General features: G+C 40.0%; 23 protein-coding genes and 1 pseudogene. 15 read left to right on the forward strand and 9 right to left on the reverse strand.

Annotation, left to right across the window (positions count from 1 at the left end):
• Both FJR37_RS26975 and FJR37_RS12205 read right to left on the reverse strand, forming a co-directional pair.
• On the reverse strand, positions 1-13,864 hold a 13,864-nt coding region (locus FJR37_RS26975; protein ID WP_254434570.1), incomplete at its 3' end, for a CARDB domain-containing protein.
• 693 nt (positions 13,865-14,557) lie between these two features.
• Entirely contained in the window at positions 14,558-16,750 is a 2,193-nt protein-coding gene (locus FJR37_RS12205) for a cation:proton antiporter (RefSeq protein WP_168466145.1), read from the reverse strand.
• A gap of 614 nt (positions 16,751-17,364) precedes the next feature.
• Between FJR37_RS12205 and FJR37_RS12210 the strand changes: the two genes are divergently transcribed.
• Complete coding sequence (locus tag FJR37_RS12210; protein WP_027401786.1) at positions 17,365-19,059, forward strand: ABC-F family ATP-binding cassette domain-containing protein; 1,695 nt, start codon at positions 17,365-17,367, stop codon at positions 19,057-19,059.
• A 154-nt stretch (positions 19,060-19,213) separates the two neighbouring features.
• Here FJR37_RS12210 and FJR37_RS12215 read toward each other — a convergent pair.
• A pseudogene (locus FJR37_RS12215) lies at positions 19,214-19,814 on the reverse strand (Uma2 family endonuclease).
• Between the two features lie 190 nt (positions 19,815-20,004).
• On the opposite strand from FJR37_RS12215, the gene FJR37_RS12220 reads away from it, so the two are divergent.
• A complete protein-coding gene (locus tag FJR37_RS12220) occupies positions 20,005-21,114 on the forward strand; it encodes an AAA family ATPase (RefSeq protein WP_168466140.1) in 1,110 nt (369 codons plus the stop codon).
• Entirely contained in the window at positions 21,111-21,842 is a 732-nt protein-coding gene (locus tag FJR37_RS12225) for a hypothetical protein (protein ID WP_039202605.1), read from the forward strand. The genes FJR37_RS12220 and FJR37_RS12225 overlap by 4 nt, the downstream gene beginning before the upstream one ends.
• Positions 21,843-22,115: 273 nt before the next feature.
• Here FJR37_RS12225 and FJR37_RS12230 read toward each other — a convergent pair whose 3' ends face one another.
• Positions 22,116-24,689 carry a M1 family metallopeptidase gene (locus FJR37_RS12230; RefSeq protein ID WP_168466141.1) on the reverse strand — a complete coding sequence of 858 codons (2,574 nt, stop codon included), beginning with the start codon at positions 24,687-24,689 and terminating at the stop codon, positions 22,116-22,118.
• A 694-nt stretch (positions 24,690-25,383) separates the two neighbouring features.
• Between FJR37_RS12230 and FJR37_RS12235 the strand changes: the two genes are divergently transcribed.
• Positions 25,384-27,042: a DUF3352 domain-containing protein gene (locus FJR37_RS12235; RefSeq protein WP_039202603.1), complete on the forward strand. Its 1,659-nt coding sequence runs from the start codon at positions 25,384-25,386 to the stop codon at positions 27,040-27,042.
• 356 nt (positions 27,043-27,398) lie between these two features.
• Here FJR37_RS12235 and FJR37_RS12240 read toward each other — a convergent pair whose 3' ends face one another.
• Both FJR37_RS12240 and FJR37_RS12245 read right to left on the reverse strand, forming a co-directional pair.
• Entirely contained in the window at positions 27,399-28,613 is a 1,215-nt protein-coding gene (locus FJR37_RS12240) for a DUF790 family protein (protein WP_039202602.1), read from the reverse strand.
• Entirely contained in the window at positions 28,543-30,099 is a 1,557-nt protein-coding gene (locus FJR37_RS12245; RefSeq protein ID WP_039202601.1) for a DEAD/DEAH box helicase, read from the reverse strand. The genes FJR37_RS12240 and FJR37_RS12245 overlap by 71 nt, the downstream gene beginning before the upstream one ends.
• Positions 30,100-30,707: 608 nt before the next feature.
• Here FJR37_RS12245 and FJR37_RS12250 point away from each other — a divergent pair.
• Positions 30,708-30,893: a hypothetical protein gene (locus tag FJR37_RS12250; RefSeq protein WP_168466139.1), complete on the forward strand. Its 186-nt coding sequence runs from the start codon at positions 30,708-30,710 to the stop codon at positions 30,891-30,893.
• A gap of 5 nt (positions 30,894-30,898) precedes the next feature.
• The gene (locus FJR37_RS12255) at positions 30,899-32,764 is read left to right on the forward strand and encodes a tetratricopeptide repeat protein (RefSeq protein ID WP_039202598.1); all 1,866 of its coding nucleotides are present in this window, start codon (positions 30,899-30,901) and stop codon (positions 32,762-32,764) included.
• 143 nt (positions 32,765-32,907) lie between these two features.
• Here the strand turns inward: FJR37_RS12255 and FJR37_RS12260 are convergent, their stop codons facing one another.
• A complete protein-coding gene (locus tag FJR37_RS12260; RefSeq protein ID WP_039202597.1) occupies positions 32,908-33,489 on the reverse strand; it encodes an Npun_F5749 family FMN-dependent PPOX-type flavoprotein in 582 nt (193 codons plus the stop codon).
• Between the two features lie 237 nt (positions 33,490-33,726).
• Here FJR37_RS12260 and FJR37_RS12265 point away from each other — a divergent pair, with 237 nt between their 5' ends.
• From FJR37_RS12265 to nrdJ, 5 genes are all read left to right on the forward strand, one after another.
• Entirely contained in the window at positions 33,727-33,972 is a 246-nt protein-coding gene (locus tag FJR37_RS12265) for a hypothetical protein (RefSeq protein ID WP_052149948.1), read from the forward strand.
• A gap of 84 nt (positions 33,973-34,056) precedes the next feature.
• Entirely contained in the window at positions 34,057-34,356 is a 300-nt protein-coding gene (locus FJR37_RS12270; RefSeq protein ID WP_039202596.1) for a hypothetical protein, read from the forward strand.
• Positions 34,357-34,472: 116 nt separating this feature from the next.
• The gene (locus tag FJR37_RS12275) at positions 34,473-34,859 is read left to right on the forward strand and encodes a hypothetical protein (RefSeq protein ID WP_039202595.1); all 387 of its coding nucleotides are present in this window, start codon (positions 34,473-34,475) and stop codon (positions 34,857-34,859) included.
• 16 nt (positions 34,860-34,875) lie between these two features.
• Positions 34,876-35,232, forward strand: coding sequence for a hypothetical protein (locus FJR37_RS12280; protein ID WP_027401776.1), 357 nt, complete (start codon positions 34,876-34,878; stop codon positions 35,230-35,232).
• Between the two features lie 257 nt (positions 35,233-35,489).
• Positions 35,490-38,972: a ribonucleoside-triphosphate reductase, adenosylcobalamin-dependent gene (gene nrdJ, locus FJR37_RS12285; RefSeq protein ID WP_168466142.1), complete on the forward strand. Its 3,483-nt coding sequence runs from the start codon at positions 35,490-35,492 to the stop codon at positions 38,970-38,972.
• 100 nt (positions 38,973-39,072) lie between these two features.
• Here nrdJ and FJR37_RS12290 read toward each other — a convergent pair whose 3' ends face one another.
• Together FJR37_RS12290 and FJR37_RS12295 are read right to left on the reverse strand one after the other, a co-directional pair.
• Positions 39,073-39,903 carry a DUF3598 family protein gene (locus FJR37_RS12290; RefSeq protein ID WP_039202594.1) on the reverse strand — a complete coding sequence of 277 codons (831 nt, stop codon included), beginning with the start codon at positions 39,901-39,903 and terminating at the stop codon, positions 39,073-39,075.
• Positions 39,904-40,161: 258 nt separating this feature from the next.
• Positions 40,162-41,844 (reverse strand): transglutaminase domain-containing protein, encoded by a 1,683-nt coding sequence (locus FJR37_RS12295; RefSeq protein WP_217355257.1) that lies wholly within the window; start codon positions 41,842-41,844, stop codon positions 40,162-40,164.
• A 192-nt stretch (positions 41,845-42,036) separates the two neighbouring features.
• Between FJR37_RS12295 and FJR37_RS12300 the strand changes: the two genes are divergently transcribed.
• The 4 genes from FJR37_RS12300 to FJR37_RS12315 all read left to right on the forward strand — a co-directional run.
• Entirely contained in the window at positions 42,037-44,907 is a 2,871-nt protein-coding gene (locus tag FJR37_RS12300; protein WP_039202593.1) for a cation-transporting P-type ATPase, read from the forward strand.
• 189 nt (positions 44,908-45,096) lie between these two features.
• On the forward strand, positions 45,097-45,531 hold the full coding sequence (locus tag FJR37_RS12305) for a hypothetical protein (protein WP_039202592.1): 435 nt from the start codon (positions 45,097-45,099) through the stop codon (positions 45,529-45,531).
• 116 nt (positions 45,532-45,647) lie between these two features.
• On the forward strand, positions 45,648-46,775 hold the full coding sequence (gene recF, locus FJR37_RS12310; RefSeq protein WP_039202591.1) for a DNA replication/repair protein RecF: 1,128 nt from the start codon (positions 45,648-45,650) through the stop codon (positions 46,773-46,775).
• A 445-nt stretch (positions 46,776-47,220) separates the two neighbouring features.
• A partial coding sequence (locus FJR37_RS12315) for a Coq4 family protein (RefSeq protein ID WP_168466143.1) occupies positions 47,221-47,786 on the forward strand: 566 nt, incomplete at its 3' end.

Below are 47,786 nucleotides of genomic sequence, written 5' to 3' on the forward strand. Positions count from 1 at the left end.
AGCTTGGTAAAGCATCACCATTTTCTAATGTTGCGGAATAGGTAAGAACATCACCAGCGTCAATGTCTATGAAGGTGTTGGTAGGAATTTGGAAGTTGAAAGCAGTTCCTTGTTTGGCGTTTTGATCTGCAATCTCATTTGCTAATGTTGGTGCATCGTTGATATTTTCAACGGTAATTACAAAGGTATCATTAACAGTTACCCCAGCTTTATCTGTGGCTGTAATTTTGAGGTTGAGGCTACCAACTTCGCTGTTTGTTGGTGTTCCGCTAAATGTGCGAGTGACTGCATCAAAGGTTAACCAGCTTGGTAAAACCAGACCGGTTTCTAATGTTGCGGTGTAGGAGAGGATATCTCCTGCATCGACATCTGTGAAAGTGTTTTCTGGGATGATAAAGGTGAAAATTGTATCTTCGGTTACAGTTTGGTCAGCGATCGCATTTCCCAATATGGGTGCATTATTCAAGCGTTGGTTGCCAAAGTTAATATCGGTGGCGATTTGCCCAGTTGTGAGGGTAACTGTATGAGTTAATTTAACTGAACCACTCGGCAAGTAAAGCGGATCATCGCTGGAGTTGATGTTGGTGTTGGAATTACCAGGATTTGGGGCTTGGCTGTTAAGGTTGAGGATTCCTTCTGCTAATGCTAACAGGTTGATGCGGGAATAATTTAAGCCAGTGTTGGTAACATTATCATTTTCGTCATCGCCATCATTAATGAAGTCGCTGGTATTGTTTAGGAGGGTACGAAATTCAGTTGGGGTGAGTTCTCGTCCCAGTTTTTCTTGGGTAATTTGTTGTCCTAGTACGGCAATCCCGGAAATGAAGGGGGTAGCTTGGCTAGTTCCGCCCATTGTTTGTGTACCACCTGTAGCATTTGCACCTGCAATAAAGATACCAGGGGCAAAAACATCAAGGAGTGAGGGGTGACGTTGGGAGAAACTAGCGATCGCATCTCCACCAGTCGTATAATCAGTTGCCCCACTACTAAAGGTTTTGTTACTGCCAAAGCTATCTGCCCAAACTGCACCTACAGAGATGGTATTGGGGTCGGCTGCGGGATAGGCTAGTCCGGGGGTGCTGTTGAAGGTGTAGAAACTGTTGCCTGCTGCTGCTGCAATGAGGATATTTTGGGAGGCGATCGCGGCTAATTCATCCCCAATGCCATAGCGAGGTACTTCTGTTGTCCAGTTTTGACTATCTCCCAGAGAAAGGTTGACAGATGCGACATTGTATGAAGTGGCGTTAGTGTTGACCCATTGTAGGGCTTTTTCTAAGGTGGCGAAGCTGCCAGAACCGTTATCTTTAAAGACTTTGAGGACGATTAGGTTAGATTCTGGGGCAATTTGCGAGGCGATGCTGGTAATATGGGAACCGTGATTATTTTTATCGCCCGCATCATTGTCATTATCAGCGAAGTCGTATTGATAAATAATGCGATCTGCTATGCCATTATTATCATTATCTGGCCCAAATAAGGGATGATTTAAGTCTGCCCCAGTATCAATAATAACGGTGGTATAACCTTGTCCTTTGATGTTGGCAAAGCGCGAATCTGCCCAGAAATCATCGAGGTTAATGAGGTTTATGGCGTTAGTATTGCCAGAGTTAGCATTTGAGTTGCTGAGGGTTTCTGAGGGAGAAGAAACGTTATTGTTATTGGGAGCGATCGCAGAGGACGCGCTTTCAGTGATCCTAATGTTTGAGGGTGCTTCATCGTCAATAATGGTAACTTTAGCGATGCCTTGAGTGCCTATGGTTGCGCCGCCTGTGGGGTTTGTCAGGTTAATAGTAAAGTATTCGTCTCCCTCTACTTTGTCATCGTTACGAATGCGGATAGCGTTGGGATTGGCTAAAAGGGCATTTTCTACCGGGATAACTTTGCTGACTTCGTTTTCAGCGAAAGTAATCAAAATCGACCGATAGTTGAAGTCGGTGCGAGTGGAACTAGGAACACAGCCACATCCTTCGGCAGTACCATCACTCAAGGTTAGGGTGACACTAACTGAGGAACTTGTATCACCTGTGCGAGTGACAATTACTTCTGTGATGGCGTTACCAGTTTCTTCGACAATATATTCAGTAGCACTAAAGTTAAGTTGAACTTGATTGTTTGAAGGTGAGATCAGTTCAAGGGTGGGAATTGATAAGGGGATATTAGCACCAGTGGTGGTGATGACGGGATAGGTTTGTCGCCAATTTTCTTGTAAAACTTGGGCGACGGTGTAAGTGCCAGGGATTAAATCAGAGAATCTGTAGTTACCCTGTGTATCAGTAACGGTGGTAATTTCGCCGCTATTGTATTCTCCGTTATTGTTGGCATCGAGATAAACAGTCCAGTCTTTGAGTCCGCCTTCTTGTGCATCTTTGATTCCATCGCCATCAATATCATTCCAAACTTGACCGTTAATGGTAGCGGTTTGATATAACCCTGCATCTAGGGTGAGATTGCTGTCACTGGAGAGGCTAAAGGTGGCAGTGAGTCCATTGTTGGGGTTAAAATCGCTGTCTAAGGTGTCGTTAGTCCCTTGATTTTGAGGACTGAATAAGTAAGTAGCCGGGGCAGTAACTTTGATGGTGTAGTCACCGATGGCAATATTAGTAAAGCGATAGAAACCGCCTGCATCGCTGGTGGTGGTAGCAATGGCGTTATTGGTGTTGTCATAGAGGATAACGGGAACGTTGGCGAGTCCGCTTTCCCCTGTGTCTTGGATGCCGTTGGCGTTGTTATCTAACCAGATGAAGTTACCGATAGAACCTGTGATTTCTCCGTCAATAAAGATGGTAGCTTGGGCTTCTAGGGGTAAGTTTTGGCGGTTGCCAGCATTATCAATGGCAACAGAGTAAAATTCGTAGGTTTTGCCCACTTCACCTGTGAAAATGGCTTCGGTGTCGGTGGTTTCGCTTAACCAAGGGGTAAATGCACCGCCATTGGTAGAGACGTAAATGGTATAGCTGGCAAGTCCTGAACCATCTGCTGTATCTTCTCCAGTCCATTGCACGACAAATTCGGTGGCTTCGGTGTTGCTGGGTAAGGCGGTGATGGTACTGGTGGGTTTAACAGCATCAAGGGTGTTGAAGATGGGAGGGGTGATGATGGGTTCATTCGTGTCGAAGATGATGTCGGCTTGGGCATCTATGACGGTTCCGGTGGGAACATTCCCTTTAGCGCGGATGGTATAGATAACGAAACCTTGTCCTTCTAAACCGTCTTCGTTGGGAGGTAAGAATCCTTCTAAGACGCTGATGGGGACTTCTCCGGTTTCGGGATCGATGGCTGTAAGTTCCCAGAAGGCTTCTCCAGTGGTGATGTCTATTCCAGCGAATACATCTACATATACGCCAAGGGTAGCAGTGAGATCGAGACGGTCTTGATAAACGGCTTGATTATTGGGAACTTCAAAGACAAATTCTCCAAAGCCAAAGTTACCTAAGCGGAAGGTGCGGAGATCGAGGTCACTGTCGAGTTTTTGAGTGATACGGACAGTTTGGGCGGGTGCGGTGGCGAGTTGTGCGTCGTTTTCAAAGCGGATGGTGTAGTTGAGGGGTTGATTGGCTGTTACCCATTTTTCTTCGCCGAAGCCATCGGGTCCAATGATGTCGTTGGGATCGTATGATTCTTCTTTATCTGTACACTTTCCGTTTTTATCTTTTGGTTTACCGTCAGGACATTCATCGCACTTTTCATTTATATTAGGTAAATTGAAAGTATCCTTTACTGGATCAAACTTGACATCGACTGAGAAAGGTACATCATATGCCCAATCATATGCTTCTAAAAATTGTAAGGATATTGTAAATATTTGTTCTAGTCCTGCACCAAGATCCCCAGGAATAAAATCGACAGTATCCACAACATTTAGTTTAGGAGAAAAAGTCATTTCAACTGTTTTCCCTTTTTGACGAAAATCTACTTCTATCTCAAAAGTTCGGCTATCTTTGTATTGATCTCCTTCACCTACTCCCCCAGCTAAATTACCAGGAATATCAAATGCCCAGTTATAATTAATATTTGCTTCATAAGTATATTTAATTGAATGCTCATCAAGGCTTACCTCTTGATCGCACTCAATATCTGTTTTGATCTTATTTCTAATATGCTCAATAGCTTTGTTTTTTACATCTTTTAGTATCTGTTCCAATTCATTGGTTGTTTTGCTACTGTGCCGGAAACCATTTGCCAATAACGAATATCCTTCAACGATTTGATCTTTATCGAAGTATGGTAAAAGCGGTGATGGGTTATCAGAAGATGTGCCTAAAAAGGTTTGCCAAATATCACCTACTTGATAACCAAATTTATAATATGCGGCAGGAATGAAAGCAGTACGTAAATACGTTTCTTCGTATAACAAGGCTGCTAATAAGGCAGGACCAACCTCCTCATACAATATATTTAAACCACCTTCAGTGTTTAGAATATCAGAATTTACTGTAGCATTTGTATCTATAGAATTGAAAGAAACTGTTCCTAAGTTGATATTTTCATTTTCAGCAATCTTAAAATTATTGATTTCTTGTATGTTATCCCCACTGATGATAACCAAATTGTATGTACCTGTTGGAAGATTACCTATTGTAAAATTACCATTTGCATCAGCTATAGCCGAAAATTGCGACAAAGGTAAATTTTCTTCTAATCTGGCAAATATAAAAGCATCGTTAGCAAATTGATTACCAATTACAATATTTCCGGTAATTGTAGATTGAGGAGAAAGTAGAATATCTACCTCAACATCATCTACTGTAACATTTATGTCTTTTATCCAAGTTCTTGTTTGATTTTCTGCATCTAATACAATAGTGTAAACTCCAGATTCAAGACCCTTAAAAGTGAATTTTCCTCCTGAATTTACTTGCTTTGATTGAATAAGATTATCATTTTTAAAAAGGTAGATACTTGTATCATTTAGTAGCCCTGGTTTACTATCTGTTGGTTGTGTTACTTGACCAGAAATTAATCTTCCTGGTTCTAAATCCAAGGTCAATCCAGTTATAGCTTCATCTTTTTCTAACTCAATAAGTTGAGATGTTTCTGAACTAAATAAATAATCTTGGATTTGAAACTTATAGGCTCCATGAGTTAGTTTTTCAAAAATAAACGAACCATCATTTAACGTAAAAGTGGAGAACGAGTCTCCAGTTACAGTATTCTTTGCCTCAATTCCAAGCCCTGCTAATTCAATATCGAAGTTTGATGCGAACAGATTACCACTAATTGAAGTACCTACAGATGCAATAACTTTAGATAATTCTAGTTCAATTAAATCGTAAGTATTTTGAGAATTTAGCAAATCTTCTGGCAGTAAATTGGCATTGCGTGACAACATTTCCAGATAGTCACCCCAAGTTGTCCCCACCTGAGTAATTAACTGTTCCCAAATAGGCTCAAATTCTTCATCAGACATCAAAGCAGGTTGAATCTTATCACGGACATCTTCCCAAGGATAAGGATCGCTTAATTGGAAAATATTAACCTCTGTATAAATACTTTCAGGATTAGGATCTACCGCACCATAGAAAGGAAGTAGATCACCTTGTCCTGGCATAATAATTCCGGGAGGTCCATCCCCTTCAACTGCACCATAGTGATTAAAGGATGAACCAAATAAATAGGTAACATCCCAACCCGGAAAAGGTTCACCTGCTGTTCCCACTATAGGGATGTTGTCAGGATCGAGGGAAATAGGTGCAGTGCTACTGACTTCTAATACAGGAGAATAGGCATCATTAAGTCCTTGGTTATACCAACCAATTTTTCCTTGAAAATGTCCAGCAGGATCGTGTTGAGGACGGCGTACAGATTCAGGGACATCTAGATAAGTTCGGAGATCGGCACCACCACCATTAACAACCTCAAAACCATCATCAACGATAAAGATATCTCCCTCTGCATTTTTAACCACCACATCATAAATTCCGGAGGTGGTTTGAGTGAGGTTAAATGTAGGATAGAACAGAGTTGAATCAACGAAGTAATAGGCTTCTGCACCAAACTCTACCCCATTTCCATCTCTTAGATAAGCCTTAACACTGCGATCAAACTTATTCCCATTAATCTCAATCGTGCGATTTCCAGCCGTTCCTCCAAGACCAAAATCTGTATCTAAAACCGCAAAATCAATGGTTTTCGCTTCTATCGTGTAATTAAACCCGTCGGTTTTGCCTGTATATTCAGGAACCGTATTCCCGTAAGCCATCACATAATAAGTGCCAGCTTCTGTGGTGGGAACGAGAATCTGCTGATCTGCTTCTAAGGGGACTTGATAAATAAAGTCAAAGTTGTTACGGGTGGGCATTTTCCCGTAACTGACATAAAACTCCGTAAATCCATAATCAGAGGACGTATATTGACCATCAAAATTAAATAACAGACTTTCTCCTGCTGCTACATCAACCCGATAGTAAACCGCCTCACCTTGATTGATAATGTCCGATGTGGGGGTATTGAGGGTTAACGCTTCCACATCAATCATCACCTTACCCAGAGATACCCCTAAATTATTATTATCATTGGTTTCTGCTACTTGGTTGCGAATATCACTCCGCACCAACACATAATAATCACCTGGAGTGACAGGAGTAGAACGAGATAAACTCGCAAAGCCTTGATAACTTTCACCTACAGCAATATTTCCTTGATGATTAAATTTATTAACCAAAACATCGTTAATATCCCAAGTTTGATCTTTGGATAAATAAACCGAATCAAACCAATTCCCTAACGCTGCATCAGTGCCTTGATTTTGGATAGTATAGGAGAATCCGACATCATCTCCTAATGTAATTACCGGATTAGGAATATTAATTGCTGTTACCACCAAATCCGCAGGTGGTGGCAGTATAATTTCTACAGATAACGGATCATAATTAGTATTATTTAGCTCCCCATTTCGCTCATAAATCTCATTTTTACTATCCACTACCGCGAAAGCATAGTAGCGTCCAGATAACCCACGAGGGATGTCAAAAGTCGAGGTTAAGGTGTTTTGATTGCCAATTGCTTGAATGTTTGTTCCTAAATAAACATCACTATTGCGATCTAAATTTTGGTCAAGAGATAGATAGAAAGAGGTATAGAATAATTCCTCTGTGGTTGCGCCATTATTAGCTATCTGCCAATTAATATTAAAAGATTGACCGCTAATAGCAGTTGCTGGAGCATTTACCGATTCTATTACTAGATCGGGAACATTGCTCAGAGTAATACTAATCTTCCCAGTGCTGGCTAAAACATTATTTTCCTTGCTACTTTCTTGGACACTATTATTATTATCAGTACGAACTAAAACATAATAATCACCCACGGTATTGATAGGGATAAAATTACTCGTTAGTTTCGTATATTCATCGCCTGCACCTAATCCATTATTATGATTTTGGTTTGTCAAAAGAATATCATCATTACTGATCACCTTATCTTTAGAAAGATAAATCTGATCCTGCCAAGTTTGAGAACTGGTTTGATTTGTACCAAAATTACTAACAGTCCAGGTAAAAGTTAGCGATTCTCCTGATTTAATATTCGTGTCACTGAGAATATTAATATTAGTGACTTGTAAATCAGCTATATCAGAGGTAAAGGTTAAGGGAATAACCGCATAGTTATTGGCTTCATTTCCTTCGTAAATAGTTTGCTTTGTGTCAGTAGTAACAAAAAGATTATATTGTCCAGCCGCAAGATTAAAGGGAATTAAGACAGGCTCAAAATTTCGTTGATAAAAATCTTGCGGCTGTAACAGTGCTTGATAAAAATTGCCATTTTTCTGATATACATAAGAACCATTACTCTCCTTAATAAACTCAAGTGTATTTTCTGGAAGTACGTCTGGCTTAGAATTAGTAGTCAGTAATTCAATATCATCACTGTTGCCAAGTATGTTGTCTTTAGAAATAACAATTTTATCAAAAATGGATTGATAGGATAATATAAAATTATCAAAACGGATGGTACTGTTCGTCCCCGTATTAGTTACAGTCCAATCTAAATAAAGATAACCTCCTCGGTTGACTGTAGTTTTATTAGCAGTCAGACTCGAAACAACTAAATCTTCACCAGGGGTGACAATAGTAACAGGTTCAGGGGAGAAACGGATATTATTCTCATTGTCCAGTTCATAGATAGTATTATTTTTGTCAGCAACAGCAACAACGTAGTAATCTCCTCTGAGATTTTCTGGTAAAGCCAGATAAGAAGCCCCTACTGAATACCCGGTATTGGCTAAAATAGTAGCAGTTCCTGTATTATCTGCGATAACCCCACTTGTGGTATTTGTAATTACTAAATTGAAGGTTTCTTCCCCTTCAGATTCCAAGTCGTTTTTAATCAGAATGGGAATGTTCTTAACTACTTCACCTGGTTCAAAAGTAACACTTCCACTGATTTGGAGATCGACTTCGCCACCTAGTTTATATCTAAAGTAATCAGAACCTTTTTGTGCTGTTCCATCTTCCGCAGTGTAAGTAACTGTAATGGCTTCTGTACTAGCTTTATCTAAAATAATTGGGAAATACAATTGTCCTTCAAATTCATGGGCAGTGACATCCCCTACAGAAATATTAGGAATTCCAGTCGTATCATTATCTATAATGTTTACAATGAAGCGAGTAGTTAATTGTTTTGAACCGTAAGTCATGGCTATAATTTCGACGGTTTCAGAATTTTCTGCTAAATTATCGTCAATAATAGTTAGCCCATTCATATAAGAAGAGTTGGACCATGTATCCTTGAAATATGTAACGAAATAGTCCTGCGTCGGTATTGCAGTTAAGGGATTGACTGCTTGTATATTAAAGAATAATTGTCCTCCATCTTCTCCTACTGTAAATACTTTAGTGGGAATGTTGTCTGGTAGTGTTTTTTCCTCATAAATTTCTGGATAGCGAATTTGATAATCACCTAAATAAATATCAGTTTCAGGATCGAATTCTAAATCTTTTGATAAATAGAAAGCATCCACCCAGTCATCAAGAAAAATATCTCCAATAACACTGATTTCAGTACCAATTGTTAAATTATGACCAGCAGCTACAGTGTTGGGTATGTTAACTGATTTAACCTCAATGTCTGAAGGAGGCGTTAAAACAATTTTGGTTGGAGTAGGATCAAATCCTGTATTATTCGACTCAAACGCCTGTTCGTAAACCGTTTCTCGTCCATCAGCTTTAACAATAAAATAATATTCTCCCGTTATATCCACGGGTAAGCCGACTGATTGGGTTTGAGTATAGCTACCATCGGCATTTAATACGCCACGATGTTCAAATTCATTTAGGAAAATATCTCCTCCATCAAGGGTTTGATCGCTTGATAAAAAGACTTTATCATACCATTGAGACTGTAAAGTTGCCCCTATACCTTTATTTTTAACAGTCCAAGTTAAAGAAACAAACCTTCCCGAAAAAGCATTATTCGGCGCAGTGACAGAAGTGATTTGTAAATCTGGTGGTGGGGTTAATTGAACATCAGTGGCACTCCCTACCCCCACATTATCATTTTCTTTTTGGAATTCATAAACGTTATTGTTAACATCGGTTTTAACAATAAAATAATAGTTATCATCAATCCCTTGAGGTAAAGTAACAGTCAACTGATTGCTATAACTTTCTCCGATTCGTAAATAATTTGGGTTGACTGCTTCCCCTAGATTAATGTCTGTTCCATCTAAGATATTATCTTTTGATAACCAAACTCTGTCATACCAGAATGGTGCATTGGTTGGCGCATTACCATTATTCGTAACAGTCCACTCGACTACTGTTTGCTGACTCGAAAATGCTGTTGTCGGTGGATTAACCGCAGTCACCTGTAAATTAGGGAAAGGCGAAAGAATAATATTAATCCGCGTATCATCAATGCGGATATTATCATTCTCGGCAAAATATTCAATTTTCTGATCGTCCGCATCCGTTTGAACTACAAACCAATGTTCCCCACTAATATCAATGGGAATCTCAATCAACTGCTTTCGTTCGATGGTTTCCCCTGCGCCAATTGTTCCAGTAAAATTAAAAGTCTTTAAGAAGCGATCGCCGCCTACCGTCTGATTTCCTGATAAAAAGACCTTATCGTTCCAAGTTCCCGTAATCGGATCGCTGCCTTCATTGGTAATAAACCAAGAAATTTCAATAGATTGCCCTGAAATCACCTCAGATGGGGCAACAATCCCACTAACTGTTAAATCCACTAATTCTGGTGCAATCAGACTAATGGGGACAGCATAGAGATTATCCGCTTCATTAGTTTCTGCTTGATAATCTCCTGGATAATCAACACGGAAGAACGGAGTAGGTTGAGGATATTTCCCATCTGCTAAGAAAAGCAAATAGCGATCGCCTGGATTTGTCCTCAGAGGTAAAGTAGTATTGACTGCATTGTTATATTCATTTCCTGCTGCAAGAGGGCTAACGGCAGCTTGATCAAAACGGGTGACATAGGTATCAACCCCATAATCAATTTTATTATCATCAGAGATATAAATCGTATCAAACCAGTTCGCTAAAGCGGTTCCTGTGCCTTTATTTTCAATAATCCAAGATAGATCGATGCTTTCTCCTAAAACAGCAGATTGAGGTGCATTTACTTCCTTAAAAGCTAAATTAGGAGATTTAACTTCAAAAGGTACAGCAACTATATTATCAGTGCGGCTATTTTCTCCCTGTGCGTCATTAGCATTAGCAACAAATAGTAAATAGCGATTTGCTGCCTTAGTTGCTTCTGTATTAGGAATAGTGGCTGATTGCTCAATTGTGTAACTACTGCCTTGAAGTAAAGGACTGTTATTTCCTGTATTAATTTCAAGCAGGAGGGTATCACTATTATCTAATGTCTGATTCTCAGAAATATAAACCCGATCCAGCCAATCCGCAGGGGCAGAAACATTACCATTATTAGTAACAGTCCACGATAAATCAATCGTTTCGCCAATGCCAGCCGACGCAGGAGCAGTAGGATTAGAAATAACTAAATTAGTTGCCCCTAACGCGATCGCAACGGCTCGAACGTTATTATTTTCGTTGGTTTCTGCTTGAATGTTATTCCGATCTGCGACAAAGAGTAAATACTGATTACCAGGAGAAAAACTGGGTAAAACAACATTCTTACTGATGGTATAGTTTGTACCTGCTGCTAAAGGCGTTTGCGTAGAGATATATTCCGAAGTAACTTGAACATCGCTACCGTCTAGGGTTTGATTGTTCGATAGATAAACCCGATCATACCAATCCTGCGTGGCGGTTCCTGTCCCTTGATTAGTAACCGTCCAAGTTAATGCAACGGTTTCACTTAAAATGGCTGCGGTGGGAGCGTTAGCTGAGGCAACAATTAAGTCGGGGAATTGATTGATGGCACTGAGGGTATAATTACCCGTCGCTCCGCTACTAAAACTTGTCGCCCTCACTGTATAGTTAATACCTGCTACAGGAATGAAACTGAGTAGGGAATTACCCCCCGTACCAGAGTCATCATCAAAAGTGATAACTTGCTGTGTGTCTGCATTAATCAGTTGCAGGTAAGCATCGAAGGGAGCGGACAAGCTAATCTCTACCCGCTCTCCAACGGTGAAATCTACTAAGTTATAGTCATCGCTGAAGCGTCCCAACCTAGTTGGGTTGTTTGTATCGCCTGTACTCAGGGTTCCTGTAATCGTCCCGTTGTTCGCAGACAGTGTTCCCAGAATCGGAGGTGCAGTTATCGCAAAAGCAACAGCGCGGACGTTGTTATTCTCATTGCTTTCTCCTTGCTGTTGGAAACCATCAGCAACAAATAGTAAGTAGCGGTTGCCCGGTGCAGTAACTGGCAGGCTAATACTACGACTGATGGTATAACTACTTCCTACTGCCAAAGGAGTCTGACTCGTGATTGATTCCGAAGTAACGAGGGTGTCATTTCCATCTAAAACTTCATCACTGGAGACATAAACCCGATCCGACCAATCCGCAGGTGCAGTAACTGTTCCCTGATTTTTCACTGTCCAAGTCAATTCTACAGTTTCTCCCAAAACGGCGGTTGTGGGGGCAGTAGCCGCAGTTATTTGTAAATCAGGAGCAGTAATATTGATGGAAACAACGCCATCAATATCAAGAAATTGCAATCCGTCATAGTAAACAGTAAAGCCGTAATCCCAAGTATCTTGATGAATCTCAAGGCTCTTAATGTCTGCTAAGGTGGGATTATCGGTTGTCGTTAAGCTCCATTCACTATCCCCAGTCAGAGGGAGACTATATTTTATCCACCGATTTAGGGGCATTGTGCCTAAACTCCCCTGAGGCTCATAGCGGAAACTCCCATTAGGACTCTTGAGAATGATAACCGGCTGATTGCCTTGGAAACCTATAGGAGTATTGTTAATGGCATAAGCCCAGAATTCTAGATGTGTTATACCAGTTAGATCCCAGCGAGCATCCTCTGGAATTTGATATTTAATTCCTGTATCAAAACCACTTTCAGTCACAAATTTTAGGGATTGACTGCCGATTTTGACGAAGTTTGTATCGTTGCTGACAGTAGCGTTAGCACCATCAGAGGCAAAAGTATTCCAATGGTTGGCATTGCCTTCGGTTAACTCTGTGTTGAGGATTGCTGTATTCTGTTCTACTCGAATAATCTGTCCCTTCAGGTTAATTAAGCCATAGTCCTCCTCAACTTTTAACTGCGCTAACTCTGCATCAGAAAGGCTTTTCCCTTGCACCAATACCGCAAAAATCGCCCCTTCGTCCCCCGCACTATCCCCCGTATTTAACACCGTATTTAACACCGTATCAACCCGATGTCCAACCTCCTCCAACACCAGATTGACTATTGCTGCTAAATCATTTTGATGCTGCGTGACAAACTCCGCCGACAGATAAATCCTTCCCGTCGCCGCCGCATACGCCCCATTCGCCCCATTCAACTGTGCCGACGAGAGGAATTCAATAGTTGGAATAACGTTAAAATCCTGATTCTGCCAAGCCTGTGCCAAACTTAAAGCTGTTTCAACCTCAAAACTTTCCCCAAATGCCAAACGCATCTTATCTATGAATCCCGGATTGGTGGCAAATTTCCTGAGATATTGCTGTACCTCTTTTACTACAATGCCATTGACATTGGTTAAATAGTTGGGATTAGAACCACCATTACCAAGATTAATTAATTCAAGTGCTAAAATGCCACTGTATGCTGCTAATACTTCTGGATGGAAAGCTACGGATTTTTTGCCATCTGTAACGGGAAAACTCACCTCTAACTCCCAATTTCCCCCTAAAGCTGCATTGCCTGTTTTTGTTGCCGATGCCCTAATATTTGCTTTTGTAATCTGATGTAACTTACGAATAAATTCTTCCCCAACATCTCCAGCAGCCACATTACACCCATAAAGTAAAATGCTTTTGCTTTGCCAATGCTGTAATAAATCAGCATATTTACTGATATTATCTAAATTAAGTTGACTATTTCCTAAATCCAAACATCCGGGCGCACCGTGAGAAACGATGTGAATGGTGGTAATTTCGGGATGCTGTCGTAAAAATGCGGTGATTTGTTTGATACCGTCTTGATTTGGGTTAAGAGCGATCGCTTCTACCCCCTCTGCAACTCCCGCCTGTAGAGTTTGATAATCGGAAACAGATGGATCAATAAAGACAACTATTCCTGAATCTTCTTTTGCCTTAAATCCCACATTCCTCACCCCATTCGCCCAAGCACCCTGTAAACCTTCTGGTGATGTACCAAACGCCAGTATCATCTTTTCACGAAAATCCGGTCTTTGAGCAAACTGCTGAAGCCGTTCCTCAGTATCTCGAATTGCTATTTGCACAACACCTAATAGATCATTATGGGTTAGCCCATTCAAGTTCAGTGTTTCAGAGGATTTGATTAGGATCATCGGTTTAACTGGGTGCTTGGTGTAGATATTGTCAGATTACCTGTAATTGACAATACACTAAAGCGTAAATACAAGCAAGTGTTACTTTGAACAAATTAATAATTGTTCACTGTAGTACCTAATCCCCATTACCCATTAAACATCTAAGTAGGTGAACACAATAAAACCAATCTGTGTAAAGAAACATAAAATCGCCCAAACCCTCTTCACTCTTGCCTTTTGCCTTGCCATAACGACAATTGGCTGATTCTATCTTCATTTCTCACTCCTGACTGGGCGCAGGCCCTGCGCCCCTACCTCCTATCCCTAAGTAGGGTTTGCTGATAGCGTAGCGTTAGCCATACTTCTAGTACACTGTGGCGTAAGTGAATGAACCATTCTAAATCCTCCAAAAGCCTATACTGTCTTCATTTTGACTTTTGACTTCCGCCTTGCGGTACTAGCCCTCACAGACAACTTTTTCAGCAAACCCTAATTAGGGCTTGCTAAATAAAGCTAAAATCATTTATTAATAAGGGTTTCGCGGATTTTTATCACAAAAGAGTGCAAGGTTCTGGCTGATGGTGTCTCAAAATAGGTGCATTTTTCTTTGTCGGATTTGGAAAATTGAGGATATCCAGATCGTTGAAACTGTTCCCAGTTAAGAGTTAAGAGTTCCCTGCCTTCACAGACAACTTTTTCAGCAAACCCTAGTTAGGAATTATGAGTGATTTCTTGGGTGTTAACTGCTGGTAACAGGGCGGTAAGGTGTGAGGTAACTTGACTGTAACGACGGGTAATGAGTAATGAAGAACGACATTGAATGGCGAGTTGATCTGTGTATCTTCCCAGGGTTTGGCGTTCAATTCCCCACAGACGGCTAGTACCAACAATGGTCAAATCAACATTTTCTGAGGCTGCAATTACGGATTGGATTGGTTCTGGGGATGTAACGCTTTTGATTTCAATGCGATCGCGCACACTTTGTGGTAATCGCTCAATCATGGCGTTGAGTTCATAACTTAATTCTTCTTGGACGTGATTGCCTTTAAAGACTTGTAAAACTTGTAAAATACAAGTATCCCGATTAATCAGCATTCTCAGGGCGATAATTAATGCTAAATCGTCGTGGATGTTGGCGCAGTAGGGAACTAATAAACTTTCAATGGCGTTGCCTCCCTTATCTACAAATACGGCGACATCTACCGGTGTGGTACTGAGAATTTGTCCGACTCTTCCCCCTAACCGATTGTTGCTAAAAGCTGGACGATGCCAACCGACGAGAACTAAATCTGGTTGTTCAATTTTGGCGATCTGTGCTGTTTCTCTGGCAACATTGCTAGATATGCGAACTATGGGATGGATATAGGAGCGTGTTTCTGGTGGCTCTAGGGTAGCAATTAATTCTTCTAATTTTTGGCGACGTTCGGCAATAAGTCTATCAGCTGCCGTTGGGGTACTTTCAAAGCCATAGTCTTCTTCGAGTTCAATGAAACTGAGGGGATAAACCACAGCAGGTTGTCGGTTATTAACAGCGATCGCAGTTGCCAACTGTAACAAACCTTTTTGGGTAGCGGGATTAGCCACTGGGACTAACATCCGATATTGGGTAATATAAGGTTCGCTGGGGACTGGTACGGCTTCTGCTGGGATTTCAGCTTCTGGTTCAACAACATCTAATCGGATCAGGCGTTTCGGATAAGTAAATTCCAGTAATGGTGAAGTCATGAATGTTGTCACCAAAGCCATAATTACTAACATGGTGAAAAGTAAGGGGGTAATCACGCCTAACTCTAAACCAATATTCAAGACAATTAATTCGGTTAAACCGCGAGTATTCATCAACCAACCCAGGGCTGATGCTTCCCGTTTGTCAATACCACTAATTCGAGCGGCTATATAAGCACCAGTAAATTTACCACCAATTGCTACTAATAAAATCAAGGCTGACAATAGCCATAAATGAGGACTGTTAAGCAAACCAATTTGTGTTTTTAAACCACTGTAGGCGAAGAATATTGGTAACAAAAATATAAGGACGAAATCTTCAGTTTTGATCGCTAATTCTCTGACTAACTCTTCATCTTTAGGCATGACTGCGCCTAATAAAAATGCCCCAAAAATTAGGTGAATACCGATAAATTCAGTAATTAAAGCGGAGGAGACAACCCCCATATAAATTACAGCCAGAACGAATTGACTCAACCGCCCAGCCCGACGATGATGTTTACTCAGACGTTTGAGAAACCATCGCCCAATTGTGAACATGAAGCCAATATAAGCAATACTTTCAATAATGGTGAGAATAGCTTGCCCGTCAATACTACCGTGACGAGCGACAGCGATCGCTACTGCTAAAATACACCAAGCTGTCACATCATCTACTGCCGCACAAGTTAAGGCTAATGTCCCCAAACGAGTTCCCTGTAAGTTATTTTCGGTGATAATTCTCGCCAACACCGGAAAGGCAGTAATTGACATTGCTGCCCCTAAAAACAAGGCAAAGGGGACAAAATTGACCTGGGTACTAGAAACTAAGGGATAAAGGACAAAAGATAATACAAAAGCCGAAGCAAAGGGAACAATAATACTGAGATTAGAAATAAGAATGGCAGTTTTTAAGTTACCACTCAGATATTTGGGATTTAATTCCAACCCAATCAGAAACATGAAAAATATTAGCCCAATTTGCGATAAAACATTCAAATAAGGCATGGTTTCTGGTGGAAACAGGCTATGAGCTAAACCAGGAGCAATTAAACCAAATAATGATGGACCAAGCATGATACCAGCGAAAATCTCGCCGATTACCAATGGTTGTTTAATTGCTTTGAATCCCAGTCCCACAATTCGAGAGAGTCCAATTACAATTAATACTTCAACCAAAACGAGAATAACCGTGTGCATATTTTCCTCATTGACGATAATTGAGTTCACTATGATAATTTTTGACAATATAGCAGGAGTCAGGAGTTAAAAGTCTCTTAGTGTATGGCTTTTATTGTATATTCTGGCTCTCATCCCAGTGCATACCGCTATAGTTCAAATTGTCAACATAATTAGATATATTCTCAACTATTTTTATTAATTCAAGATGTTAATTATTGTTACCTTGCTATCTTGATTATCTCAGAAAATCAGTATTAATTTGTTGTTAAACTGTCAATAAACTTGAGAATTAGCAAGTATAAAACCTAAATCAAGAGAATCAAGTGGTCAGAACCTTTGATTAATAAATTATTTCCGCATAAAAGCTGACAATAAACCATAAATTCTTAAACAGTCCTCTGATTAAAAATTAGAAAAAATGTCTCAGGTGTAACCTAAAATACTTGCCGGCAAATCCTGTCTTTCTTATTCTGTCTTCTTCTGACAAAGGGCGCAGGCCCTGCGCCCCTACCTCCTGAATCGAGGAAAGAATTTGGGTTTATAGCCAAAAAATTGTAAATATGGCGTTAAATTTTGTTAAGATTAGATACGGCGTTAGCTTTGCCCCCTGTCCCCTACCTACGAGACGCTTCATGCTGCGATTAGAACATATCAGTAAAATTTATCCTACAGGCGAAGTTCTTAAAGATGTCAACTGGGAAGTCAAACCAGGAGATCGTATTGGTTTAGTTGGTGTTAACGGTGCGGGAAAATCCACCCAATTGAAAATCATCTCTGGGGAGATTGAACCCACCGCTGGAGAAATTATTCGTCCCGCCAGTCTACATATAGCTTATCTTAACCAAGAATTTGAGGTTGACCCCACTCGTACAGTTAGAGAAGAATTTTGGACTGTATTTAAAGAAGCTAATGAAGTGCAGAAGGCTTTAGCTCATATCCCTCATGAGATGGAAACAGCTAATCCAGAAGAGTTAGATGAGCTAATTCATGAGTTAGATCGTTTACAGCGTCAGTTTGAAGCTTTGGATGGATATAATTTAGACTCACGGATTGGTAAGATATTACCAGAGATGGGATTTCAACTAGAAGATAGCGATCGCCTAGTTAGTGCCTTCTCCGGTGGTTGGCAAATGCGGATGAGTTTAGGAAAAATCCTCCTGCAAAAACCTGACCTATTACTACTGGACGAACCGACAAACCATTTAGATTTAGAAACCATTGAATGGTTAGAAAATTACCTCAGAGGTTTAATTACCCCAATGGTCATAGTTTCCCATGACCGGGAATTTTTAGATCGTCTGTGTAACCAAATCGTTGAAACTGAAAGAGGAGTTTCTAGTTCTTACCTGGGTAATTACTCATCCTACCTGCAACAAAAAGCCGAAAATCAATACGCACAACTCAACGCTTACGAACGTCAACAAAAAGAATTAGAAAAACAACAAGCATTCGTAGAAAAATTCCGTGCCAGTGCCACTCGCAGTACCCAAGCGAAAAGTAGAGAAAAACTACTTGATAAAATTGAACGCATTGAAGCACCGACAGGAGGAATGAGAACCCTACATTTCCGTTTTCCTGATGCCACTCGTAGCGGTAGAGAAGTAGTAGAAATTAAGGACTTAACCCATATTTATGGGGATAAAATTCTGTTTTTATCCGCAAATCTGCTGGTGGAAAGAGGAGACAGAATTGCCTTCCTTGGTCCCAACGGTGCAGGTAAGTCCACACTGTTAAAAATTATGATGGGTGTTGAACCACCCACAGAAGGGATTGTGAAATTAGGTGATCACAACGTGATTCCTGGTTACTTTGAACAAAACCAAGCGGAAGCCTTGGATTTAAATAAAACCGTCATGCAAACCATCCATGACGAAGTTCCCAACTGGACAAACGAAGAAGTCCGCACATTGTTAGGCAGATTCTTATTTACTGGTGATACTGTATTTAAGAAAGTTGCGGCATTGAGTGGAGGTGAAAAGGCTCGATTAGCATTGGCAAAAATGCTATTACGTCCAGCCAATTTAATCATCCTGGATGAGCCTACCAACCACTTAGATATTCCGGCAAAGGAAATGATGGAAGAGGCTTTGCAAAACTATGATGGTACAGTCCTTGTAGTTTCCCACGACCGTTATTTTATCTCCCAAGTAGCTAACAAAATTGTCGAAATTCGTGATGGTGATTTTCATGTTTACTTAGGAGATTATCACTACTATCTCGATAAGAAAGCTGAGGAAAAAGAACTGGCGGAATTGGCAGCAGCAGAAGCCGCAAAAGCCGCTAAAAAAGCCGCTAAATCTGCAAAAGCTGGAGCAAAGCAGAAATAGGTAATGTCGGCGAATGGGTGACTGATTGTGTTTCTGGCTTTCTGTCACCTATTTTTTAATTATGATAATTGAACGCAGATGAACGCAGATAAACACAGATAAATATGGATGATTATTCTGTGCAGTTTCAAAAAAAATTAGTATAAAAGAGAAATTACATAGTAACAATACCCACGGACGCAAAAACTTGTTTTGCTGTTAATTGCAAGTTGGGAAAGATTGAGGAAAGCAATTGATAGCGAAGCGCTCCGTAGGAATCATTGTTTTGAAATAATCGCTTTTGATATTCGTCTTCTACTAATGTACAAATTGTAATTGTTGGCAGTTTGATTTTGCCAATATATTCTCTACCACCAATGCCTAAATAATCTACAATCCAATATTCAGGAACAGCTAATAGGGCGTAATCTTCAACTTTGCGAGCATAATCATTTTGCCAGTTTGTGCTGACGACTTCAGCAATTAGTTTAATTGACTTTCCTGATGTAATTACAGGCTCTTGTTGCCATAATGGTTCATTGATTAGTTGTGTTTGGTCTAATACGATCACATCGGGACGAAAGGCTGTGTTTGTTCCCAATAGTTTGATCAATTTCTACATTCAGTTTTCGCCCAATTAAAGATGATACCTGTTCATGGGGTTCTGTTGGTTCGATCTCGATTAATTCCCCATCAATAAGTTCATAGCGATCGCTGTCGCCATACTGAGTAATAAATTCATTAGCTGTAATTAGTTTTAGGGGTGATTGTACCATGATTATGTTTCTTGCTGATTAAATAAAGATTATTCTGTCGTTTGGAAACCGCATCTACATAAAGAAAACTTAATTTAACACCCATAAGCATTGCTAAACTTCTACAATACCTATAATATATCTAATGTTATCATCAATGAATCCTCAGTCACCATAAAAACAACCCAAAAGCCAATTTATTTGCAAACAGATGTTATCTAAACTAAGAGTTCAACATTACAAAAGCCTTTTTAATACGCAAGTGGATTTAGAACCATTGACTGTATTTATCGGTCCCAATGGTTCTGGTAAATCTAATATTTGTGAATCTTTGGCTGTATTGTCTGATTTTTTGAATAGACTTGTAGATTATACAGGAAATACAGAAGCGATAGGTTTTTTATCTCAGTCATTGACAACTTTAAGTACAAATCCGCAAAGTCTTGAATCTAAATTTTGGCATGGAAATACAGATTTTATCTTATTAGAGGTTAGCGCACTGACTGAAAATACTCATCCTTTTTTAGATATATCAATTCATCTTGATTATCATAAAAGAACAATTCTAATAGAAAAAGATGACATAAAATTTAATCCACAACCTTCAACAATTGGGGTCAGAAATTTTCTAGTAAATCATCAATATTCAGATTCTCCAGTTGCTAAATCATTAAAAAAAGTCAGTATCTATGATTTTTCTCCAGGTGATATTTCTAGACAAACTTCCACAACTCCAATAATGAAGAAAACCGGAGAAGGAATAGCTTATGCTTTGCTGGATATTTTATTAGCTAATCGTGAAGGTTTCGATGAATTGCAGGAACGTTTAACAAAGCTTGTTCCTAATATAAAAAAGATCGTCTTACCTCGCGGAGAAAATCAGACATTTTCACTGGAATTGGTAGATAGATATTCAGAACACCATATCCCTGCATCTGACATATCAGATGGAACATTGAGAATTTTGGGTTTTTTAACTGCGCTGTATCAAGAAAATACTCCAAGTATTATTTGTTTTGAAGAAATAGAAAATGGAGTTCATCCTTGGCTACTGCATAAAATGATGGAGTTGCTAAAAATTGTTTCCACCGAAGGAATAACTGGTAAACCTGTGCAGGTTTTAATTACAACTCATTCTCCTGTTCTTTTAAATTACGTTGAACCCCATCAAGTGCGTGCTGTTGAATTAGATAAAGAAGGTAAAACTCAAGTTCATAAATTACCTATAGATTCTGTCCGATTTCAAAAAGCTTTAGAAGCTTATGATGGAGCATTAGGTGAACTTTGGTTTACAAATGTGTTTGGAGGAAATCCAGAATGAGTCGTCGGATTCGGATTGGACTAATTGCTGAAGGGGAAGCAGAATTGGGTGCAAGTATTCCTTACATTAAACCAGAAGATGGGGGGAAAGTTATTGAAAGAAATAATGAAGGCGCACTCCATACTTTAATTAGACGAGAACTTGAAAATGCTGGATTTCCTGATTGTGATTTCATCCAAAGACATCCATCAATTAAAGAAAGTCAAAAACTTACTTTACGAACTGGACACTCTATTTTAGATCCAAAATATCTAGCTCAAATTGTTATTTTGTGGAAACCAGAGGATGTAGACATGATCCTCATTGTGGTTGATGCTGATGATAAACTAGAGCAAAGACAAATTGATTTAGAACGAGCTTTAAATAAAATTCGTGATAATCATTTAGATATTAACGAGGAAGTTATTAGCGATCGCTCTGCGGGAGGTTTAGCAATTAGAAATTTTGAGACTTGGTTACTTGCTGATACCCAAACTGTTTCAACTATTTTAGGTGTAGAGTTAGAAAAACTGGAAAATTTAGAGCATTTAGACAATACAAAGGATATTTTGGAGAATGCAATTTCTCAATCAACGTATTTATCTGAAGATACTAGCAATCAGCGATCGCTACAAATTCGCTGGAACTTAGGTAAACAGATTGATTTGGCAATAATCAAAACTGGCTGTCCACAGGGATATGCTGCTTTTACACAATCTTTACTGGTAGCGACGAAAGCAGTTAAGTAGGTTGGGTTATTGTGTAGGGGTAAAGCAAGAGCTTCATAGGTTTCAACTTAAGCTCAAATCCCTACCACATCTCGTTCCTAGTCTCTGACTAGGAATGCAGTTGATGAGGCTCTGCCTCTAATATCATTGAAGGCAGAGCCTTCTAGAATTCATTCCCAGTCAGAGACTGGGAATGAGGTAAGTTGAGTTCTTTGCGGGATAGATGTTTTACGTTAAGTTGACACCAATAAGCTTTTGCTTTACCCTCACCTCACTACAATGCCTAAGTCATACTTACTTTGATTTTGCTTCCAGATTTTCCAAACGGCTTTTCAATTCCTGATTTTGCTGTTTGATTTGATCAAGTTCCTCACGTAACTGCTTCAGAGTTTTGTCTGTGCCGATATTCTTTTGCACTTTACCAACTTCCTCTTCAGCATAGCGACGGACTCGCCCATCTGCCGTTTGATTGGCTAAAGATTGCAAAATACCGATCGCTTTTGGTGTTTCCATTTGTCCCAAGGCTGTTAAAACTGCTACCTGGGTTAAAAAGAAAGTCTCTCTGGCAATTTCCGCCAACCGATCTAAAATCCTTTCTATATTAGCCGGAGTTTGACCAGTGGATATTTTGCCCACTGCGCGAATTGCGGACAGGCGTAATGGTTGCGGTATCCCAGCTTTCGTGTATTCCAGGAGTAAATTTAAAGCCGTTTCTGAAGATTTGAACTCAGCCAAACCAGCTACAGCCCCACTACGGACAACTTCATTCCAACCAGCCCTTTCTTCTAACACAGATTTGAGTAACTTGATTACTTTGTCTTCATGGGGTTTATCTTCTAAATGCGCTGCTGCGATCGCCGCAATAGTTCGACAAGCCGCAGCTTCTACATAGTAGCTGGCATCACCATCTTGGACAAAACTTTTCACAGCCTTGTAGCTGTTATGAGTTTTAATTTGTGACAAAGAACTAATTACCGCCCGCCGCACAAAGGGACTAGGATCATTTAATCCAACGACTAAACCATCAAAAGCTTGATCTAGTTGAATTTCTGCGAGTTCTTTGGCAACTTCGACCCGTACACCCCAAAAGGGATCATTTTTCAAAGCTGAGGATAGGGCAAGAGTCGCTTCTAATCCGCCTTTTTTCGCTAAAGCTTCTGCTGCATAAATGCGGGAAATAGGATGAGGATCAAATTCTAATTGGGCTTTTAATTCAGAAATTGGGTATTCTAAAGTGACAGTTTTGAGATAATTATTACCAACATCAAAGCTAATAAAATCAGGCTTTTGTGTTAAGGGAAAGTAAAAACTTTGTTCTTTTTCATGGACTCGAACTGTAAAAGTTGTGAGTTGGGGATTTTCTTTATATCCAAAACCAATGGGAATTCTCAGATTAAATAAATCCTTACTATCGGCTTCAGCTTGGGTTTGGGTGACAGTCACCTTCGCTAAATTTGCGTCACCATCCCAGGCATAAGCTACTTTAAAGTCAGGATGACCACCACGATAGACATATTGATCAAACAGGAAAGCTAAATTGCGTCCTGTGGCTTTTTCAATCGCTCTTAATAAGTCTATCGTTTCTACAGTTTGGTGGGCGTTATCTTGAACAAAAGTTTGCACAGCTTGCCAAAATAACTCATCGCCCAATTCTGCGCGAATCATGTGATAAACACAAGATCCTTTTTCATAAATGTGGCGATCATAAAGTTCGATCGCTTCCCGATAAACATGAGTTACCATTGGTCTACGGTAGCGACTACTATCTTCACTGAAATAACTCCGCGCTTCCGATAACCGATAATATGCCGCTTCCTGGTCGCCATATTCCCGTTCGGTCCACATTACCTCCGAATAGGAAGCCATCCCTTCCTTAATCCAAGCATGGGACCAATGTTTAATCACCACCAAATCCCCAAACCATTGGTGTGCAAGTTCATGAACCACCAAACTTTCGGTATTGCGATTATCTAATATTGCCCGTTCATCTAGTAAACAGCGGTCAGTCAGGAGAGTCGTGGAAGTGTTTTCCATACCTCCAAAAATAAAATCATCTACACAAACCTGGGCATATTTTGGGAAAGCGTAGGGATAACCATACTTTTCGCTCAAAAATTCGATCATTTGGGGAGTTTTGCCCATGCTGCGTTTAGCATCTGCTTCTCGTCCCTTTTCGACGTAGTAGGTAACGGGTTTATCATGCCACTCGTCCCGAATTTCGGCAAAATCGCCCACTGCCAATGTCATCAAATAGGTAGGATGAATTTGTTGTTGGGACCAATGGTAGGTTGTGTATTTTGCCTCTTCTACGGTGTCAATGAGTTCACCGTTGGAGATAGCAACTAAGGGTTGAGGAATGCGGACGCGAATTTCTGATGTTGATAACTGTCCAGGGTAATCGAAACAAGGAAACCAATAGCGAGAATCTTCGTCTTCTCCTTGTGTCCAGACTTGGGTGGGTTTGTGGGGGTAGTGTTTGTCTGGTTGGATGAAGTAAATACCCCGTTGGGGTTTTTCGGCTGCGTAGGCGATCGCAATTAACAAACGATGACCAATTTCTGTAGGCTGTGATAGGTAAATACAAAGCTGTTCGCCATCATATTCAAACTTTTGTGTAACTTCGTTTACCTGTACTGACTCAATCTTCAAATTGACAGCATCCAAAGTCAACCTATCAATCCCATTCCGCACTGGCAATAGGCGAATACTACAACTTCCGTAGCAACTTTGGTTTGGGATATCCAAATTCAGATCCAGAAAAATATGTTCTACCTGTCCAGGTCGGTCAGGGTTATAGTGTGGTTTTGCCCCCGGTAATTCAAAACGCTTGTGTCCTGTTTTTTCAGTATCAAAATAAAACTGCAACATTTATTATTTCTAGCCTTCTAATCCTAAAACATTTAATGGGGTGTAAGTCATACAAATACAGAAGTGTAGCGTAGTATGACATTTTTTGCCTGTTTGATTCTGGTAACGTCGGCACTACCTGAATCTACAGATTGACAAAGCTGATTTAGCTACTGTTGTCACACTTAAGAACTTAAGTATGTAACTCTTCTCTGCCTCTGTTCCAGAGGGTATTCATCCGTGATCCATAATTATTGATTACAAATACTACTAATTTTCCATATAGTTTTAGAATAACTGGGAGGTGACAAATTGACTATTGTTTTCAAAGGAATAAAATATCGTTTGCGGATTCAGTCTTGACCATAGTGGAGTATTATTTAAACCCAATTACAAATTTTTGCTGATCATAGATTTCCGATTATATCAGTAAATACCGTGAAAATAGCGGAAATTAGCGATAAAAAAGAATTCAAACATCAGAATTCATGAGCATTAAGTTTTTTCAGCACTTAATTGTAAACTGTATCTAGGAGTCGAGTATGTCCAACATTTTTATACTCAATGTGCAATATCCACTGATATCAACGAAACTGACAAAATCCTCAAAATATAGTTCTTTTAATGAATTTTTGCCTAGATAAATTTCCCCAACCACCAATGAGCATTTCATTGAATCTGTTATATCATTTACAACAATAAGGAGTATTTACCAGTGTCTGCAAAAAAACCATCGTTCTTAATCCCTGTGATTGGTACTGCTGTAATTATAGCAGGGGGCATAGCAGCTTATATGTACCTCAAGGGTGGTACGAATAGTTCTAGCCCTTTAGGTAGTGCTAAATTAGTACCTGCAACTGCATTAATGGCAACTTATATTGACACTAATCCTGAATCTTGGAATAAGTTGCAGCAGTTTGGTACACCGGAAGCGCGGAAATTACTAGGTAAAGAGTTCCAGAACTTCAATCAACAAATGTTGAATGATAGTAAGATATCCTACGAAGCAGATATTAAACCTTGGGTTGGTGGAATGATGATTGCGGTACTACCACCAGATGCAAAGAAAGTATCTCAGGACAACTTTCGCGCATCCGAAGCACCAAATTATTTGTTGGTGGTCGGGATTAAAGATAAAATAGCTGCTTTGAAATTTGCAAATAAGTTGAAAGACCAAAAAAACGTCAAAATTCAAGAATCTGACTACAAAGGTCAAAAAATTATCGAATCTACGGGTCAAGGTCAACCGACTTATGTAACGGTTGTGAATAATGACTATTTGCTTTTAACATCCAATAAACAAGCTGTAGAAAAAGCGATTGATACCTATAAAGGCGAACCTTCTTTTGTCACTAAAGAAGGTGCAAATGATATTCTGAGCAAAGGTGTGGATGTTAAGAATGGTTTGGCGCAAATTTATGTCCCTGATTATGCCAATATGATCCAACAATTAACGGCATTTAATCCTCAATCTAAACAATTACCCCCACAAACTCTGGCACAAATTAAGCAAGTGAAATCATTAACAGCAGGGGTGGGAATAGATGATGACGGCTTGCGATTAAAAGCAATTGTGAATTTAGATCCCCAACTAAATAAATTCCAATATCAAGCTACTCCCGCCAAGATTGTGGGACAATTTCCTAGTGAAACTTTGGCTTTAACTAGTGGACAAGGTATTAGTAAAAGTTGGGAAAATTTTGTGGAACAGTCCAAAGATTATCCTGAATTAAATCAAGGAATTCAACAAGCGCGGACTCAACTAAAAGCTCTGCAAATTGATTTAGATAAAGATATTTTTGGCTGGATGAATGGCGAGTTTGGTTTAGGTGCAATTCAATCTAATCAAGGTTTATTAGCTAATGTAGGTTTTGGCGGTGCGTTAGTATTGGATACGAGCGATCGCAAAACTGCCGAAGCTACCTTCATCAAACTCGATAATTTTGCCAAACAGCAATCTCTCAACGTCGCTCAAAGAAACATTGGTGGTAAAAATGTCACAGAATGGCAAATCCCCCAACAAGGCGCTCTCGTGACACATGGTTGGCTCAATGATAATACAGCATTTGTGGCTATTGGTGGACCCGTTGCGGAAACACTAGCAAATCGCAAAGGTGCAGCACTTGATCAAAGTGATACCTTTAAAACTGTTACAGGTTCTTTACAAAAACCCAACGGTGGTTATTTCTATTTAGATATGGACAAAACCAAAACCATAATTCAGCGTGTATCCGCTCAAAGTCAACCTTTACCTGCGGACGCTACCGCTATTCTTGATTCTATTCGTGGTGTTGGTGTGACTGTTAATAGTCCTAGTAAATCCATGACTCAAATGGAGATGTTGTTATCTCTTAAATCTGGTAAGGGGAAGTAATATCCTTTATGATTTTTTTTCACGCAGAGGCGCAGAGGCGCAGAGAGTAGTTTGTAGGGTGCGTCAGACCCGATAATTTGGTAAAAAAACAGATATCTTCTATCTGACGCACCTTATTCATTAGACATCTGGTGAAAATGGCGTTGCTGAATTGAGGTATGAAATTCCCAAATTGAATCTTTAAAACTCTTACCTTTGCGTCTTTGCGCCTTTGCGTGAGACTAAAATTCATACCCTTAATCAGCAACGCCAAGATTTCTAGAATAATTGAACGCAGATAAACGCAGATAAACGCAGATAGGAACGGATGAATTAATGGATTTGATGATTCTGTACAGTTTGATATAAAATTGTGATTATTCCATGACGGCTAATACGGATTTTGGTAAGAGTTTTTCTTTAAACCAAATAATTCTGGCGGGTACGTTATCTAGTTTGATTCCGGCTTTTTCTAGGTTCAATCTTTCGGAAATTGCTAAAATTAAGTTATCACAATTAGCCTTTCTAACTTGAGCAAATTTCTTTTGTAAATATTCTGGTCGCCAATAACCAACAATTTCTAATATAAACACTCTTCCGTCTGGATGAACTAGCCGAAAATCGGGAATCATCACACTACCAGGAATGGGAATTAAATCTACTTCTCGTTCTAATATCCAACCACTTTTTAAGGCATCCCATTTACTGGCAAATGATTCCTCTAACATACTATCATAGGGTTTGCCGGGAGGATAGTGGGAAACTAAGCCACATTCTGAATTGAGGGTGAAACGTCCGGTTTTCCATTCGTTTGTGTAAAAATCACGGGTTTTTAAGGTCGCTGATAAACTCCATTTGGTAACATGAAGTAAGGCGGGAATTAGTTTGGCTATGGCTAAACCGTAGCGGGTGCTGGGAGTAAATAAACTTGTCGGTCCATCTACACTAATTGTGAAACCATGATCAGCATCACCTTCAATATAAGCCATTAATTGAAATAGCTTTAAATAACGAAATAAGAGTTTATATTCTCCGGGAACATTGCGATGAGCATTTAATACTAATTGACTAGCTTTATAGAAAATTCCCTGGACTTGAGATAAATTATAACGATGTAAAACTTCTTCTGGTTTAGGAGTATCAAAAGCAGTTAATATTTTATTTTCCGATAAATCAGCATAGAGTCCATTTTTGATTTGAGCAGGTAAAACTTCTTGATTAAGTTCTTGAGTTAAATTATCAGCAATTTTATTTAAAATCATATCAGTTGATTCTTGACTAGCAACGGATTTTGCTGCTAATGCAAATACTTTTGCTCTTAACATGGGTGGTTCGAGGGGACTAACTATTTCAAAGGTGCAAAAACCACTTTTGAGAATATAAGCTAAACCCCGTTTCATCCGGTAATCTGTGGTATCTCCTTCAAAGTCTGCTAATTGACGTTCTAGTAATCCTTGAGTTTTCCCGACTGCTTCCTGAAAGAACTTAATTAATTCAGTCGCTAAAGTTAAATGTTTTTGATCAAGTTTCAGTCTTTTTGGGATAATTTCTTCGCCGTTTTGGCGGTGTATCAGTAGGTCTGTTGGTAACATCTTTCTTTTCTGGGGAATAATTAATTTCTAATTGTTCTGCTGCTTTTAAATCCCTTTTATTTCCAGTTCCATAAATAACTTGTAAATTTGCTTTTTGCGGCTTTTCTTCCTGATTGTTATTTTCCCCCCTCCGTCTGGCGGAAGTTCCTTCTTCGCTGGTGTCTTCGGCGATGACTTCATAGAGAATTGCTTGTTTATTTGCTAAATTTCCTTTTCGTAATATTCTCCCTAAACGTTGAATGTATTCCCTGGTTGAACCTGTTCCTGATAAGATAATGGCAATGCTGGCTGCGGGGACATCAACACCTTCATTTAAGACATTGGAAGCAACTAAGGTATTATATTCACCTTCCTTAAACTTAGTTAAAATTTCATGTCTTTCTTTGACTGGAGTTTGATGAGTAATTGCGGGAATTAATAAGTCTTGAGAAATTTGGTAAACTGTAGCATTATCAGCGGTAAAAATTAAAATTCTTTCGGGATAATGGGTAGCTAATAGGTCTACAAGTACCCGGATTTTCCCATCTGTTCCCAATGCGATTTCTTTGGCTTGACGATGTGATAACATTGCTCTGCGTCCAGCTTGAGAACGCGCACTCATTTGCACAAACATCTGCCAACCTTGTAAACTTCCTAAAGATATTTTTGATTGCTTTAAAAAATCATTGCGAGTTTGAATTAACTGATTATATTTTTCTCGTTCTAATTGGGATAATTTAACCTTAATTTGCACAATTTCATGAGCAGCTAAAGCCTTTCCGGCTAAATCTTCAGCGCATTTGCGATAAACTTCTTTACCAATGAGGATATCTAAATCAGCGTGTTTTCCATCTGTGCGTTCTGGGGTTGCGGACAGTCCTAACCGATAGGGTGCGATCGCATATTCGGCAATGACTCTGTTAAAATCTGTAGGTAAATGGTGACATTCATCAAAAATTATTAACGCATATTTATTACCCAAATTTTCTGCATGAATAGCCGCACTATCATAGGTAGCAACTAAAATCGCGGTTCTATCCCGTGAACCACCCCCCAGTAAACCCACTTCTGCATCAGGAAAAGCCGCTACTAAGTGAGCATACCACTGGTGCATTAAATCCAATGTTGGTACGACAATTAACGTCGTGCGCGGTGTAGCTTGCATCGCCATTTGCGCCAAATAAGTCTTTCCCGCCGCCGTAGGTAATACAACTACCCCCTGTCGTCCTAACCGTTTCCAAGCCGCTAATGCCTCATTTTGGTGGGGATAGGGTGTCATTTCTAAACTAGCAACCAAATCCAAGGGGTAAAAAGCCTTGGCTTCATCAATAAAATCTGTGGCTTCAGCTTGGAGTGCTTCCACTAAGGAACGGTATCTAATTGCGGGAATACGGAATTTTTCTACCCTATCATCCCAGGTTGCATAGTCTATCCATGTTTTACTTCGTGGTGGTGGGTGTAAAATTAATGTACCACGATCAAAAGTTAATGTCGGGTGACGAGCCATTTATTTTTTCTTAGTCCGGTGACACTGATTTAACTACTCATAACGCAAAATGAGCATGATGACTAATATCAATGTCGGTTCTTCGGTACTTGTTATACTAATTAGCCGAAATTCATAAGAACACCCGGTAAGTGGGAAACGAGCGCGTCTTTAGACCTGAGAGGGAAACGACACGAGCGGTTTTAACCGCTGTGGATATTAAAATTGAAACCAGATTTTTGATTGGAATCTGGAAACCAACTCCCATTTCTGGGGTAATGTTAGCTTCGACCTGTTATAAGAGCTTGTTAGGCTTGCAACACTGTTCCAGTGACCTTAGAACTGTTTAATCACAAGCGACAGAGCAGGGAACTAGCTTCGCATTCCGGGGTGTCGTGACTCAAATAACGGCTACCATGAGAGTAAACTCAGGGTGGTCTGGTCAGTACGGCTTGCTTGATTACTCTTGCAAGCCCAGTCCCTTTAGGGCTGGGTTACTGACAGTATAGAAAAAATTAAGACCATCGGTGATGTTTATATAGCGGTTATCGCCCTTGATGCAATACAATCTAGGGCGCAGACCCTGCGCCCCTACAGGCTTTACAATTAGCTGACTGTATCTCGCTCAAGTGCATACTGCTCGCTATATGGCTGTCGCTGGTTTATCTAATTATCGCAGTGATCATGCCCTAGCGATCGCCAATATGGCATTGGATATGCAAAAATCTGTACTTAAGTTTAATCAAAAAAACCCAATTCCCAATCTCCCAACCTGCAACAGCTACAATGAGAATTGTTGTGATGTTCTCTATTAGCTAAAGTGTCAGACCCTTTACCATTGCGCGAGCATTATCTCGCTTTAATTAACGATATTATCGAAACCACTCTCAAGGGTAAAATTAGCTCTGTAGAGCAGGTTTATCAAATGTTGCTCAAAGGTATCACTTCCGGGACTGGGGAGGTGTTTGAATTAGTTTTGAGCGATCGCCTGAATACGATCCAATCTCAGGTAGACTCGGAAACCGATGAACTGAAAAAAGCCAAAGCCACCCGCAGCTTACGCGCTGCCAAAACCATCCAAACACAATGGCAACGGTGGCAAGAACAAAATAAAGCCACTGAAGCGATATCTCTATCTATGCGGGAAATTACCACAGCCACCGCAGATGAGCGATTAACGGCTTTGCTACGAGCTACTGATCCTAATCAGAAGTATCCCTTAAATTTGTCTCAACTTCAACAGTTAGCCAAATCTTTACAACAATTTGCCGGTGCTAATCAAGATTTTCAGCAAATTGCTGACGGGATTAATCGTGGTATCGCTTCTTGGCAAAGAATCCAAGCAAATTTACTGAATTGGATGTATGAACGCAAAAATTCATTAGGATTTGGAGGTGTACCTGGAGAAAATAGTCCTTGGGCAAGTTGGGCTAAAGTAGTTAATAGTGAAGTTCCCCAAGCATTTTTTCAGATTCTAGCCAAAGAACAATCGGCTTTGGAATTTGCTCAACAACAACAGCAAATTAGTTTGAGTAATTGGGTAGAATTAACAATAGTTTTACAGTTTTTACAAAGGGGTTTAATTAATTGGTTTGATTCCTACGGAGCGCTTCGCTATCAACAAGCTTATGATATTCAAGCAGGTCCTAAATTATCTATTTCCACATTTTTAACCTTTGCCGTAATTTGGAGTCAATTAGCCAGCGGTTTTCAAAATCAAGCAGCAATATATAGCAATGGTGCATCCCAAATCATGCTGCAAATTTTGCGAACCTTTGCCCAACGTCCTTATTTCCCTCTCTACGGTGGGATTTTTGCTTCATTTTCTGGTAGTTATTTACGGGATGCTTTAGATTATTTAGATGCCCCCTTGCGTTCTGCCGAAGGTACTCAAGAAAAAGCCCGGATTTTGACATTATTGGGGTATTCCCAGCGCGGTTTAGGCAGATATGATCGCTCTCTTGATTTTCATCAACAAGCCGTAGAAATAGCTAGAACTGCCGGAGATAAAACCTGTGAAATTGCCAATCTCAATCACCTAAGTCGGACTTATGTGCAACAACAAAATTATGGTGAAGCCATTAATTATAGTCAACGGGCATTAATTTTTAGTAGACAAACCGGGGACAAAACTGGAGAAGCTAACGCTTTAGTAAATCTAGGTTATAGCGAAGTTATGCAAGCCAAGCAAACAGAAATTAGTGAACCGGAAGTTTATGAATCTGCTATTAACTATCTAGAACAAGGTTTAAAATTAGCAGAAAAATTAAACGATTTACAAAGTCAAGCTTTATGTTTTAGTAGTCTAGGAATTGCTTATTTAGTTACCGCACAATATCCAACAGCAATTAACTATTTAGAAAATGCCTTTAAAGCCGCCCAAGTTTCTGGTGATTTGTATTTACAAGGCAGAAATTTAGCATATTTAGCTGAAGCTAATTATCTTATGGCTAATTATGAAAAAGCAGTTTACTCTGGTAGTTTGGGAATGTATCTTCTAGAGCAAATTGCCTCTGATGAATGGCGAAAACCTGCTGCTTTATTGACAATTATTAGAGGGCAAATTACCACAGACAAATTTCAATTATTACTGCAACAAAATCGCCCGAATATGATTGCTATTATTGGCGTTGATGGATATGATTACATTCCTAGTTTATTAGTGAAATATCAAGAGGATATTTAATTTGATGTTAATAAAATTGTAGATTGGGTTAAGCGACAGTGCAACCCAACAAAAAAATTAATCAATGAACTTTCGTTTCTCGATAGGCTTGGCAAAAACAATCAGTCCTAAAAATTCCTTAAAGGTTTCCCAGCAGGATTTTTTTAAGGGTTTATTGCTTCTGTCAACCATTCTTGTTGTTCATGGCGATGATAAATCCATCTATTTTGTGGTTCACCCCGCAATTGTAAATGATCTACTTGTACTGGTTCAAGTAATAATAAACAAAAATTTTCTAATGGTTGAATATTGTCTGGTGCTGGTGGTGTAAAAGCTTCCGGTGTTTGTACTCTCATGTCACCCGGAATAGGCCAAGCAAATTGTAACCTAGCCGCATCACTTAATTCTTGCCACATTTTGATTCTCGCAGGTTGTAAATGGGGGTGAGAATCAGCACTTATTAATATTAATTCTCCAGTAATCCGAAATTGTTCTCTGGTGTTGGGAAAATACCAGCAAACTTCCGCTGCGGGTTGTTTTGATATTTGTTCAGCTTTTTCACTACGAATATCGGTAATAAATTTTAGCTGATTGGTATCGTCTAGAAAGCCACGAAACACGACGGTACGATTAGCAGGAAAACCATTTTCTCGCAGCGTTGCCAGTTGTACGTAACGGGCATAAACGAGGCTGCGGTTTTGATGCAGGGCGCGGGTAATAAGACTTCGCCAGGGTGCTAGGGACATTTTTAATTAATACCAATCAGTGAAAAAATTAAACAAATGACAGTATTACACAGATAGCCTATTTTCCTAAACCTATAGGTAAAACTTTGAGACTTTACTATCCTGGCAATGTACTTTCAGGGTTTTATACTTAACCAAAAAATTAGTTGTAATTTATACAAATACAGGTATGGTACTTTAATCCTAAATTTACTTGGCGTATAGTCATAGTTTGTCCGCAACTAATCATACTTTATCATGGTTCAATTACTTGAACGTCAACGTCAGGGTGCAACTTTTCCAGAACCTGCTCCAGCAGCCAATCCAGTGCTTTTTAGAACCTACAGCCGTCGGACAGAGACAGGTTTAAGAGAAACATGGGAACAGGTATGCGATAGCGAAGCGCTCCGTAGGAATCGCACTTTACGCAGTTTAGTAGAACTGGGAAAACTCTCCCGTGAAGAAACTGCCATTTTAGACAAGATGCAGCGCACTCCAACCTAGTCTTACTTTTCCAACGATACGCAAAAAAATTCCCTAGCTTCTGATCAAAGCTAGGGTCATTAAATACAAAATTCACCCATCATTATGAACCAAAAACCTGCCAATCAGACTGGAATTTTCCAGCCACAACTTCCGAATGTTAAAGATCAGTCATCTAGTATCATTGTTCAAAATACGCTGAACACCCCGCAAAAAGTGGACAATCGGCTGATAGCTGCTAATTCTACAAATACTCCTATACAACCCAATGCAGGAGAGATAATACCTGTACTCACCTATGGAGGTGTGTCTGTAGCAGTTATTATTGCAATGACTTGGTTCGTGAAGATATTGCTTGCCTCTATATCTGAATTACTGGAAGCAATGTCCAAACCTAAGAAATAATTTAATTTTGAGTAAGGGTTTAGCACTGCTAAACCCCTACCTCTACGCATCAAAAACTCTTCAACAGCAGTAGTAATCGCATTTGACAAACTCAAGTAAATAATTTAAGGAAAAAAATGAATAGTGCCGAAAAATCAGCCTTGATTGCCGAACTTGCCCCAGACACTAAGCATACTCCTGAAAAAATAGTTAAGATTGCTAAACAAGCTGATGGCAAAATCGTATTTTTAGAAGAGGGAAAACCTGGTAAAAGAGGAAGTGGACTATTACACATTTTGGAGAAACATCAAGAAGACTTTGCCAAACGGGGAATTTCTGAAGATGAAATTGCCGATGTTGTTATGGCTGCTGTAATCAGTGGAATATTTCTTGGTTATCAAGGAACAGTAGAACCTCGAAGAGAAATCTATGAAGTAAATTTTAATGGAAAAAAGCAGTATATAGCAGTGACAGTAGGCGATAATGGTTATATAGTTGGAGCTAATCCAGCCTCATTACCATAATTCCACCGTAGTAGCTATGGCAATAAAAATTAAACTAATGGCTGATTATGGGTGCGACCCTTTATGGTGGGCAGATGCTGATAAAGTTGGTAACATTGACCCAGCAAAACTGCCCCTCAGCCAAGAAACCATTAACCATTTGAGAAAATGGGCAATTGCTTATAATGCCACATTAAATTGGCAAGATCCTGGTAATTCACCAGATTTGAGTCCAGAAGCAGCAGCAGCTTTTGAACAAGAAGGGATTAGTTTGTGGAAACAACTGCAAAAAGAACTTGCACCTAATTATGAAGTTATCTATTTCAGTGAGCAATTACGTCAAGTTGTAAATAATATAAGTGAATTGGCATCTTTACTGGCTGTCTCTGCTTGATGAATAGTCAACGCAAAAATTACACAAACAGCACTATTACACAGATAGCCCATTCTACGAAAACTGACAGGTAAAACTTTGAGATTCTAATACCCTGATAATGCACTGTCAGGGTATTATACTTAACCTAAAAACAAAAATATAGTTATAATTGACACAGACTAAGCTATAGCGCAAAGTGGTAAATTTTTCAATCTTTAATCCTCAATCTACTTGGCGTATAGTCATAGTTTGTCCATAAGCAATCATACTTCATCATGGTTCGAGAACTTGAACGTCAACGTCAGGGTGCAACTTTTCCAGAATCTGCTCCAGCAGCCAATCCAGTGTTTTTTAGAACCTACAGCCGTCGGACAGATGCAGGTTTGAGAGAAACATGGGATCAGGTGTGCGATCGCACTTTACGCGGTTTAGTAGAACTGGGAAAACTCACCCGTGAAGAAGCTGCCATTTTAGACAAGATGCAGCGGAACATGAAATCCCTCCCCAGTGGGCGCTGGATGTGGGTTGGTGGCACAGATTGGTTAACCAAAGCCAAAAACTTTTCCGGTGCTTATAACTGCACATCTACCAACCTTGTAGACTGGAGTGCTTTTGGGTTGATGATGGATCTAGCCATGATGGGCTGTGGTACGGGTGCTATCATCGAACCAAAATATATTAATCAACTTCCCCCTATCCGTAATCGCCTCAATATCACCATTAAAGGTGAAATTGGCAGCACACCCCCAGCACAGCGGCGTGAATTTACACAAACCCATATAGAAGCTAACACCGCTACTATCCACGTCGGAGACAGTCGGGAAGGTTGGGTAAAATCCTATCAAACCCTGTTGGAACTTTCTACGGATGAACGCTTTACAGATGACGTTCAGGTAATTGTTGATATTAGCGATGTGCGCCAATCTGGGGAAACCCTCAAAGGTTTTGGCGGCATGGCTAACCCTGTGAAGTTGCCTGGATTGTATCAGCGTTGCGCCTCTATTCTCAATAAGGCAATAGGCAGGCAATTAAATTCAGTTGAATGCTGCTTATTAATTGATGAAGCTGCTGTCACGATTGTCGCTGGAAATATCCGGCGCTGTCTTCCTGAAGAAGCCTTAGTTCATACAGAATCAGGCTTAGTTCCCATTGCTAAGGTGCGTGTAGGCGATCGCGTTCTCACCAGCAAGGGTTTTTATCCTGTTACTAACTTCTTTATTCAAGGTGAACAATCTCTCTGCCGAATTCAAACTCAAGATGGTAGCTTTGAATGTACAGCCGATCACAAAGTTGCCGTTTTCACGGATGTGTACGGCAATTATAAAATGGTTAAAGCTCAGGATTTGCAATCAGGCGATCGCTTGATATTCGTGCCACAGGCTATACCCGGTACACCCACTGAACTGCCTGAGTTTCGGGGTAAAGTCGAAGGTAAAACCAAGAAAATTACTGTTCCTGCATTAACTCCTGATGTTGCTTACTTCATCGGCTATTTGCATGGTGATGGTTCAGTTAGTTCTGATGGATCAAGAGTTAGATTTCGAGTTCATGAAGATAGCCCCAATATTTTGGAACGTTTAATTGCTGTTGGGAGCGACTTTGGTTTAGAAACTCACACACTGCGGACTCCCGAACAGTGCCGAACCAAAGCCTACGAGCTACAATTTAACTCATCAGCCTTAAATCAATATCTCAAGTCATTCAAACAAGCATTCCAGCCATTAAATATTCCTGATTGCATTCTGTTGGCTAAAGCCGACATTCGTAAAGCTTACTTAGCTGGTCTTGCTGACGCTGATGGGTGTCATTCTCAAGGAGTTTTAGTAGCTTCAGTTCACCAGCGATTTTTACAGCAAATTCAAGCACTTTACGCATCCCTGGGAATTACAACCCGGATGTGTAGTTCAATTCGCAAGCGAACGGGCAAATGGGAAGGCGAACTAGTAACAGTTGGTGCAGCAGCATATCAATCTGTTGAAAACTGCTTTGAAAAATATTCCCTTCAGTTTTCTAGCCAGAAACGTCAGACTCCCAAATCATTTAAAGACCACGGCTTCCCGAAAGCTATGGTTCGCCCTATTATTAACACCACTCAATATCACTGGGGTGCTATTCATCAACAAATGATACTCCCCACCCTGAAAAAATATATTCCTGAAGCTACTGATTTAGTACCAGTCAAGGTTTTAGGTGTAGAGCTAAATGTACGCTCTGCACCTACTTATGATATTGAAGTTGCGACTGTTCACGAATTTGTCTGCGAAGGCATTTTAGTTTCTAACAGTGCCGGGATGAGACAATTCGTTTCTGAAGATGAACAAGGCGCAACTGCCAAAGATAACTTATGGCAACAAGATGCAGAAGGTAACTGGCGGATAGATCCAGAACGCGATTCTCTGAGAATGGCCAACCATAGCCGAGTCTTTCACCACAAACCAACCTTAGAAGAATCTATTGCAGCAGTTCAAAAGCAGTATTATAGTGGTGAAGGAGCAATTCAATGGGCTGGTGAAGCAGTTGCTAGAGCTAATGCTGATTTATTAAATACACCAGAAATCAAAAAAGACTTTTTGCAAGCTTACGAGCAAGGAAAAGCCGAACAATGGATACAAAAATACTATCCTGAAATTGATGCTGATGAGCTAGAACATAGAACAGGTAGGTTTGGGTTAAATCCATGCGGAGAAATTATTGGTAGCAATTTTCACTGTAATTTATCTGAGGTACACTTAAACCAACTCGACCCCGACAACTATAAAGAACAAGAAGAGGCATTTACCGCTGGTGCGCTTTCCGTCGTCGCCCTGTTAAATCACCAATTCCTTGAACCCCGCTATCAATATAGCCGGGAACTTGATCCCATTGTCGGTGTATCCTTCACCGGATTATTTGATTTCTTTGTTCATGCTTTTGGGACAGATTGGTTACGGTGGTGGGAAGCAGGAAGACCCGAAACTCCTGAAGGACTGATTTTTAAACGTGGTGAACAAAAATATCTCAACTTCTGGAAAGATGTCGTTCATAAAGTAGTGTGGGAATATTGCGATCGCCATCAAATCAAACGCCCCAACCGTTGTACCACTGTTCAGCCAGCCGGCACCAAATCCCTCTTAACAGGTGCTTCTCCCGGTTGGCATCCCCCCAAAGCTCAAAGATTCATCCGGCGCATTACCTTCCGTAAAAATGACCCCGTAGCCCTAGCTTGTATAGACTATGGTTACAACGTCATCCCGTCCCAATCTGACAAAGACGAAAACGGCAACTTACTCAACGATCCTTTTGATCCTCGGTGTACAGAATGGTTAGTCGAAATCCCCGTCGCTGTATCTTGGGCTGATTTACCCGGCGCTGATGAAATAGAAGTTTCCCAGTTTTCCGTCTTAGCGCAACTGGATTTTGTCATGCAAGTCCAAAGTCATTACGTCACCCATAACACCTCAGCAACCCTAGAACTCCGTTCTGAAGAAGTTGAATTATTAGGAACACGCATCTATGAAGCCATTCAAAATGATGAAGGATATATTTCTGCTGCCTTATTAGCCCGATTTGACGACTTGCAATCCTTCCCCCGTCTCCCCTTTGAACCCATAGACAAAGCCACCTATGAAAGCCTATCTAAAGAAGTCAAAGCCCGACGGAAAACAGATGATTTCTGTGGAGTTCTAAGTCGTTACGATTTAGGAGAATTATCAGAAGCAGGCCCTAGTGGTTGTGACTCAGATAAATGTATGTTCCCAGAACAGCCACCCACATCATAAAATCCTTTTTCAAAGCCCCCCTCATAGCTTCTTATTAGCACATCTGTTAGATCATAGCCCCCTCCTCGCTTGCGGGGAGGGGGTTGGGGGTGGGGTTTTTCTAGATTTTAGATTCAATCACATGAGTCGAGCTAATCCATTCCCCTTTGTCGCTATAGCTGCGAATTAAACGTTGACGTTCATTCTCTCTAACTAACCAACCAGCTTCCACAAAAAAAGGTTTTCTCAGTTGTAGTTGTAACGGCACATTACTAGAAGTTCCATCAGGTAATAACAAAATCTGTCGAGGAATTCCTTCCGTTTCAGAAATGATTTTATTACCTTCTATTCTGGCTTTTGCAGTAATAATTTGAGATTGGAAAGATAATTTTTGTTCTAAATATCCATCACCTATTTTTTGAATTTCTAAATAAGTAGTATAAGTCGCCGATGGTCTCAAGTCTGAATAAACTGTATGAGCTTTACCTTGCCAATTACCAATTAACTGTTCTACCGTCAGTTGCGGACGTTCATAAGCATCTGTAAAACTGCGAAATTCCCGAATCAGAGTTAAATTAATAAAGTTACCTTGTTGATCATACAATTGTACCAAACGCGATCGCCGGTCATCATCAACAAAACCGTATTCCGCTCCAAATTCTGAAAAAGGTGCTAACTGCAATGTTCCTTTAGAAAAAGCTCCTGTAGCAAAAAAGATATTCTGCCTTCCTAAAGAACGATATTCCTGTTGATAATCCTGAATAGGAGGACTATCATAATCATGAGAATCAAAACGACGTAATCTAAAAATCACAGCTTGATTGTTATCATCAGCTTCCAAATTTAAAATACTAGGAGTAGAATCTAATATCTCACCATTGGGAGAGATTTTAGTAAATGAACCACGCCATTCTCCTAAATTTTTGAGAAAGTTTTCCCAGTTGCTTGTCATAATTTAATTCTTAATTTAAATAACCATTAACAGATATTGGTGAAGTAACAACCCGTATTCTCGATTTTAACAAAAATGAACGGATTATAGAAAGACAATTATTAATAGAAGTTGCTAAGTATCCACCAATAGCAGCAAAAGAAAAAATGAGTAAGAATTAGTGTCAAAGGTTATCAGAATTCATTCTGAGGCGGACTTGGACGCAAGGAAACCCAACATTTATACATTTTGCGTTGGGTTTAGTTCCTCAATCAAAAATTAAAAAGGTGGTAATTCCTTCAAAATTGTGAAGCGAATATGGTTAATAGCTAAGTCACCCAGTGAAACATCTTTTTTTGTTAAGCGGATGCTATTTCTGCTTAAGGTTTCAAAGGTGATGCCTTTACCAATTTCGATGTGATACCAGCATAAGCCCATAAAGAACCGTGTAGGGTATGGTCCACCTTCTTCGAGATCATCAGGATTAGATTCCATTGGCAACCAACCAATTCCAGGAATATAAAACTCTAACCAAACATGATTAAAATCGGGTTGGAGAGGAACGCCCTGGTGTTCAGCATAGACTGGACATTTATATCTGCCAACTGTACGACAAGGAATACCATTAAGGCGACAAAGTGCTAGTAATACACCTACATATTCTCCACAAGAACCAGTACCTCGTTCTAAGGCAATATCGGGTGAGTCAATATGGGGTTTAATGGCATAGGACAATTGATCATAGACATAGTTACGGATACTGTACATTTTCCGTAATATGTTAGTTTCCGAACCAACGGCTGTGCGGGCTGCACGGATAACAATATCGGTATCCATTGCTAAATCCTCATCATCTACTAGATAGCGGGTTTTTAATTCTGGTGACAGTTCTGGAATATCTTCCACGTCTCTAGGAGTGATGCGATGTTTAATGCCACGTACTTCTACTAATGCCTTCCAGCCAAATATGTGACGTTCACCGGGGGCTAGGCTATCAAATTTAAATACGGCTACTCTTTGTCCGTCAATGATTTCTTCAGTGAAAGGTAAACCAATCGCTTCAACTTGTTGGACTTTTTGCCGTTGGGTTTCTGAGGGGAGGGCTATACGCCATTCTATATCGGCTAAGTAAACTTCATCCAGGGGGGAAATTTCTTCAACATAGGACATTTCTATGAGATAGCCATTGGAGAGGGCGTAGCGTTTATCTTCCTGGTAATGATATTGTAGGGAATGAATGAATGTGCGATCGCGGTAGGTTAATTCAAAACAGGGGTCAGCGTTGGGATTATCCCGAATATAAGGTTCTTCGGTGGAGTAGGCCACATAAATACGATCTTTGCCTGTTTCATCCTGTCCCTGAACTGCAATACCTGTAGGAGAATCAAAAGGGGTGAGAACACTGAAACGGATTTCTCCAGTTGCCCTATCCATAGAGTAAACTGTTTGTTCAGTGCGATCGCATACCCACAAAGTTTCTTTACTAACTGCTAAATTTTGGATACCGACACCAGGGGCATAGAATCTAGTGATTTCCTTGCGGGTATCACGGTCAAAAATCAAAATATAGCCAAGTCTTTGGCAACTAACATAAACGGTAGATTCCCAAACGGCAACACCATCAGCAGGATAGGGTAAAGTCACAAAATGCTCTAACCCTAAAGATGCCAATTTACATAAATAGACACTGTTCCCACGAGTCACCCACAGATCATCCTCCCACACAGCTAAACCAGTAACTTCTTGAAATTCACGGACTTGGTGGGGATTGATAATTTTGCTGTTATCGGTAAGGGGGTCAATTTCTAATAAATGACCTTTAACCGTATCAATAGCAATAAGTCTATCTTTAATGGAAGCAATACCGTAGAGAGCAGCAGCAGTAACTGGTCTGATTATTTTTTGCCCAAACATCTGGTTCACCGTCAAACTGGGTAGTGGAAAACTTATATCATTGAGCATATTAATCATGAATTATTATTTATTAGGGAAGAAGCAAGAGGCAAGAGGGAAAAGGCAAGAGGGAGCAGGGGAGAGAAATATTCTTTTGCAACTGACAACTGACAACTGACAACTGACAATTAACCAATTCCACATTTTCGGACATCACTAAATTATGATCGAGTTTTGTAACCATTTCCTGTAACCTACACGATGTCTGCTCATTCTTTACCTGAATCTACCCACCTCTGGCATGGTTTGGAAGTTGAAAAAGCTTTAGAAATGCTTGATAGTGACGCAAACAGCGGCTTAACCTCCCAAGAAGTTGAACAGCGTCGTCAGAAGTATGGACTCAATGAACTCGAAGAAAATGGAGGTCGTAGTCCTTGGCAAATTCTGCTAGATCAGTTTACCAATATCATGTTATTGATGCTGATTGCCGTTGCCCTTATTTCTGGCTTTTTGGATTTAGTGGCTTTGACTGGGGGGACATTAAAACCCGGTGAAGTCCCATTTAAAGACACAATTGCCATTATGGCTATAGTTATCCTCAATGGTATTTTGGGCTATGTGCAAGAAAGCCGGGCCGAAAAAGCTCTAGCAGCCTTGAAAAAACTGTCTTCTCCCTCAGTGCGAGTCCTGCGTGACGGTAAACTGGGGGATGTGGCGGCTAAGGAGCTAGTACCGGGGGATGTGATGCTGCTGGAAGCGGGTGTACAAATAGCTGCGGATGGTCGCTTAATAGAACAGTCTAATTTGCAAGTGCGAGAATCGGCTCTTACAGGTGAAGCCGAAGCTGTCAATAAGCAAGCCATACTTACACTACCAGAAGATGCACCATTAGGCGATCGCCTCAATTCAGTTTTTCAAGGTACGGAAGTCCTCCAAGGTCGGGCGAAGGTACTGGTAACTCACACCGGAATGGGAACAGAACTAGGCAAAATTGCCGCCATGTTGCAATCTGTGGACGGTGAACCTACGCCTTTACAGCAACGCATGACCCAATTGGGTAATGTTCTCGTCAGTGGTTCTTTAATTCTTGTAGCCATAGTAGTTGGTGGTGGACTTATTCATGATCTAACTAAAGGAATAGGTTGGAAGAATTTACAAGAATTAGTGGAAGTTTCTTTAAGTATGGCGGTGGCGGTAGTTCCTGAAGGTTTACCTGCGGTAATCACTGTGACTCTGGCTTTGGGAACTCAGCGCATGGTCAAGCATCACGCTTTAATTCGCAAACTCCCAGCCGTAGAGACTCTTGGTTCTGTAACTACTATTTGTTCTGATAAAACCGGAACTCTAACTCAAAATAAAATGGTGGTACAGTCGGTGTACACCAATAATTCTACCTTTCGCGTCACTGGAGAAGGTTATACTCCCATTGGCGATTTTCAGTTAAATGGTGAAAAAGCCAATTTAGATGAATGTCCAGAAATTTCTGCTTTGCTTGTTTCCTGTGCTGTTTGTAATGATGCTGTTCTGCAACAACAACAAGGGGAATGGGCAATTTTAGGCGACCCCACCGAAGGGGCTTTAGTGACTTTGGCAGGAAAAGCCGGAATTGAACAAGACCAATGGAGTAGTAAATTACCTCGTGTTTCTGAATTTCCCTTTTCCTCAGAACGGAAGCGCATGAGTGTGATTTGTCAATTAGAAGCTGTAGCTACTGGTGATACTTCTTTAACCGCCATTGACCCAGCTATTGCTGGTTTTGTGGAATCTGAACAATACCTGATGTTCACCAAGGGTTCACCAGAATTAACTTTGGAAAGGTGTACAAAAATCCATTTAGGTAATCACTCGATTCCTATCAGTGACGAACACCGCAGCCAAATTTTGGTAGCTAATGACCAACTTGCGGGTAAGGGCTTGCGGGTGTTAGGTTTTGCTTATAAACCCCTCACGGAAGTTCCCCCAGATGGTTCTCATGATACATCTGAGGTAGATTTGGTCTGGTTGGGGTTGGTGGGAATGCTAGACGCGCCTCGTCCAGAAGTAAGGGCGGCTGTGCAAGAATGTCGCCACGCGGGAATCCGTCCGATTATGATTACTGGCGACCATCAATTAACTGCTCAAGCGATCGCTATTGATTTGGGAATTGCCCAAGAGGGTGATAGAGTCCTCACTGGTAAGGAATTACAACTTCTCAGTGACCAAGAATTAGAAACACAGGTTGACTTAGTGAGTATTTACGCTAGAGTCTCCCCTGAACACAAATTAAGAATTGTCCAAGCCTTGCAACGTCGCGGGCGATTTGTAGCTATGACAGGCGATGGGGTAAATGACGCTCCCGCCCTCAAACAGGCTGATATAGGCATTGCCATGGGCATCACAGGTACAGATGTGAGCAAAGAAGCCAGCGACATGATCCTCCTAGATGACAACTTCGCCACCATAGTTGCTGCCACGAAGGAAGGTAGAGTTGTTTATACCAATATTCGCCGCTTTATTAAATACATCTTGGGTAGTAATATTGGGGAAGTTCTCACCATTGCGGCTGCGCCATTGTTGGGATTAGGAGGCGTTCCCTTGAGTCCTTTGCAAATTCTCTGGATGAATTTGGTAACAGACGGTTTACCAGCTTTAGCATTAGCTGTAGAACCCCCTGAACCTGATGTTATGGAACGTCCCCCCTTTAGCCCCCGTGAAAGCATTTTTGCTAGGGGTTTAGGTTCTTACATGATTCGCATTGGGATTGTTTTCGCTGTGATTACCATTATCCTCATGGAATGGGCTTACCATCATTCTCATGCAGCCGGGTATCAAGGACATGAAGATACTTGGAAGACAATGGTATTTACTTCATTATGTCTAGCGCAAATGGGTCATGCGATCGCCATTCGCTCTAATAATAGACTTACCATCGAAATGAATCCTTTTTCTAATCCCTTTGTATTGGGGTCAGTCATTGTCACCACGATTTTGCAATTGATGTTAATTTATGTTCCACCCCTGCAAAGTTTCTTTGGTACTCATCCACTCAGTTTACAAGAACTAGGAATTTGTATCGGTTTCAGTGCTTTAATGTTTGTCTGGATTGAAGGTGAGAAGATATTCTTTCGCTTGATGGGCAAAAAAACTGTTTAATTAGTAAATTGTCAGAATCAGGATTTGAAGATTAACAGGATGTAATTTCATTATCTTTGTATTTTTTATCCTGATTCTGATATTTATTACCAATTATTCATCAATATGTATCTAAAAATCAACTTCGACGAGATAAGAAAACCCTTTGGGTGCGGGTAAAATTATAGGATTAATTAGGAGATAGCTATCATGGGTGAATCCAAACGGAGAAAACAGCAAGATCCCAATTACGGGAAAGTTAAAAATCCTGTCAAAAATCTCATGAAAGTTTTTTGCCCATTCTTTGAAGATTACGATAATTTATCTCATCTCGATGGTGATAGTATATCGTTGATGATCGCTAAGGAAGGGTACAAAGAAACGGGTTTGAAAGGCATAATTGTCACAGGATATCTCGCTGAACATTTATTAAAAGACTATCCTCCCGAATCTGAATTAGTCCAAGCTTTCAAACAACATGGAAATATTTACGTTACTTCAACATTAGCCTTAGCATATTTGGAGAATGATATAAACAAAGAGGAAAATCTCAGGAATTTTGATACATACGACCCATTAAATGACTTTATATGTATGAAAAGCGATTCCAAAAAGTACCAAGTAAGTTTGGTAACAGGATCTTAAAAAAAATTTTCTCATCTCCCGAAAAATCCCCAAAAGATCCCCGACTTCTGAAAACAATTTTCTCATCTCAAAGATAACTTATTATAGAAGTCGGGGATCTTGACTCTTCAGCTATTATGTACTTAAAAACTTTACACCTCAAACAATTTCGGAATTACCAAAACCAAAAAGTTGAATTTACCGCTGCTAAAACAATTTTGGTAGGTAATAATGCTCAAGGAAAATCGAACTTGTTAGAGGCTGTGGAGTTATTGGCAACATTGCGATCGCACCGGATGGCACGCGATCGTGATTTAATCAAGGAAGGTGAATCTAGCGCCCAAATTCATGCCACCCTAGACCGGATTCATAGTCATAGCGATTTAACTCTCACCTTCCGTCGTCAAGCGCGTCGCACCGTCGCCATAAATGGGCAAATAGTCCCCAGACAAATGGACTTTCTCGGTGTTCTCAATGCAGTAGAGTTTTCTAGTTTGGATTTAGAATTGGTGCGTGGTAGTCCAGAAGGTCGTCGTAACTGGCTAGATACGCTCTTAATTCAATTAGAACCAGTTTATGCTCACATTTTGCACCAATATCACCAAGTTTTACGCCAACGCAATGCTTTTTTAAAACTTTATCTAAATACACCAGAAAAATCTCTGCAATCAGAACTAGCTATCTGGGATGCACAATTAGTAACTGCTGGTACAAAGGTGATTATGAGAAGAAATAGAGCTATTCAACGATTAGCTCCTATAGCTTCTGCATGGCACGCTAGTATTAGTGGAGCATCTGAAATTCTGCAAATCAATTATGCTGCTAATATTCCCCTGGAAAAAACCTCTCCTCAAGAATTACAAGCAGCCTTTTTTGCTAAACTTCAACAAAGAGCAGTTGCAGAATCACATCGAGGGATAACTTTAGTCGGACCCCACCGCGATGAAATAGAATTAATTATTAATCAAACTCCCGCTCGTCAATATGGTTCTCAAGGTCAACAAAGAACATTAGTTTTAGCTTTAAAGTTAGCAGAATTACAATTAATTGAAGAAGTGATTAATGAACCGCCATTACTATTATTAGATGATGTTTTAGCCGAATTAGATCCATCTCGCCAAAATCAATTACTTGATGCTATTCAAGACCGCTTTCAAACCTTGATTACTACCACTCATTTGAGCGCTTTTGACTCTCAATGGTTGAAATCTTCCCAGGTTTTATATGTCAATGCCGGGAAAATATCAGAAAATGGTAATTGGTAATTGGTAATTGGTAATTGGTAATTTTTATTCTTCCTTCTTCCTTCCTTCTTCATTCTTTCTTATTTATCCTGAACTCTTGAAATCCTGAATGGGCGCAGGCCCTGCGCCCCTACCTCCTGATAGCGCAGCGTGGCGTTAGCCATACTCCTGATTCCTAAATCCTCAACTATGAATTATATTCTCACCTTAATTTACTGACACTCCCTCGGTCTAAAGACCTACGGTGTACACAGAAGGGGGAAATGGGGGGTAACAATGTGACAAAAATTATGGAATATCACTTTTCAAACATCCTCTTAATTTTGTCTTTTTTATGTCTACCAAAAGTGAAATTAATTGTATGAATAAATCTCTCTTTTGATACACGAAACTCTCTTCTATTATCCCCAATAATGAGGTCAGAAAAAGATTTAGTAATCCTATCTTCTCAAAAGGGGGAATTATCATGGATAACATCATTAATTATAACAATGATAAAGGACTCTTAGCATACATTCAATTTCTCGCCTCAAGATCATTAAGAACCCAAGACGCTGGAACTGATCCAATCTTTGATTTTGAAGATGCACTTGACCAAACAGAAATAGCACATTTAACTGTAGACGAACTGAAAAAAGATCCTGAAATCAACTCTTTATTTACAGAAAGATGGCTACCTAAACCCATAAATTTAGATGAATTAAGCAAACTTCCCGAAGGAACTTTAGGTCATATTTATGCTAAAGAAATGAAAGCTAGAGGCTTCGATCCTCATTTCTATAAAAAAGTGCCTGTTGTTGATGATATTTCTTATATGAAAATGCTGTGGAGAACTACCCATGATATTTATCATGTAGTCACTGGATTTGAAACTAATGTGGTGGGTGAATTGGGTTTACAAGCTTTTGTTTTAGCACAGACTCCCACACCTATTAGCATCATGTTAGTAAGTTTTGGCATGGTTTCTATTAGTCTTTATCAACCTAGTAAATTCAAACCTTTAATGACGGAAATATCTCGTGGCTATTATCT

This window comes from Aphanizomenon sp. UHCC 0183 (assembly GCF_009712065.1).
Classification (GTDB): domain Bacteria; phylum Cyanobacteriota; class Cyanobacteriia; order Cyanobacteriales; family Nostocaceae; genus Dolichospermum; species Dolichospermum heterosporum.

Bases quoted from the DNA above. Each gene is read 5' to 3' on its own strand.
- FJR37_RS12205 (WP_168466145.1), bottom strand. From the start codon at position 16,750: ATGCACACGGTTATTCTCGTTTTGGTTGAAGTATTAATTGTAATTGGA.
- FJR37_RS12210 (WP_027401786.1), top strand. From the start codon at position 17,365: ATGCTGCGATTAGAACATATCAGTAAAATTTATCCTACAGGCGAAGTT.
- FJR37_RS12220 (WP_168466140.1), top strand. From the start codon at position 20,005: ATGTTATCTAAACTAAGAGTTCAACATTACAAAAGCCTTTTTAATACG.
- FJR37_RS12225 (WP_039202605.1), top strand. From the start codon at position 21,111: ATGAGTCGTCGGATTCGGATTGGACTAATTGCTGAAGGGGAAGCAGAA.
- FJR37_RS12230 (WP_168466141.1), bottom strand. From the start codon at position 24,689: ATGTTGCAGTTTTATTTTGATACTGAAAAAACAGGACACAAGCGTTTT.
- FJR37_RS12240 (WP_039202602.1), bottom strand. From the start codon at position 28,613: ATGTTACCAACAGACCTACTGATACACCGCCAAAACGGCGAAGAAATT.
- FJR37_RS12245 (WP_039202601.1), bottom strand. From the start codon at position 30,099: ATGGCTCGTCACCCGACATTAACTTTTGATCGTGGTACATTAATTTTA.
- FJR37_RS12260 (WP_039202597.1), bottom strand. From the start codon at position 33,489: ATGTCCCTAGCACCCTGGCGAAGTCTTATTACCCGCGCCCTGCATCAA.
- FJR37_RS12265 (WP_052149948.1), top strand. From the start codon at position 33,727: ATGGTTCAATTACTTGAACGTCAACGTCAGGGTGCAACTTTTCCAGAA.
- FJR37_RS12270 (WP_039202596.1), top strand. From the start codon at position 34,057: ATGAACCAAAAACCTGCCAATCAGACTGGAATTTTCCAGCCACAACTT.
- FJR37_RS12275 (WP_039202595.1), top strand. From the start codon at position 34,473: ATGAATAGTGCCGAAAAATCAGCCTTGATTGCCGAACTTGCCCCAGAC.
- FJR37_RS12280 (WP_027401776.1), top strand. From the start codon at position 34,876: ATGGCAATAAAAATTAAACTAATGGCTGATTATGGGTGCGACCCTTTA.
- nrdJ (WP_168466142.1), top strand. From the start codon at position 35,490: ATGGTTCGAGAACTTGAACGTCAACGTCAGGGTGCAACTTTTCCAGAA.
- FJR37_RS12290 (WP_039202594.1), bottom strand. From the start codon at position 39,903: ATGACAAGCAACTGGGAAAACTTTCTCAAAAATTTAGGAGAATGGCGT.
- FJR37_RS12295 (WP_217355257.1), bottom strand. From the start codon at position 41,844: ATGCTCAATGATATAAGTTTTCCACTACCCAGTTTGACGGTGAACCAG.
- FJR37_RS12300 (WP_039202593.1), top strand. From the start codon at position 42,037: ATGTCTGCTCATTCTTTACCTGAATCTACCCACCTCTGGCATGGTTTG.
- FJR37_RS12305 (WP_039202592.1), top strand. From the start codon at position 45,097: ATGGGTGAATCCAAACGGAGAAAACAGCAAGATCCCAATTACGGGAAA.
- recF (WP_039202591.1), top strand. From the start codon at position 45,648: ATGTACTTAAAAACTTTACACCTCAAACAATTTCGGAATTACCAAAAC.